The sequence below is a fragment of the Mesorhizobium sp. WSM4846 genome, from assembly GCF_055811415.1.
This window is the reverse complement of the sequence record NZ_JBVVPZ010000004.1, coordinates 1-57,671: the sequence shown is the minus strand read 5'-3', so window position 1 is coordinate 57,671 and position 57,671 is coordinate 1. Positions and strand designations below refer to the sequence as shown.

The 57,671-nt window shown below is 62.9% G+C and carries 47 protein-coding genes and 2 tRNA genes (1 of these 49 running past the window's edge); 26 read left to right on the top strand and 23 right to left on the bottom strand.

From position 1 onward, the window contains the following. The 3 genes from hemH to AC0L15_RS05585 all read left to right on the top strand — a co-directional run. Positions 1–642: the 3' portion of a ferrochelatase gene (gene hemH / locus AC0L15_RS05595; protein WP_287064657.1), read on the top strand. Its footprint begins 423 nt before the window's first position; the window shows 642 of its 1,065 coding nt (coding positions 424–1,065); the start codon falls outside the window, past its left edge; the stop codon is at positions 640–642. A gap of 148 nt (positions 643–790) precedes the next feature. Then, a complete protein-coding gene (locus AC0L15_RS05590) occupies positions 791–1,741 on the top strand; it encodes an SPFH domain-containing protein (RefSeq protein ID WP_027153246.1) in 951 nt (316 codons plus the stop codon). Positions 1,742–1,745: 4 nt separating this feature from the next. Then, the gene (locus tag AC0L15_RS05585; RefSeq protein ID WP_287246095.1) at positions 1,746–2,216 is read left to right on the top strand and encodes an NfeD family protein; all 471 of its coding nucleotides are present in this window, start codon (positions 1,746–1,748) and stop codon (positions 2,214–2,216) included. A 72-nt stretch (positions 2,217–2,288) separates the two neighbouring features. Here AC0L15_RS05585 and AC0L15_RS05580 read toward each other — a convergent pair whose 3' ends face one another. After that, positions 2,289–3,290, bottom strand: coding sequence for a KpsF/GutQ family sugar-phosphate isomerase (locus AC0L15_RS05580; protein ID WP_287064659.1), 1,002 nt, complete (start codon positions 3,288–3,290; stop codon positions 2,289–2,291). Between the two features lie 161 nt (positions 3,291–3,451). Between AC0L15_RS05580 and AC0L15_RS05575 the strand changes: the two genes are divergently transcribed. After that, a complete protein-coding gene (locus AC0L15_RS05575) occupies positions 3,452–5,182 on the top strand; it encodes an outer membrane beta-barrel protein (RefSeq protein WP_287246093.1) in 1,731 nt (576 codons plus the stop codon). 66 nt (positions 5,183–5,248) lie between these two features. Here the strand turns inward: AC0L15_RS05575 and galU are convergent, their stop codons facing one another. Next, positions 5,249–6,154, bottom strand: coding sequence for a UTP--glucose-1-phosphate uridylyltransferase GalU (gene galU / locus AC0L15_RS05570; RefSeq protein WP_023798070.1), 906 nt, complete (start codon positions 6,152–6,154; stop codon positions 5,249–5,251). A 211-nt stretch (positions 6,155–6,365) separates the two neighbouring features. On the opposite strand from galU, the gene AC0L15_RS05565 reads away from it, so the two are divergent. Together AC0L15_RS05565 and AC0L15_RS05560 are read left to right on the top strand one after the other, a co-directional pair. Further along, entirely contained in the window at positions 6,366–7,589 is a 1,224-nt protein-coding gene (locus AC0L15_RS05565) for a lytic murein transglycosylase (RefSeq protein WP_287064662.1), read from the top strand. Between the two features lie 126 nt (positions 7,590–7,715). Further along, complete coding sequence (locus AC0L15_RS05560; RefSeq protein WP_287246091.1) at positions 7,716–8,951, top strand: SGNH/GDSL hydrolase family protein; 1,236 nt, start codon at positions 7,716–7,718, stop codon at positions 8,949–8,951. 224 nt (positions 8,952–9,175) lie between these two features. Here AC0L15_RS05560 and AC0L15_RS05555 read toward each other — a convergent pair whose 3' ends face one another. Both AC0L15_RS05555 and gltB read right to left on the bottom strand, forming a co-directional pair. Continuing rightward, positions 9,176–10,630 carry a glutamate synthase subunit beta gene (locus tag AC0L15_RS05555; protein WP_287246090.1) on the bottom strand — a complete coding sequence of 485 codons (1,455 nt, stop codon included), beginning with the start codon at positions 10,628–10,630 and terminating at the stop codon, positions 9,176–9,178. Between the two features lie 143 nt (positions 10,631–10,773). Continuing rightward, entirely contained in the window at positions 10,774–15,522 is a 4,749-nt protein-coding gene (gltB, locus tag AC0L15_RS05550; protein WP_287246088.1) for a glutamate synthase large subunit, read from the bottom strand. 575 nt (positions 15,523–16,097) lie between these two features. On the opposite strand from gltB, the gene AC0L15_RS05545 reads away from it, so the two are divergent. Further along, positions 16,098–17,150, top strand: a complete 1,053-nt coding sequence (locus AC0L15_RS05545; protein WP_473495987.1) for a threonine aldolase family protein — start codon at positions 16,098–16,100, stop codon at positions 17,148–17,150. 70 nt (positions 17,151–17,220) lie between these two features. On the opposite strand, the gene AC0L15_RS05540 is transcribed toward AC0L15_RS05545, so the two are convergent. Further along, entirely contained in the window at positions 17,221–17,685 is a 465-nt protein-coding gene (locus AC0L15_RS05540; RefSeq protein WP_128169805.1) for an Hsp20 family protein, read from the bottom strand. A gap of 544 nt (positions 17,686–18,229) precedes the next feature. Here AC0L15_RS05540 and AC0L15_RS05535 point away from each other — a divergent pair. Beyond that, the gene (locus tag AC0L15_RS05535; protein WP_287246085.1) at positions 18,230–19,204 is read left to right on the top strand and encodes an alpha/beta fold hydrolase; all 975 of its coding nucleotides are present in this window, start codon (positions 18,230–18,232) and stop codon (positions 19,202–19,204) included. 111 nt (positions 19,205–19,315) lie between these two features. Here AC0L15_RS05535 and AC0L15_RS05530 read toward each other — a convergent pair whose 3' ends face one another. From AC0L15_RS05530 to AC0L15_RS05520, 3 genes are all read right to left on the bottom strand, one after another. Then, positions 19,316–19,858: a DUF1579 family protein gene (locus tag AC0L15_RS05530; protein WP_287246083.1), complete on the bottom strand. Its 543-nt coding sequence runs from the start codon at positions 19,856–19,858 to the stop codon at positions 19,316–19,318. A gap of 120 nt (positions 19,859–19,978) precedes the next feature. After that, positions 19,979–20,752 (bottom strand): histidinol-phosphatase, encoded by a 774-nt coding sequence (gene hisN, locus AC0L15_RS05525; protein WP_077380458.1) that lies wholly within the window; start codon positions 20,750–20,752, stop codon positions 19,979–19,981. Between the two features lie 371 nt (positions 20,753–21,123). Continuing rightward, complete coding sequence (locus tag AC0L15_RS05520) at positions 21,124–22,080, bottom strand: N-formylglutamate amidohydrolase (RefSeq protein WP_287246081.1); 957 nt, start codon at positions 22,078–22,080, stop codon at positions 21,124–21,126. A 147-nt stretch (positions 22,081–22,227) separates the two neighbouring features. Here AC0L15_RS05520 and cpdR point away from each other — a divergent pair, with 147 nt between their 5' ends. Together cpdR and AC0L15_RS05510 are read left to right on the top strand one after the other, a co-directional pair. After that, positions 22,228–22,590 carry a cell cycle two-component system response regulator CpdR gene (gene cpdR, locus AC0L15_RS05515; protein WP_006199474.1) on the top strand — a complete coding sequence of 121 codons (363 nt, stop codon included), beginning with the start codon at positions 22,228–22,230 and terminating at the stop codon, positions 22,588–22,590. A gap of 118 nt (positions 22,591–22,708) precedes the next feature. Beyond that, positions 22,709–22,783 (top strand) — tRNA-Val (locus AC0L15_RS05510). A gap of 304 nt (positions 22,784–23,087) precedes the next feature. Here the strand turns inward: AC0L15_RS05510 and fcl are convergent. Together fcl and AC0L15_RS05500 are read right to left on the bottom strand one after the other, a co-directional pair. After that, the gene (gene fcl, locus AC0L15_RS05505; RefSeq protein ID WP_287246079.1) at positions 23,088–24,050 is read right to left on the bottom strand and encodes a GDP-L-fucose synthase; all 963 of its coding nucleotides are present in this window, start codon (positions 24,048–24,050) and stop codon (positions 23,088–23,090) included. A 143-nt stretch (positions 24,051–24,193) separates the two neighbouring features. Then, positions 24,194–25,348 (bottom strand): dihydrodipicolinate synthase family protein, encoded by a 1,155-nt coding sequence (locus AC0L15_RS05500; RefSeq protein WP_287246077.1) that lies wholly within the window; start codon positions 25,346–25,348, stop codon positions 24,194–24,196. 242 nt (positions 25,349–25,590) lie between these two features. Here AC0L15_RS05500 and AC0L15_RS05495 point away from each other — a divergent pair, with 242 nt between their 5' ends. The 13 genes from AC0L15_RS05495 (at position 25,591) to AC0L15_RS05435 (ending at position 40,485) form a co-directional block, all read left to right on the top strand. Then, on the top strand, positions 25,591–26,634 hold the full coding sequence (locus tag AC0L15_RS05495; protein WP_287286005.1) for a LacI family DNA-binding transcriptional regulator: 1,044 nt from the start codon (positions 25,591–25,593) through the stop codon (positions 26,632–26,634). Then, a complete protein-coding gene (locus tag AC0L15_RS05490) occupies positions 26,631–27,647 on the top strand; it encodes a Gfo/Idh/MocA family protein (RefSeq protein WP_473495986.1) in 1,017 nt (338 codons plus the stop codon). Before AC0L15_RS05495 ends, AC0L15_RS05490 begins: the two co-directional genes overlap by 4 nt. Next, positions 27,644–29,245: an acyl CoA:acetate/3-ketoacid CoA transferase gene (locus AC0L15_RS05485; RefSeq protein WP_287246066.1), complete on the top strand. Its 1,602-nt coding sequence runs from the start codon at positions 27,644–27,646 to the stop codon at positions 29,243–29,245. The genes AC0L15_RS05490 and AC0L15_RS05485 overlap by 4 nt, the downstream gene beginning before the upstream one ends. Further along, positions 29,238–30,014 (top strand): enoyl-CoA hydratase/isomerase family protein, encoded by a 777-nt coding sequence (locus AC0L15_RS05480; protein WP_473495985.1) that lies wholly within the window; start codon positions 29,238–29,240, stop codon positions 30,012–30,014. The genes AC0L15_RS05485 and AC0L15_RS05480 overlap by 8 nt, the downstream gene beginning before the upstream one ends. Before the next feature lie 20 nt (positions 30,015–30,034). After that, positions 30,035–31,546: an aldehyde dehydrogenase family protein gene (locus tag AC0L15_RS05475; protein ID WP_287246063.1), complete on the top strand. Its 1,512-nt coding sequence runs from the start codon at positions 30,035–30,037 to the stop codon at positions 31,544–31,546. 59 nt (positions 31,547–31,605) lie between these two features. Continuing rightward, positions 31,606–32,859: an ABC transporter substrate-binding protein gene (locus tag AC0L15_RS05470; protein WP_287246061.1), complete on the top strand. Its 1,254-nt coding sequence runs from the start codon at positions 31,606–31,608 to the stop codon at positions 32,857–32,859. A 164-nt stretch (positions 32,860–33,023) separates the two neighbouring features. After that, positions 33,024–33,980: a carbohydrate ABC transporter permease gene (locus tag AC0L15_RS05465; RefSeq protein ID WP_473495984.1), complete on the top strand. Its 957-nt coding sequence runs from the start codon at positions 33,024–33,026 to the stop codon at positions 33,978–33,980. Next, positions 33,977–34,921, top strand: a complete 945-nt coding sequence (locus AC0L15_RS05460; protein ID WP_091600410.1) for a carbohydrate ABC transporter permease — start codon at positions 33,977–33,979, stop codon at positions 34,919–34,921. The genes AC0L15_RS05465 and AC0L15_RS05460 overlap by 4 nt, the downstream gene beginning before the upstream one ends. A 4-nt stretch (positions 34,922–34,925) precedes the next feature. Next, positions 34,926–36,041, top strand: coding sequence for an ABC transporter ATP-binding protein (locus tag AC0L15_RS05455; RefSeq protein ID WP_128173791.1), 1,116 nt, complete (start codon positions 34,926–34,928; stop codon positions 36,039–36,041). Between the two features lie 5 nt (positions 36,042–36,046). Continuing rightward, the gene (locus tag AC0L15_RS05450) at positions 36,047–37,549 is read left to right on the top strand and encodes a GMC oxidoreductase (protein ID WP_287246056.1); all 1,503 of its coding nucleotides are present in this window, start codon (positions 36,047–36,049) and stop codon (positions 37,547–37,549) included. A 208-nt stretch (positions 37,550–37,757) separates the two neighbouring features. Next, complete coding sequence (locus tag AC0L15_RS05445) at positions 37,758–38,519, top strand: 3-ketoacyl-ACP reductase (RefSeq protein ID WP_287246054.1); 762 nt, start codon at positions 37,758–37,760, stop codon at positions 38,517–38,519. A gap of 12 nt (positions 38,520–38,531) precedes the next feature. Beyond that, entirely contained in the window at positions 38,532–40,160 is a 1,629-nt protein-coding gene (locus tag AC0L15_RS05440) for a GMC family oxidoreductase (protein ID WP_287246053.1), read from the top strand. 10 nt (positions 40,161–40,170) lie between these two features. Next, positions 40,171–40,485 (top strand): Dabb family protein, encoded by a 315-nt coding sequence (locus AC0L15_RS05435; RefSeq protein ID WP_287246051.1) that lies wholly within the window; start codon positions 40,171–40,173, stop codon positions 40,483–40,485. A 104-nt stretch (positions 40,486–40,589) separates the two neighbouring features. Here the strand turns inward: AC0L15_RS05435 and AC0L15_RS05430 are convergent, their stop codons facing one another. From AC0L15_RS05430 to AC0L15_RS05420, 3 genes are all read right to left on the bottom strand, one after another. Continuing rightward, entirely contained in the window at positions 40,590–41,435 is an 846-nt protein-coding gene (locus tag AC0L15_RS05430; protein WP_287246049.1) for an EamA family transporter, read from the bottom strand. A 7-nt stretch (positions 41,436–41,442) separates the two neighbouring features. Further along, complete coding sequence (locus AC0L15_RS05425) at positions 41,443–42,357, bottom strand: endonuclease/exonuclease/phosphatase family protein (protein ID WP_287246047.1); 915 nt, start codon at positions 42,355–42,357, stop codon at positions 41,443–41,445. A gap of 95 nt (positions 42,358–42,452) precedes the next feature. Continuing rightward, a complete protein-coding gene (locus AC0L15_RS05420) occupies positions 42,453–44,003 on the bottom strand; it encodes a cation:proton antiporter (RefSeq protein ID WP_287246045.1) in 1,551 nt (516 codons plus the stop codon). Between the two features lie 120 nt (positions 44,004–44,123). On the opposite strand from AC0L15_RS05420, the gene AC0L15_RS05415 reads away from it, so the two are divergent. Together AC0L15_RS05415 and AC0L15_RS05410 are read left to right on the top strand one after the other, a co-directional pair. Further along, positions 44,124–44,750 (top strand): glutathione S-transferase family protein, encoded by a 627-nt coding sequence (locus AC0L15_RS05415; protein ID WP_287246044.1) that lies wholly within the window; start codon positions 44,124–44,126, stop codon positions 44,748–44,750. A gap of 81 nt (positions 44,751–44,831) precedes the next feature. Then, complete coding sequence (locus tag AC0L15_RS05410) at positions 44,832–45,371, top strand: hypothetical protein (RefSeq protein ID WP_473495983.1); 540 nt, start codon at positions 44,832–44,834, stop codon at positions 45,369–45,371. A 44-nt stretch (positions 45,372–45,415) separates the two neighbouring features. Here AC0L15_RS05410 and AC0L15_RS05405 read toward each other — a convergent pair whose 3' ends face one another. The 9 genes from AC0L15_RS05405 to AC0L15_RS05365 all read right to left on the bottom strand — a co-directional run bounded on the left by AC0L15_RS05405 (position 45,416) and on the right by AC0L15_RS05365 (position 56,291). Continuing rightward, positions 45,416–46,480 carry an ABC transporter ATP-binding protein gene (locus AC0L15_RS05405; protein ID WP_287246041.1) on the bottom strand — a complete coding sequence of 355 codons (1,065 nt, stop codon included), beginning with the start codon at positions 46,478–46,480 and terminating at the stop codon, positions 45,416–45,418. 31 nt (positions 46,481–46,511) lie between these two features. Next, positions 46,512–47,303 carry an ABC transporter permease gene (locus AC0L15_RS05400; RefSeq protein WP_027153283.1) on the bottom strand — a complete coding sequence of 264 codons (792 nt, stop codon included), beginning with the start codon at positions 47,301–47,303 and terminating at the stop codon, positions 46,512–46,514. Continuing rightward, a complete protein-coding gene (locus AC0L15_RS05395) occupies positions 47,300–48,289 on the bottom strand; it encodes an ABC transporter permease (protein ID WP_027153284.1) in 990 nt (329 codons plus the stop codon). The genes AC0L15_RS05400 and AC0L15_RS05395 overlap by 4 nt, the downstream gene beginning before the upstream one ends. A gap of 160 nt (positions 48,290–48,449) precedes the next feature. Next, on the bottom strand, positions 48,450–49,556 hold the full coding sequence (locus tag AC0L15_RS05390; RefSeq protein ID WP_128248462.1) for an ABC transporter substrate-binding protein: 1,107 nt from the start codon (positions 49,554–49,556) through the stop codon (positions 48,450–48,452). Positions 49,557–49,799: 243 nt separating this feature from the next. Then, positions 49,800–50,972, bottom strand: coding sequence for an iron-containing alcohol dehydrogenase (locus tag AC0L15_RS05385; protein ID WP_287246040.1), 1,173 nt, complete (start codon positions 50,970–50,972; stop codon positions 49,800–49,802). An 18-nt stretch (positions 50,973–50,990) separates the two neighbouring features. Next, positions 50,991–52,379 (bottom strand): aldehyde dehydrogenase family protein, encoded by a 1,389-nt coding sequence (locus tag AC0L15_RS05380; protein ID WP_287246038.1) that lies wholly within the window; start codon positions 52,377–52,379, stop codon positions 50,991–50,993. An 87-nt stretch (positions 52,380–52,466) separates the two neighbouring features. Then, positions 52,467–53,837, bottom strand: a complete 1,371-nt coding sequence (locus tag AC0L15_RS05375) for a glutamine synthetase family protein (protein ID WP_473495982.1) — start codon at positions 53,835–53,837, stop codon at positions 52,467–52,469. A 96-nt stretch (positions 53,838–53,933) separates the two neighbouring features. Continuing rightward, a complete protein-coding gene (locus AC0L15_RS05370; RefSeq protein WP_287246036.1) occupies positions 53,934–55,448 on the bottom strand; it encodes an amino acid permease in 1,515 nt (504 codons plus the stop codon). A 21-nt stretch (positions 55,449–55,469) separates the two neighbouring features. Further along, the gene (locus AC0L15_RS05365) at positions 55,470–56,291 is read right to left on the bottom strand and encodes an N-formylglutamate amidohydrolase (RefSeq protein WP_287246035.1); all 822 of its coding nucleotides are present in this window, start codon (positions 56,289–56,291) and stop codon (positions 55,470–55,472) included. 152 nt (positions 56,292–56,443) lie between these two features. Here AC0L15_RS05365 and AC0L15_RS05360 point away from each other — a divergent pair, with 152 nt between their 5' ends. Next, entirely contained in the window at positions 56,444–57,271 is an 828-nt protein-coding gene (locus tag AC0L15_RS05360; protein ID WP_287246034.1) for a MurR/RpiR family transcriptional regulator, read from the top strand. A gap of 109 nt (positions 57,272–57,380) precedes the next feature. On the opposite strand, the gene AC0L15_RS05355 is transcribed toward AC0L15_RS05360, so the two are convergent. Next, positions 57,381–57,457: transfer RNA gene (locus AC0L15_RS05355), tRNA-Met, on the bottom strand. Positions 57,458–57,671: the final 214 nt, after the last annotated feature.

Below are 57,671 nucleotides of genomic sequence, written 5' to 3'. Positions count from 1 at the left end.
GGGCTGGTCGCGCAAGGCTGCGACCGCATTCTGACATTTCCGCTTTATCCGCAATATTCCGCGACCACGACCGCGACCGCCAACGACCAGTTGTTTCGCGCGCTGATGAAGATGCGCCGCGCCCCGGCGATCCGCAGCGTGCCGCCCTACTATGCCGAACCGGTCTATATCGAAGCGCTTGCCCGGTCGATCGAGCGCCATCTGGCGAGCCTCGATTTCGAGCCGGAAATGGTCATCGCCTCCTATCACGGCATTCCGAAACCCTATTCCGACAAGGGCGATCCCTATCAGGCCCATTGCCTGGAGACGACCCGGCTGCTGCGGGAAAAGCTCGGCTGGGGTGAGAAGAAGCTGATCACCACGTTCCAGTCGCGCTTCGGCGCGCAGGAGTGGCTGCAGCCTTACACCGACAAGACGGTCGAGAAATTGCCCGGAGAAGGCGTGAGATCGATCGCCATCGTCAATCCGGGCTTTTCTGTCGACTGCATCGAGACGCTGGACGAGATCGGCAGGGAGGCGGCCGAGACCTTCCATCATGCCGGCGGCGAAAAGTTCGCGCATATTCCCTGCCTCAACGACAGTGCCGAGGGCATGGCGGTGATCGAGGCGATGGTGCGGCGCGAACTGTCGGGTTGGGTGTGAAGCCGATACAATCGAGCGCCGCTAACCGGCTTTCTATGCACCGGTTATCCACTATCACCTGATTGTAACGTTCCTGAAACACACTTAAGTGTTTGGTGAAGTCGCTTGCGTTGAAACATTTCCGTGGCGGCATCTGAGGGAGAGCCAAATGGATTTCAGTGGTTTCGATATCGCGCTTCTTGTTCTTGTCGCTCTTGTCGTGCTCGTGCTTTTCAAAGGCATCCGGACTATCCCGCAAGGCTACAATTACACCGTCGAACGCTTTGGCCGTTATACCAGGACATTGAGCCCCGGCCTCAACCTCATCGTGCCGTTCGTCGACCGCATCGGCTCCAAATTGAACATGATGGAGCAGGTGCTCGACGTCCCGACGCAGGAGATCATCACCCGCGACAACGCCACCGTCGCCGTCGACGGCGTCGCCTTCTACCAGGTGCTCAACGCGGCGCAGGCCGCCTACCAGGTCGCCGGGCTGGAGAACGCCATCCTCAACCTGACGATGACCAACATCCGTACCGTGATGGGCTCGATGGACCTCGACGAGCTGCTGTCGAACCGCGACGCCATCAACGAACGCCTTCTGCGCGTCGTCGACGAGGCGGCCCATCCCTGGGGCATCAAGATCACCCGCGTCGAGATCAAGGACATCAATCCACCGGCCAATCTCGTCGAATCGATGGGGCGCCAGATGATGGCCGAGCGCAACAAGCGCGCGCAGATCCTCGACGCCGAAGGCCTCAAGCAGTCACAGATCCTGGAAGCCGAGGGCCGCAAGGAAGCCGCCTTCCGCGACGCCGAGGCGCGTGAACGCTCGGCCGAGGCCGAGGCCCGCGCCACGCAGGTGGTGTCGGAAGCGATCGCCAAGGGCGACGTGCAGGCGCTCAACTACTTCGTTGCACTGAAATACACCGAAGCACTGACCAGGATAGGCTCCGCCACAAACAGCAAGGTCGTGCTGATGCCTATGGAAGCTTCATCATTGATCGGCACGCTCGGCGGCATCGGCGCGATCGCCAAGGAAGTCTTCGGCAGCGAGGGCACTGCCGGCACCACGCGGCAAGCTGCACGCCCGCCCGTGGTTCGTCCCAGCGAGACCTGAGGCCATGTTTGAACGCGTCATTTCCGAACTCGGCCCCTGGGTTTGGATGGTTCTCGGCTTCGTCCTCCTGGTGATGGAGGTCATCGCACCGGGCATATTCATGCTGTGGATCGGCATCGCTGCTCTGCTGATCGGCGTGGTGTCCCTGCTCATCTGGGACGCGGACTTCTGGACCTGGCAGATCCAGGTTCTCGCCTTCCTGGCGATGTCGCTGGTTTCAACCTATGTCGGCAAGAGACTGGTGGGTGGGCGCGATGATGGCACCGATCAGCCACTGCTCAACCGCCGCGGCGCACAGATGATCGGCAGGATGGCCACCCTGGACGAGCCGATCAGGGACGGCCGCGGCCGCATAAAGCTGGGCGACACGCTATGGCGCATCTCCGGCCCCGACCTGCCGGCCGGCACGCAGGTGCGCGTGACGGGCGCGGCCGACACCAATCTGGAACTGACGGTCGAGGCGGTCCTGGACTGATCCGACCATCTCGGCAGGCGACTTTTCAAACAGGCCTGATGTCTCTCAGTTTCGAAATTCGCTCAGGCGAGCTCAGGCTGCGCCGATGCGCAGCAGATCGTGCAGATGGACAAGTCCGACCGGCCGTCTGCCTTCGACAACCATCAGGCTGGAGATGGTCGAACTGTTGATCGTCTGCAGCGCGGTCGCCACCAGTGTATCCGATCCGGCCGTCTTCGGCTCCTTGGTCATGACCTGATCGACGCTCATCGCCAGAAGATTGCTGCCGATGTGGCGCCTGATGTCGCCGTCGGTGATGATGCCGATCAGCGCACCATCCGCATCGGTTATCGCCACGCAGCCAAACCCCTTGCGCGACAATTCGAGGATCGCTTCGTGCATTCCAGTGCCGGAAGGCACCAGCGGCAGCCTGTCGCCGACATGCATGATCTCGCGGATCTGCGTCAGATTGGCGCCAAGTTGCCCACCGGGATGGAAGGTGCGGAAATGATCCGGCGTGAAGCCGCGCGCTTCGAGCAGCGCGATGGCCAGTGCATCGCCGATCACCAGTTGCAGCAGCGTCGATGTCGTCGGCGCCAGGCCGTGCGGGCAGGCTTCCGGCGCACGCGGCAGCAAAAGCACCACATCGGCCGCCCGCGCCAGCGCCGATCGCTCTCCGGCGGTGACTGCGATCAGCGGAATCGAGAAGCGCCTGGAATAGGCGATGATGCCCTTGAGCTCGCGGCTCTCGCCCGACCACGAGATGGCGATGATGGCGTCGTCCCTGGCGATCATGCCGAGGTCGCCATGATTGGCTTCGGCAGAATGGACGAAGAAAGCCGGCGTGCCGGTCGAGGCGAGCGTCGCCGCGATCTTTGAGCCGATATGGCCGCTCTTGCCGACGCCGGTGACAATGACGCGGCCGGCGATCTGCGACACCATATCGACGGCGCGCGCGAACGGTTCGGTCAATCCGTTTTCGAGCGCGGCCGCCAGCGCCGCGACACCGGCCTGCTCGGTCGCTACCGTTCTAAGCGCCGAGGCGATCGAAGCTTGCCCATCGAGCCGCTTCTTGTCTGGGGATCCCGCATGCATGGCTGATGCGATTAGCGCTTTGCTGCGCGCCTGTCCAACGGAATTGCCATCCGGTAGCTATCCAGTGGGCTTTGATCGACCGCCGCTCAACCCTCCGTTAACCATCCCCGTTTACGGTTCGGTAAGTATGGCGCGCGTGCGCCGCGCAAGCAGTGGTAGCGATGTCCGGGGCCCCGCCTGAAAAGAAAAGAAGACGATACGGCAAGGCGGTCTGCGCCTTGCTGCTGGCGACCAGCGTCTTCGCCTTGCTGCGGCCTGCGCAGCCCTATGCCCAGGTAACCGAGCTGCGCGGCGAGATTTCGGAATCGGCGATTCTGGACGACCAGCAGCGCAAAACCAGGCAATTGAGCATCGCCCAGGATCAGACGGCGCAGGCCGGTGCAACCACCCAGAGCACTGCGCCGACGCCCACCTATCAGCCGGCCAGCCCGGGCGCCGTGCGGGACGACGACGCGGCACCCGCGACCGGCAGCATTTTTGATCCGCCGGAAGCAACCGACGATCCGTTTGCGGACGCCCCCGTTCCCGTCCCGCCGCGCCGGCCATCGAGCACAACCCAAGGCGCAGCCGATCAGGACGAAGCCGCCGAGACACAGGCCGCCACCGCGACGACGGCCCCGACGGATGACGAGGACACCGCCGAGACGGACCCAATCAATTCCCGTGCCGTGACCATCGATTCCGCCGACAGGCAGCAACTCGATCCGGGCGCCGAGCGCGCCGAAGCCATCGAAGGCCGGGACAGGAGGGCCGAGGACGACCCGTTCGCCGCCACCGGCATCAAACTCGGCTCCTTCGTGATCAGGCCGACGCTCGAGCAAGGCCTGACGGCGTCGTCGAATGCCGATTCAAGCACCGAAGGCAAACCGGCCCTGCTGTCCGAAACGGCGCTGCGCTTCAATGCCGTCTCCGACTGGCGGGAGAATTCGGCTGTCATCGACGGCTACGGCATCTTTCTCAAGACGATATCGGGCGACGAGGTTCAGGAGGCGCGGGGCCGTGTCGATGGCACGCTCAATGTCGACCTCGACAACGATCTGCGCGCTATCGCCAGGCTCGGTTACGAGGCGGCGCCGGAATCGGCTTCGTCGCCGGTCGTCATCGAAGGCACCGTCGAGCAGCCGGTGCGCCAGACCATTGACGGCAGCCTCGCGGTCGAGAAGGACGCCGGCAAGATGCGCTTCGCCCTAACCGGCGCGGTCGAACACGACATCTATGGCGACGCCAAGCTTTCGACTGGCGGAACGCTGTCGCAGAAAGACCGCGACTCGACGCTCTATAGCGCCATCTTGCGCACCGGCTATGAGATTTCTCCCGCCATCACCCCTTTCACCGAGGTCGAAATCGGCCGCCGGGTCTATGATTTGCGCGTCGACAGCAATGGTTTCGAGCGATCTTCGACGCGGCTCGGCGTTCGGGCCGGCGCCGAGCTCGACCTCGGCGAGAAGCTTGCCGGCGAATTCTCGGCCGGCTGGCTGCGGGAGGCGATCGACGACGACCGCCTGCCGGCTATTTCGGGCGCCACGGTGAACGCCGACCTCAGATGGTCACCGGAACGCGGCACCACGATCGGCCTCACCGGGGAGACGATCGTCGAGGGCACGACAACCGCCGACGAAAGCGGCGACATCCTTTACTCCGGCCTCCTGACGGGCGAGCGGGAAATCCGTGCCAACCTGATCGGGAACGCAGCTCTCGGCGTGGGCTGGCGCGACTACGTCGGGTCGGACGGCCATGATCTGATACTGAGCGCCGAGGCCGGACTGACATGGTGGCTGAACCGGTATGCCGGACTGACCACCCGCGCCAGAACTGAAAAACAGACCAGCAACATCGAGGGCCGCGACTACACCGCCCACAGCATCTTTGTCGGGGTGACGCTGCAGCCGTAAACCAAGCCGCGCACCCTCGGTTCAGGCCCGAGGGCATGCTTTTGCGCGCATGCATTAGCCCGGGGGTTAGAACGCCGCGCCCCGCTGCTCTGACGGTTTCATCTCGTCGAGAAGCTTGCTGATAACGCCCGCCATGCGCCCGTTCATGTCGCTGCGCCACAGCGCGAAGGCGACGTTGGCCTCGACAAAGCCTTCCGGCGATCCGCAATCGAAGGTGCGCCCTCGGTAGTGGCAGCCATAGAAGGGCTGCTGCTTCTCCAGCTTCAGCATCGCGTCGGTGAGTTGTATCTCGTTGCCGGCGCCCTTCTCCTGGCCTTCGAGTATCCCAAATATCTCCGGCTGCAGGATGTAGCGCCCGTTGATGTATAGGTTGGAGGGTGCCGTGCCGGTCTTCGGCTTCTCCACCATGCCGGTAATGCGGAAACCGTGATGCGTATCCTCGCCGCGGCCGACGATACCGTATTTATGGGCCTCGGCGGGGTCGCATTCCTGAACCGCGACGATGTTGTTGCCGGTCTCGGCATAAAGCTCGACCATCTCCTTCATGCAGCTTTTTTCGGACTGCATGATCATATCGGGCAAAAGCAGCGCGAAGGGCTCGTCGCCGACCAGCTCGCGGGCACACCAGACGGCATGGCCAAGGCCAAGCGGCACCTGCTGGCGGGTGAAGCTGGTCTGCCCTGGCGAAGGTTGCAGCCGCTGCAGCCGGGCGAGCTCGTCGTCCTTGCCGCGTTGGGCGAGCGTGTCATAGAGTTCGAACTGAACGTCGAAATGGTCCTCGATGACCGCCTTGTTGCGTCCGGTCACGAAGATGAAATGCTCGATGCCGGCTTCGCGCGCCTCGTCGACCACATACTGGATGACCGGCCTGTCGACGACGGTCAGCATTTCCTTGGGTATGGCCTTGGTGGCCGGGAGAAAACGCGTCCCGAGGCCAGCGACCGGGAAAACTGCCTTGCGAACTCTCTTCATGCTGTCAAATATCCGCTTCTAAGGTTGTTCGGCAATCCCGCTTCAAGACATTTTCGTGCCGGAATCTGGGATTATGGAACGGCTGGTCAGAAAAATCTGTAGTCCGTAAAGCACCAACCCGCCTTTTCGTTCCCAACGGCACCTATGGTAAACTAAATGCTAACCGGGTTCGGCGATGAATGATCTTCCTGTGATGAAGAAGGAGGAAAAGATGTCCGTTCGCGACGCCGCAAAGCGCTTCACCAGCATCGTTGCGGCCGCCAGTCTGTCGCTTGCCTTGCTGATGCCCACCGGATCGGCTTTTGCCGACGCCGGTTTCCGGCAATGGGTGGCGAGCTTCCGCGCCACCGCGGTGCGGAGCGGCGTTTCCGGCGCCGTTTACGACCGCGCATTCGAGGGCATCAGCGATGCCGACCCGGTCGTGCTGGAAAAAGCGCGTTATCAACCCGAATTCACCGCGCCCGCCTGGGACTATTTCGACAACCGCGTCCATGACCAGTCGGTCGCTGTTGGCAAGCAGATGGCCAGGAAGTGGAAGCCGTGGCTGGACAGGATCGAGGCAAGATACGGCGTCGACCGTCACATCCTGCTGGCGATCTGGTCGATGGAATCGAACTACGGCGAAATCCTCAAGCGCGACGATGTCATGCGCAATGTCGTGCGTTCGCTGGCCACGCTTGGCTACGCCGATTCGAGACGATCGAAATTCGCCCGCACACAGTTGATCGCGGCGCTGAAGATCCTGCAAAGGGGCGACATCGATAAAAGCCACCTCAGCGGCTCATGGGCCGGCGCCATGGGCCATACCCAGTTCATTCCCACCAGCTATCAGGCCTATGCGGTCGACATGGACGGCGACGGCAAGCGCGACATCTGGAATTCGATTCCCGATGCATTGGCAACGGCCGCCAATCTGCTCAGGAAGAACGGCTGGCAGGCCGGCAAGACCTGGGGCTATGAAGTCAGCCTTCCCGACGGAAAGAAGTTCCCGGCTGGATCGAAGTCGTTGTCGCAATGGCAAGCGCTGGGTGTCACGCGTGCCAACGGCAAGCCGTTCAAGAGTGCGGAGAAGGCCACGCTGAAGGTGCCAGGCGGCCGCGGCGGCCCGGCTTTCCTGATGGTCAAGAATTTTTCGGTCATCAAGCGCTACAACAATGCCGACAAATATGCGGTTGCCGTTGGCCTTCTTGCCGACGAAATCGCCGGTTATGGTGGGCTTGTGCAGGACTGGAAGCGGCCTTTCACGAAGCTCTCCTTCGAGGAGAGGCAGGAGCTTCAGCAACGGCTTTCCCAGTACGGCTACTATGACGGCAAGTTCGACGGCAAGATCGGCGAGGGATCGAAAGCCGCCATCATGGCCTTCCAGGCGAAGGCTGGCTTGACCCAGGACGGACATCCGAGCATGGAAGTGCTCAAATGGCTCAGGCAGAACTAGCTTCGCATAGGGCAGACCTGGAGCATCGGCCCAAACCGGTTTTGAGGAAATCCGATGCTCAACTTAAGGTAGAGCGGCGGCACGGTTGTATCAGAGTCCGGCGCTCTTTAGGGATGGAGACGGTAATTGGTTTCGGCTGCGCGTATCCGTGTGATCCTTCGTCGCGTGCCGATCCTGATTCTGGCTATTGCCGTCCTGGCCGTCGGCACTGCCGCCGTCTTTCACACGCCGGCCGTGGCGCAGGAAGAACAAAGGCGTGGCTGGTCGCTGCGCGACTTGTTGTTTCTGCGCCGAAGCGAGCGGGTGGAACCGCCGCGACTGATTGAGCCGCGACGGATTCAGAGGATCGGGCCACGGAAGCCAAAAGTCAGAAAGTCGCGTGCCGCGCCGCGCCGGCCGGCAGAGCCGGCAGCCCCCATTGTCCAGAAGGCGCCGGATGCCCGCACCGTTCTGGTGGTCGGCGATTTCATGGCGACCGGCCTCGCCGAAGGTCTCGACACCGCCTTTGCCGAAAACAATAAGGTCAGGATCGTCGTTCGCAGCAATGGTTCGTCCGGTTTCGTGCGTGACGATTTCTACAACTGGCCCGAACAGATCAAGTCGCTGATCGAGACCGAAAAGCCCGCGGCCGTGATCGTCATGCTGGGTTCCAACGATCGGCAGCAGATGCGCGTGAACGGTGAACGCGAACAGCCACGGACCGAAGCGTGGACCAAGGAATACGAACGCCGTACCGAAGCGTTCGGCAAGGCCATTGCATCGGCCAAGGTGCCGTATCTGTGGGTCGGCATGCCGGCCTTCAAGGCGCCGAAGATGACCTCCGACATGCTGGCTTTCAACGACATCTACCGCTCGACGGCCGAAAGCCACGGCGGCGAATTCGTCGACATCTGGGACGGTTTCGTCGACGAGGAAGGCGCCTTTGTCACCAGCGGGCCTGATATCAACGGTCAGCCGGTGCGCCTGCGCACCGACGACGGCATCCGTGTGTCGAAAGCCGGCAAACGCAAGCTCGCCTTCTATGCCGAAAAACCCTTGCTGAAGATCCTTGGAATGACCTCGCCTCCGGGCACACTGGCAGCTTATGCGCCAGCCGGCGCTCCGGTCGGGGCGCCGACACCGACACCCATGCCCGTCGATCGCACGGTGCCGATGCTGCTCAGCGATCCGGCACTCGACGGCGGTTCGGAACTTCTCGGCGCCGCAGCGCCGGCAAAGGCGGACGGGCCCGGCGAAAAACTCGTCGTCGGGGGCAAGGCATCAACTGCTTCGCCCGGCCGCGCCGACGATTTTTCTTGGCCGCCAAGGAAGCAGCCTGCAGCGGCGGCCGTGCCCGAAACGACCACGGCGATCACTCCCTAAAGCGCGTCGCGTGTGACGCGCTTTAGGTTGTTGTTTTTATGCATGTCGTTATCGCAAAACCGCTGCACACTTTTGCGCGACATGCATTAAACCTGCTCGGGGCACCGGCCTACGCCGGCCGTGGCTTTAACTGCCACGACCGCTCACAAGGGCTTCGGCCGGCGAAGGCCGGAAGCGCAGAAAACGCCCTCAGATGGCCGCGGGAGCAGAGTTTCCAAACGGTCTCAGCGCGGCAGCACGCTCGATCCCATCAGCGCCTCGTCGATCGAACGCGCTGCCTGACGGCCCTCGCGGATCGCCCAGACGACCAGCGATTGACCGCGGCGCACATCGCCCGCTGCATAGAGCTTTTCGACGCTGGTCTTGTAGTCGCGATCATTGGCCTCGACGTTGTTCGAGCGGCGGCTGTCGATGGCGATCTTCATCTGGCCAGCCAGCTCCGACACCGGCCCGACCGCGACCGGCCCGGCAAAGCCGATAGCGATGAAGGCCAGATCCGCGCGGATGACGAATTCCGTGCCGGCGATCGGCTTGCGCTTTTCATCGACCTCGCAGCATTTGACGCCGGTCAACGCGCCGTCCTCGCCGATGAATTCGAGCGTCGCCACCTGGAACTCGCGCTCGGCGCCTTCCGCCTGCGAGGACGAGGTGCGCATCTTCGTCGCCCAGTAGGGCCAGACCGAAAGCTTGTCCTCCTTTTCCGGCGGCTGCGGCCGGATGTCGAGCTGGGTGACACGAACGGCGCCCTGGCGGAAGGCGGTGCCGACGCAGTCGGACGCGGTGTCGCCGCCGCCGACGACGACGACATGCTGGCCGCCGGCGACGATCGGCGGCGACGGCCACGCCACCGATTGGATCGGCTCGCCGCCGATGCGCTTGTTCTGCTGCACCAGGTAAGGCATCGCGTCATGCACGCCGTCGAGATCGTCGCCGGGAATGTTGGCCGGGCGCGGCGTTTCCGAACCGCCGCAATAGAGCACCGAATCATATTCGGCGAGCAGCTCCGCCACCGGCTTGTCGACGCCGACATTGATCCCGCAATGGAAGCTCACGCCCTCGCCTTGCATCTGCTCGATACGCCGGTCGATATAGTGCTTCTCGATCTTGAAGTCGGGAATGCCGTAGCGCATCAGCCCGCCCGGCCGGCTCTCGCGCTCATAGACGTGAACGTCGTGGCCGGCGCGGCCAAGCTGCTGGGCGGCCGCCATGCCGGCCGGCCCCGAGCCAATGACGGCGACGCGCCTGCCGGTTTTCCTTTCCGGCGGATAGGGCCGGATATGACCGGTTTCATAGGCCTTGTCGGCGATCGCCTGCTCGATCGTCTTGATGGCGACCGGAATGTCCTCGAGGTTCAGCGTGCAGGCTTCCTCGCAAGGCGCCGGACAGATGCGGCCGGTGAATTCCGGGAAATTATTGGTCGAATGCAGGTTGCGGATCGCATTGTCCCAGTCGCCATTGTAGACGAGGTCGTTCCAGTCCGGGATCTGGTTGTGGACCGGGCAGCCGGTCGGCCCGTGACAGTACGGAATGCCGCAATCCATGCAGCGCGCGGCCTGTTTCTCGACCTCCTTGTCCGACATCGGCAGCGTGAACTCGCGAAAATGCCGGATGCGGTCGGAAGCCGGCTGGTACTTGTGCACCTGCCGGTCGATCTCGAGAAACCCTGTTACCTTGCCCATAGTCCAGTCCCTGCTGTCCAGATGGCGCGCTCGACGTCGCACCCGTTAACCTCATAAGGCAGCCATGGCAACCTTCAGTCCGAGGCCAGGATTGTTGATGAAGGCATCGACCGGGAAGCTTTGCTTCCCGGCAATCCCAATACCTATTCCGCCGCAACGCCCATGCGCATGCGTTCCATTTCGATCAGCGCGCGGCGGTATTCGACCGGCATGATCTTCCGGAATTTCGGCCGGAAAGTCGCCCAGTTGTCGAGGATCTCGCGGCCGCGCACCGAACCCGTGTAATGAACGTGGTTCGAGATCAGCTGATAGAGCCGCTCCTCATCATGGCTGGTCATGTCGCCGGACACGTCGACGCGGCCTTTGTGATCGAGGTCGCCGCCATGATGGAGCAGTTTCTCCATCAGGTCGTCTTCTTCGGGAACGGGTTCCAGTTCGACCATCGCCATGTTGCAGCGCTCGGCGAAATCACCCACCTCGTCGAGCACATAGGCGACGCCGCCCGACATGCCAGCGGCAAAGTTGCGGCCGGTCTGCCCGATGACGACGACAATGCCGCCGGTCATGTACTCGCAGCCATGGTCGCCAACACCTTCGACGACGGCAGCGACGCCCGAATTGCGAACCGCAAAACGCTCGCCGGCGACGCCGCAGAAATAGGCCTCGCCCTCGGTCGCGCCGTAGAGCACCGTGTTGCCGACGATGATCGACTCGGCTGCGACGATCTTCGTGTTCTCAGGCGGGCGGATGACGATGCGTCCGCCCGACAGGCCCTTGCCGACGTAGTCGTTGGCGGCACCGACCAGCTCGAACGAAACCCCACGCGCCAGGAAGGCGCCGAAGGACTGGCCGGCGGTGCCGGTGAGCTTCACCGAGATCGTGTCCTCGCGCAGGCCCTTGTGCCTGAAGCGCTTTGCCACTTCGCCCGACAGCATGGCGCCGGTCGAACGGTCGACATTGCGGATCGGCAGCTCGATGCTGACCGGCTGCCTGGCTTCGAGCGCCGGCTTGGCCAACTCGATCAGCTTGCGGTCGAGCACGTCGTCGATCGGATGCTTCTGCCGCTCGGTCCAGTGCACCGCCTCATGCGGCGCATCCGGCTTGAAGAACATCTTGCTGAAATCGAGCCCGCGCGCCTTCCAGTGCTGGATCAGCGCCCGCTTCTCCAGGAGTTCGGTGTCGCCGATGATCTGGTCGAGATGGGTGTAGCCCATCTCGGCGAGCAGCGCCCGCACCTCTTCCGCCACATAGAAGAAGAAGTTGATGACGTGTTCCGGCGTGCCTTTGAAGCGCTTGCGCAACACCGGATCCTGCGTCGCGACGCCGACCGGGCAGGTGTTGAGATGGCACTTGCGCATCATGATGCAGCCGGCCGCGATCAGCGGCGCGGTCGAGAAGCCGAATTCGTCGGCGCCAAGCAGCGCGCCGATGACGACGTCGCGGCCGGTGCGCAGGCCGCCATCGACCTGCAGCGCGACGCGCGACCTGAGGCCGTTGAGCACCAGCGTCTGGTGCGTCTCGGCAAGGCCCATTTCCCACGGGCTGCCGGCGTGCTTAAGCGAGGTCAGCGGCGATGCGCCGGTGCCGCCGTCATAGCCGGAAATGGTGATGTGATCGGCGCGCGCCTTGGCGACGCCGGCCGCAACCGTGCCGACACCGACTTCGGAGACCAGCTTGACCGAGACATCGGCCGCCGGGTTGACGTTCTTGAGATCGTAGATCAGCTGCGCCAGATCCTCGATCGAGTAGATGTCGTGATGCGGCGGCGGCGAGATCAGGCCGACGCCGGGCGTCGAATGCCTGACCTTGGCAATGGTGGCATCGACCTTGTGGCCGGGCAGCTGACCGCCCTCGCCGGGCTTCGCCCCTTGCGCGACCTTGATCTGCATCACATCGGAGTTCACCAGATACTCCGCCGTCACGCCGAAACGCCCGGAAGCGACCTGCTTGATCGCCGAACGCTCGGGGTTCTTGCCGCCGTCCGGCAGCGGCAGGTAACGGTCGGCCTCTTCGCCGCCCTCGCCGGTGTTCGACTTGCCGCCGATGGTGTTCATGGCGCGCGCCAGCGTGGTGTGCGCTTCCCTGGAGATCGAGCCAAAGGACATCGCTCCGGTCGAGAACCGTTTGACGATATCGGCCGCCGACATGACCTCGTCGAGCGCGACCTTGTTGCGCCCGGTTTCTTCGGCCAGCCTGATCTTGAACAGGCCGCGAATGCTCTGCGCCCGCGCCGTCTCGCTGTCGATCTGAGCGGAATAGTCCTTGAACGTCTGCGACGATCCCTGGCGCACGGCGTGCTGCAGGGTGGCCACCGCATCGGGCGACCAGATATGCGCTTCGCCGCGCATGCGGAACATGTATTCGCCGCCGACCTCGAGGCTGTTGCGCAGCACCGGGTCGTTGCCGAAGCCGTCGGCGTGGCGGCTGACCGTCTCGGCCGCGATCTCTTCCAGCCCGACGCCTTCGATCAGCGTCGCGGTGCCGGTGAAATATTTCTGCACGAAATCGGTCTTCAGCCCGATTGCGTCGAAGATCTGCGCGCCGCAATAGGACTGGTAGGTCGAGATGCCCATCTTCGACATGACCTTGAGAATGCCCTTGCCGATCGACTTGATGTAGCGGGAGACCACCTCATTGGCGTCGACTTCGGCCGGCAGCTCGCCGCGCTTGTGCATGTCGAGCAGCGTGTCGAAGGCGAGATAGGGATTGATCGCCTCGGCGCCATAGCCCGCAAGGCAGCAGAAATGATGCACCTCGCGCGGTTCGCCGGACTCGACGACCAGCCCCACCGATGTACGCAACCCCTTGCGGATCAAATGATGGTGGACCGCCGCCGTCGCCAGCAATGCCGGGATGGCGATGCGGTCCGGCCCGAGCTGACGGTCGGACAGGATGATGATGTTGTAGCCGCCGGCGACCGCCGCCTCGGCGCGCTCGCACAGCCGGTCGATGGCGCCCTGCATGCCGGCCGCGCCTTCGTTCGAAGCATAGGTGATGTCGATCGTCTTGGTGTCGAAACGATCCTCGGTATGACCGATAGAGCGGATCTTCTCAAGATCGCCATTGGTCAGGATCGGCTGGCGCACTTCGAGCCGCTTGCGGCGCGAATTGCCGACGAGGTCGAAGATGTTCGGCCTCGGCCCGATGAACGACACCAGGCTCATCACCAGTTCCTCGCGGATCGGGTCGATAGGCGGGTTGGTGACCTGGGCGAAGTTCTGCTTGAAATAGGTGTAGAGCAGCTTCGATCTGTCCGACATCGCCGAAATCGGCGTGTCGGTGCCCATCGAGCCGACCGCTTCCTGGCCGGTGGTCGCCATCGGCGACATCAGCAGCTTGGTGTCTTCCTGGGTAAAGCCGAACGCCTGCTGACGATCGAGCAGGCTGACGTCCCTGCGCAGCGCCCGCGGCTCGACCGGCTTCAGGTCTTCGAGGATGAGCTGGGTGTTGGCGAGCCAGCTCTTGTAGGGATGCCTGGTCGCGATCTCCGACTTGATCTCCTCGTCGGAAACGATGCGGCCCTTCTCCAGGTCGATCAGCAGCATGCGGCCGGGCTGCAGCCGCCACTTCTTGACGATCCTTTCCTCCGGCACCGGCAGCACGCCGGCTTCCGAGGCCATGATGACGCGATCGTCGTCGGTGACGATGTAGCGCGCCGGGCGCAGCCCATTGCGGTCGAGCGTGGCGCCGATCTGGCGGCCGTCGGTGAAGGCCACCGCCGCCGGCCCGTCCCACGGCTCCATCAGGGCGGCGTGGTATTCGTAAAAGGCCTTGCGATCTTGATCCATCAGCTTGTTGCCGGCCCAGGCCTCGGGGATCAGCATCATCATCGCGTGGGCGAGCGAGTAGCCGCCCTGCGTCAGGAATTCGAGCGCATTGTCGAAACAGGCGGTGTCCGACTGCCCCTCATAGGAGATCGGCCACAGCTTGGAGATGTCGTTGCCGAACAGTTCGGAATCGACCGAAGCCTGCCGCGCCGCCATCCAGTTGACGTTGCCGCGCAGCGTGTTGATCTCGCCATTGTGGGCGACCATGCGATAGGGATGCGCCAGCTTCCACGACGGGAAGGTGTTGGTCGAGAAACGCTGGTGGACGAGGATCAGCGCCGTCTCGAAACGCGGATCGGTCAGATCCTTGTAATAGGCGCCGACCTGATAGGCCAGGAACATGCCCTTGTAGACGATGGTACGCGATGACATCGACACGACGTAAAAACCATTGTCGACGCCCTTGGTCTCTTCATGGATACGACCGGAAATGACCTTGCGCAGGATGTAGAGCCGCCGTTCGTAATCGTCGTCGCTCTCGATCTCGGCGCCACGGCCGAGGAACACCTGCCTCTGGACCGGTTCGGAAGCAGCGATATCAGGCGCCTTTGACAGCGATGAATTGTCGACCGGCACGTCGCGAAAGCCGAGCAGCGGCTGGCCTTCGAGCTGCGCGACCTCGGCGATGATGCCTTCGATATGCGCCTGAAGCTCAGGATCGCGCGGCATGAACACATGGCCGACGGCGTAATGGCCGGGCTTGGGCAGTTCGACGCCCTGGCTGGCCATCTCCTCGCGGAAGAAGCGGTCGGGAAGCTGCACCAGCACGCCGGCGCCGTCGCCCATCAGTGGGTCGGCGCCGACGGCGCCGCGATGCGTCAGATTTTCGAGCACCGCCAGGCCGTCCGTGACGATCTGATGCGACTTGACGCCCTTCATATTGACGATGAAGCCGACGCCGCAGGCATCGTGCTCGTTGCGCGGATCGTAAAGGCCGTGGGCGGCGAACCCGGTAGGGGTCCGCCCGATCTTGGTCAGGCCAGTGGCGATGGACGGATTTTTGACGGCTGGCGCTTTCGTCTGCGCGGCCGGGCCGTTCGTCGCAGATGGCGTCACTTCCGTCATCGTCCTGTCCTCCATCCCCAGCCCTTAGGGCGCTGGTTTCCGTTGGGAAGCGCATGAGCTTCCCTCTCATCCTTGCGGCACGTCTTGCGAAATCCTTGCCGAACCAGGCGGCCTGGTTCGCATCCGGCAATCGTACAGGCCAGAGCCGGGCTGTCTACCTGTCGCTCGCGGCAACGGCCGGAGAGGCCCAATGATACGCCAATCCAGCCTGTTTTGTGCGACAAAATAAGACAGCACTACTGTCCTAAATTTTTATGACAGAAATTGCGGATGCGCACAAGACCGATTCACAACAATTGTGAGCATTCAGAGACAGAAAATTACGCGCCACCCCGTCAAAACGCAACCTTCAGTCGTCCGCCTTAATGCATGTCGCGCAAAAGTGTGCAGCGGTTTTGCGATAATGACATGCATGAAAACAACAACCTAAAACGCGTCGCATGAGGCCGGCCGAACGCGACGCGCTTTAGTCCCCGGCCTCTCGCTGGCTTTACCGCTTTTCCGGCGCTTGGCACTTGCGAGCGGCATGCGAAAGCGGCCAAGGTCGCCTTGATTTTCCCAGCACAGGCAAACGCATGAATTTCGCTTCCGACAATTGGGCAGGCGCCCATCCCAGCATCGCCGCGGGCCTGTCGGCCCATGCGGGCGGCTTTTCCACCGCCTATGGCGACGGCGCCCTCGACGAGGCCGCATACCAGCGCTTCAACGAAATCTTCGAGCGCGAGGTCGCGGTGTTTTTCGTGGCCACCGGCACCGCCGCCAATTCCCTGTCGCTGACCGCCTACAACAAATCGGGCGGCATTTCCTTCTGCCATCGAGAGTCACATGTCATCGAGGATGAATGCGGCGCCCCGGAATACTTTACCGGCGGCTCTCGGCTCCATGCCGTCGACGGTGCGCTGGGCAAGATCGATCCGAATATGCTGGACAGGACGGTCGGCCGGTTCGCGCCAGAAATCGTCCATTCCGGGCGCCCGATGGCGGTGTCGATCACCCAGTCGACCGAGGTCGGCACCATCTACACACTGAACGAAATTGCCAGGATTTCGGCGATCGCCAAGCATCACAAACTGCCGCTGCACATGGATGGCGCCCGCTTCGCCAATGCGCTGGTCGCGCTCGAGACAACACCGGCGGAGATGACCTGGAAGGGCGGCGTCGACATCCTCTCTTTCGGCGGCACCAAGAACGGCTGCTGGTGCGCCGAGGCTATCGTGCTGTTCGACCTCGACCGCGCCAGGGAACTGGCCTTCCTGCGCAAGCGCGCGGCGCAATTGTTCTCGAAATCGCGCTTCATCGCAGCGCAGTTCGAAGCCTATTTCAAGGACGACCTGTGGCTCGACACGGCGCGGCATGCCAACGCCATGGCAGCACGCCTCGCAGGACTGATCGAGGATTCCGCGTCGGCGCGTCTGGCCTGGCTGCCGCAAGCCAACGAAGTGTTCGCAGTGATGAAAAAGGCCAAGGCTGAACGGGTGCATTTGGCCGGTGCCGCCTTCTACGACTGGCACAAGCCGCACGACTTTGATGGCCATATCGGCGAGGACGAAGCGCTCTATCGTTTCGTCACCAGCTTTGCGACCACGGCCGAAGAGGTCGACCGCTTTGGCGAGCTAATTGCTCGATAGCGGCACCTATCCATCAAAAGGGCGGCGCCAGGCACCGCCCTCGTCTGTTAGGTCGTCTTTGTGACGCAGCTTACGCGGCGGTCTTGGCCTCGATCTGCTTGGCCTTCGCCGAAGACGCGGTGATCGCGATCTTGCGGGGCTTCAACTCCTCGGGAATATTGCGCTTGAGGTCGACGAAGAGCAGGCCGTTCTTCAGCGAGGCGCCGACGACATCAACGTGGTCGGCAAGCTGGAAGCGGCGCTCAAAGGCCCTGCTCGCGATACCGCGATAGAGCAGTTCGGAGCCTTCGCCATTGCCCTCCTTGCGCTCACCCTTGACAGTCAGAACGTTGCGGTGAGCCTCGATCGAGAGCTCATCGTCCGAGAAGCCGGCGACCGCCATCGAGATGCGATAGGAATCCTCACCGGTGCGCTCGATGTTGTAGGGCGGATAGGTCTGTGCACCTTCCGGCTGAGCAAGCGAATCGAGCATGGTGAACAGCCGGTCGAAACCGACGGTCGAACGATAAAGCGGGGAAAAATCAACGTGACGCATAGTGTGTTCTCCTGTTGAGCAACAAACGTATGGCCGGTGCGAAACCCGTGACGGCGTTCCGGATGGGCCAGCGGCCCCGACATTGGCGGCCGCAGCAGACATTTGGGGAGCACGAGAAGGCATTTCAAGATTCTGCCGCCTCAATGAACGGCAGATGAACCGCGGCTTCGGCGGACGTTCAGCTAAGTCGCGCTAGACTGCTTCCAGGATCAAGGAACAGGCGGCGGTTACGGCGTCGCGCGTCCTCTCGGACATGCAAAAGGAAGCTGTAACATTTTGATTGCGCATGATTGACGGCGAAATCGGCTGCGGTTTTCGCGGTTATGCGCGAGATGCCACAACGGGGCCGACCGGGTGTAACGTCCCTTCCTCCCGGATCGACGGGGGGCCGGAAGCATGCCGCAAGCTGCTTTCGGCCTCACTCGCCGGCTGGCTCGTTCAGCCTTTCCAACGCGTCCGGAATTCCTTTGCTTTTGCTGCATGGGCGTCTATGCCTACCACAGCTTGCGCCATGCAGGCAGCGACACATAAAACGCAGCGCCGAATGACGGACCTCCTCGACAAAATTCCCCTCTTCCGCGAAATTCCGGGCAATCCGCTGCCGGAAATTGCGGCCGGTGGTTTCTTCACCACGCGCGACGGCAAGAAGATCCGTTATGGCCTCTTTGCCGCCGTTGCCCGCCCGATGAAGGGCACCGTGGTCCTCTTGACCGGCCGCAACGAGTGCATCGAAAAGTATTTCGAGACCATCCGCAACCTCGCCGACCGCGGCTTTGGCGTCGCCACCTTTGACTGGCGCGGCCAGGGCGGTTCCGACCGGCTGATCAGCGATCGCGAGCGCGGCTATGTCCGCAGTTTCTTCGACTACACCGGCGACCTGGAACAGTTGTTCGAGGAGATCGTGCTGCCCGACTGCCGGGGGCCGTATTACATATTGGCCCATTCGGCCGGGGCGGTGATCACGCTGCTTGCCGGGCCGTCGATGGTGAACCGCGTACGGCGCATGGTGCTGATCGCGCCCTTCCTGGCGGTGCCCGACCTACCGGTCTCGACAACCACCGTTCGCCGCCTCTGCTCGCTGTTCTGTCTGCTGGGCCTTGGCAAGCTTTATGCCGCCTGGGGTCCGCGGCCCAGAAAAACCATACCCTTTGCCGTCAACAAGGTGACATCGGATCCCGAGCGGTATCGGCGCAACACGCTGCTCTACGAAACCTACCCACAACTGGCGCTCGGCGGCCCGACGATCCGCTGGCTGAAAGCGGCGGCGCAGGCCTCCGAGGTCATCAGCGATCCCAACTTCATGGCCAGGATCCGGGTCCCCTTGCTTGTGGTCGCCGCCGGCGCCGACCAGGTCGTCTCGACCAAAGCGGTGGAAACCTACACCAGACGCCTGCGTCTCGGTTCGCTGCTGGTGATCGATGGCGCACGCCATGAAATATTGCAGGAAGCCGACTTTTATCGCGAGCAGTTCTTTGCCGCCTTCGATGCCTTCATTCCGGGAAGCGACGACAACTCCTGATTGAGTACTCCCTCGTGACGCGCAAAAGACCGCTCCAAATCATTGAAATCCATGACTTGGCTTGAAAGAATGACTTGGCTTGAAAAAATGCCTGCCAGGTCGATCGTCGGCCTACACTTGCCGGGCGAAATCCATGATCCAGTTGGTCTCCCAGGTCTTGCCGCCATCCGCTGAAAAAGCCTGCTCCCAGCGCGCCGATTTTTCAGTGATCCGCGACCACAGGAAGCGAATCTGGATAGCGCGTCCGTCAAAAACGTCTTCACACAGGAATGTGCCGACGCCTGCTTGGAAGGCGCCGCGCATCGGAATATCGATGGTCGCCGGATTGCGGCCGTCGATCCACCAGATCGACCATTGTCTCGTCGCCGGATCGAAGGTCCGCAGCGTGGCGGCGCGATAGGCGCCGCCGGGCAATTCAATCACATTGTCGTCGACATTGCCGAGCCCGCCAAGGATCGGGCGCACCTCGCATGTCCCGCCAAACACGTCCAAGTTCGTGTCGCCCTGCAGGCGCTCCTGCAACCTTCGGTGGCTGACGTTCCAGCGTCCGGAGAAGAAATCGAAATCGGCCCGCCCATCTGCTGGAGCATTTTCTGCCGGCGCATTTTCTGCTGGAGCATCTTCGGAACGGCTGGTTGTTGACTGCGTCGGCATGAGACTCCCTCCCGTGGCATTGTCTCCATAGCCGAGAGCTGCTGACACCCTGCCGTCAGGAGCATTGGGTTATCGTCGCCGTGGGCACTTCAGTGCGTAATGGCCAGCTGCCAAGCCGGTTCAGCCACGCAACGCCGCCATCGCGGCGGCATGAAGCTCCGGCGTTGCCGCAGCCAGGATGTCGCCGCCCCTTTCCGCCGGTCCGCCTTCGAAGGTGGTGACGACGCCGCCGGCCTTCTCGATGATCGGGATCAGCGCGACGATATCGTAGGGTTTCAAACCGGGGTCGGCGACGATGTCGACGCTTCCCGCCGCGACCATGGCGAAGGCATAGCAGTCGGTACCGTAGCGGGCGAGCTGGACCTGCCGCTCGAACAGGTCGTAGCGCAGGCGCGCGTCTCCCTTGAACAGTGCTGGCGTGGTGGTGAACAGCGTCGCTTCGGCGAGGCTTGTCGTCTTGCGTGTGGTCAGCCTTCGCGGTCCGCCCGGGCCTTCATAATGGGCGCCGGACGCGTTGGCGTAGAAAAGCTCACCGGTGAAGGGCTGCGACATCATGCCGGCGACGGCATCGCCGTCGACCGTCAGCCCGACCAAGGTTCCCCACACCGGCAGGCCGGAAATGAAGGCACGGGTGCCGTCGATCGGATCGATCACCCAGACATGCCTGCTGGAAATGTTCTCGCTGCCATGCTCCTCGCCGAGGATGCCGTGATCGGGATATTCCGCTGATATAAGCGCGCGGATAACCCGCTCGGCCTCACGGTCGGCCTCGGTGACCGGGTCGAAGCTGCCTTGCTCCTTGTTGGCGACCGCGCCTTGGCTGCGGAAGCGCGGCAAGGTTTCGGCCGCGGCAGCATGCGCAATGCGCCGCATGAAATCGATGCTGATGTCCAACTGAGTCTCCCCGCGCTGCAGCCTGCTGGAACTCGTTTGCCTGCGGTATTGCGTCAAGACAAGGGCGCGCGGACATTTCCGCATCGACAACTGTTGCTCAAATGCAACGTTGGCGCCCTCGATATGCAATTCCACATCATAGTGAATCAAAAACGCCGCACGGCGGCTTGACATTTGTGCATCGCACAATAGATTTGTTCTCGGACAGGTTCTCCTGTCCATGCCCTCCTTGGGCGTTTCCTCCCTAGACTTCGACCGTGTCGTGCAAACGATGCGGTCTTTTTTTCGGCGCGGCACTCAGCCGATTGCGCGTCCCGACCCGCATGCCGATGGCTTTATCCGGCGCAAGATCTCGTTTCGATTTTCGGCAATCATTCGGCGGCAAGCGGCAGGTCGATAAAATTGTGGTCGGGCATTGCCATCAGGTCGGCCGAGAATTGCGCCAGATCGTCGGCGAGCGCATCGAAGCCGGCGGATTTCTGGAACGTCCGCTCGTTCATGTAAAGCCCGCGATTGACCTCGATCTGCAGCGCATGGAGATGGCGCACGGGGCGGCCATAGTGCTCGGTGATGAAGCCTCCGGCGTAGGGCTTGTTATGGGCGACGGTATAGCCCATGCCGATGAGCAGGCCGATCGCCGTCTCGGTCAACGCTGCCGCAGCGGACATGCCGAAACGGTCGCCGACGATGAAGTCGGGCCTGACACCGCTGTCGCCGACCCTGATGCTCGCCGGCATCGAATGGCAATCGATCAGCACGGCAAAGCCGAACCGCGCATGGGTCCTGGTCAAGAGCCGTTTCAGCGTCTCGTGATAAGGCTTGTAGACGGCCTCGATACGCGCGACGGCTTCCGCCAGCGGCAAGCGGCCGGCATAGATGTCGAGCCCTTCTCCCACCAGCTTGGGCACGGTGCCAAGCCCGCCGGCGACGCGCGCCGAACGGATGTTGCAGAACGACGGCACCGGTTCGGCGAACATGCGCGGATCGAGTTCCCACGGCTCCCGGTTGACGTCGAGATAGGCGCGCGGGAAGTTTGCCGCCAGCATCGGCGCGCCGAGCGCAACGGCGCCGCCGAACAATTCGTCGACATAGCAATCTTCGGAGCGGCGGATGGCGTTTCGGTCCAGCCTTGCCATGGCCAGGAACCGGTCCGGATAGTGACGGCCGCTATGCGGCGAGTTGAAGAGGAAGGGAACACGCTGTTCGGCGCCCGACCGGATTTCGAAGGGGGGAACGATCGAAAAATCCTCGGCTGCCGTTTTCAATTTGAACGAACCCGGAAACACCAATGCATCATGGTTGGAAAGGTGCCACCTCCCCGGCCGCATGTCCAGCGTTTCGGCGTCCGGAGCGCTTTGTTAAAGCCGGATCGGGCCTTTATCGTTCACTTGATGTTTACCCTCACCTCCTCATATACAGGATGGTTAACGGGCTGCCCCACGGCAGTCTCGGGCGGGTGATTCGGACGGGACAAGATGGCACGCATTCTACTGGCGGAAGACGACGATGACATGCGCCGGTTCCTCGTCAAGGCGCTGGAGCGTGCCGGCTACCAGGTCAGCGATTTCGACAACGGCGCCAGCGCCTATGAGCGGCTGCGCGAAGAGCCTTTCTCGCTGCTCTTGACCGATATCGTCATGCCGGAGATGGACGGCATAGAACTCGCCCGCCGCGCCACCGAGATCGATCCCGACCTCAAGGTCATGTTCATCACCGGCTTCGCCGCCGTTGCGCTCAATCCGGATTCCAAGGCGCCGAAAGACGCCAAGGTGCTGTCGAAGCCGTTCCATCTGCGCGACCTCGTCAACGAGGTCGAAAAGATGCTGCAGGCAGCCTGACACGCTTTCCGCCGCCGGCTTCCGGCGCGCCTTCGACGGCGTGGCAAGACGAACCGTTCTTTCCCTTTTCCTGCTATTGACGCGCCGTGGCAAAAATGGTGTATGCGCGGCTTCGGATGGGCGTGTAGCTCAGCGGGAGAGCACTGCATTGACATTGCAGGGGTCACAGGTTCAATCCCTGTCACGCCCACCATCCAGACAATCCGCCGTCACTCGTACCCCGTGGATTTCCTCGTCTTACGGGCGCGCTCTGGTTGGACCGCGTGAATGCCGTTTCTCGAAACGCCAAATCGGACCGCTTGATTCTTTGGCGCCAGCCAATGCTTCTCAATGAAGTCGGCTGGGCATTCTTTTTCGGCCACATCGACGAGACGGGGCATCGCTCCTCCAGGTGAATCCGAAACGCTAAACCAAGCGTGTCGGCGAGCGATTTTGCATTGGCCATGGCCAGAAGCCGTCCGCCCATGTCTGCTGGCGGCAATCAGCGTCGATTGAGATCAAGCCGCGCCGAGGCGGAGATCACCTGTCTCAATATGCTGGAGAAACCAGGCATAGGTCTGCTCCAAGCCACTCTGAAGCGAGTACCGAGGGCGCCAGCCCGTGGCGAACAGGCGCGATACGTCCATCAGCTTGCGCGGCGTGCCGTCCGGCTTCGTCGCATCGAATGTGAGCACCGCCTCGGCGCCGACGACGGCGAGCATGGTGCGGGCCAGCTCGGCAATGGTGATGTCCTCGCCTGAGCCGACATTGACGTGACTGTCACCGGCATAGTTTTTCAGCAGCCAGACCAGAGCGTCGGCGGCGTCGTCGACATGCAGGAACTCGCGCATCGGCGTGCCCGATCCCCAGACCTCCAGGGTTTTGTCGCCGGCGCGCTTGGCCTTGTGCGCCTTGCGCATCAGGGCCGGTACGACATGGCTGGTGGAGAGGTCGAAATTGTCGCCGGGGCCATATAGGTTGGTCGGCATCGCCGAGATGTACTCGACACCGTATTGGCGCCGATAGGCCTGGCACAGTTTCAGCCCGGCGATCTTGGCGATCGCGTACCATTCGTTGGTCGGTTCGAGCGGACCGGTCAGCAAGGCGTCCTCGGCGATCGGCTGTGCCGCAAATTTCGGATAGATGCAGGACGAACCGAGGAACAGCAATTTCTGCACCTCGTTGCGAAAGGCGCTCTCGATGACATTGGTCTGCATGATGAGATTGTCCTGCAGAAAATCGACCGGCAATTTGTTGTTTGCCATGATACCGCCGACCTTGGCCGCCGCCATCACCACCGCATCCGGCCTGTGGCCGGCCATCCAGCGCCGCACGCCGGCCTGATCCATCAGGTCGAGTTCATCGCGGGATGCGGTCAGGACCTCGCAGTCCTCCTCCGCCAGCCTGCGCAATAAGGCCGATCCGACCATGCCGCGATGCCCGGCCACGAAAACGCGCTTGCCCCTTAGGTCGAAATCCATTGGCGTATCCCTATCCAGAACGGCCGCTATGACCATCTGGCGTCGGCGCACCGGATGGGTTTGCGTCGGACGCATAGCGCATACAGATTTGCCCGGACAAGGCAAATCGGAGATTTGGGCGAGTTCTTCCTGTGGTATGGCGCTCAGACGCCTGCCACGGCGCACAGGTTTTTCATTCTTGCGCTGGCCAGCTCCGGGTCGGCCAGCAATCCGGCCTGGTCGGCAAGACGGAACACATCGGCATAGTGGCAAATGCCGCGGGCCGATTGCATGCCGCCGACCATCGAAAAATGGTCCTGGTGGCCGTTCAGCCAGGCCAGGAATACGATACCGGCCTTGTAGTACTCGGTCGGCGCCTCGAAGATTTTTCGCGACATAGGCACTGTCGGCGCCATCAGCGCGTCATAGCCGGCGCGATCGTCGTCGGCCAGCCTCGCCAGCGCGGCATTGGCGACCGGCGCGATAGCGTCGAAAATCCCGAGCAGCGCATGCGAGTGTCTTTCGCCATCGCCGGCGATCAGCTCGGGATAGTTGAAATCGTCGCCGGTGAACATGACCACGCCTTCCGGCAGCCGGTTGCGCAGGGCAACTTCTTTGCCGGCATCGAGCAGCGATATCTTGATCCCCTCGACCTTGCCGGCGTGGCGTTCGATGATGGCGACGACTGTATCGAGCACAGTCTCGAAATCATGGCTGCCCCAATAATTCTTCAGCGCCGGATCGAACATGTCGCCCAGCCAGTGCAGGATGACCTTGCCGGATGCCTGGGACAGGATGCGGTCATAGACGCTGGCATAGTCGTCGGGACCATTGGCGACAGCCGCCAGCGCGCGGCTGGCCATCATGATCGCCTTGCCGCCGAGGCCTTCGATGAAACCGAACTGCTCCTCATAGGCCGCGATGACATCGTCGAGCGTCCTGGCGGCGCCTGGCGCCAGATGGTCTGTTCCGGCGCCTGAGGCGAGGTCGGCACCCTCGACGGTTCGCGCCTCGGCGATCGAGCGGCGGACCAATTCCCTGGCGTTTGCCCAGTCGAAACCCATGCCGCGCTGCGAGGTGTCCATCGCCTCGGCGATGCGGAAGCCGAGCCGCCACAGATGATGGCGGAACGCCATCGTGCGCTCCCAGTCGACCGCAGGATGAGACCACGGATCGGTCATCGCGAGGGGATCGGCAACGACATGGGCGGCGGCATAGGCGATGCGCGAAAACCGCGCGCCGATCACCGGCTGTGCCGGCTGGCCGACAAGGCGGTAGCGAGTGCTGCGACCGCCCTCCCCGGGCAAGGCAATGTCCATCGATCTCTCCCTTCGTCGCGCTATTAAATGGAACGTTCCAACAAAATCAAGGGCCTTTGTGGATTCTCGATCTATACCCCAGAATGCTACATCGCAGCGAAGAAAGCCGTTTAAGAGCGGCATTTAAGGCCGCCGATTGCCAAATTTTTCGAATTCTGGAAAAATCCTGATTGACTCAAATCCAGCTCAGAATTAGAACGTTCCAATAAATTCGGCCGGAAAACACCGGAGGACGTATCTGAATGGCCAGCAGGCCCAAGGCGACGATACTCGACATTGCCCGTCAGGCGGGCGTGTCCAAGTCGACGGTGTCGCTGGTGCTGCAGGGCAGCGGCCTGATCCGGCCTGAGACCGCGCTGAAGGTTCGCAAGGCGATCGAGGATGTCGGCTATGTCTACAACCGCGGCGCCGCCAATCTGCGCAAGGCCCATTCCAACGTCATCGGCATGGTCATCAACGACCTTACCAACCCGTTCTTCGCCGAAATGGCGGTTGGCATGGAGCGTGTGTTCCAGTCGGCGGGCATCGTGCCGTTCATCGCCAACACGGCGGAAAACCCGGTGCGCCAGGAAGAGGTGCTGAAATCGCTGATGGAGCAAGGTGTCGCCGGGCTGATCGTGTCGCCGGCGCGCGGCACGACCCCTGGTGCTTTCCGTCGCATCGAGATGGCGGGCCTTCCGATCGTCTTCACCATGCGCCGCCTTCCTGAAAGCCGCATCCCGGTGATAGCGCCCGACAATCATCGCGGTGCCTGGCTCGCCACCGCCCATCTGATCGGCAAAGGGCATCGCCGGCTGGCGTTCTTCGGCGGCTCATCGGATCTGGTAGTCTATCACGAGCGGCTGGGCGGTTTTCGCAAGGCCTGCGAGGGGCTCGGCATCGCCAAGCGCGATACACTGGTCGTCGAAGGCGAAACCAGCCGCAAGGGCGGCATTGCCTGCCTGGAGACGGCCCTCGCCATGGCCGAGCCGCCGACCGCGGCGCTGTGTTTTAACGATGCGGTTGCCTTCGGCGTCATGCTGGCGCTGCGCAAGCGGGGTCTCGAGCCCGGCGCGGATTTCGCAGTTGTCGGCTTCGACGACGTGATCGAAGCCCAGCACTACATGCCGGCGCTGACCAGTGTCGCGGTGGATTCGGCAGGCCTCGGCGAGCGCGCCGCCCATGTCATGCTGAAGATGATCCAGTCGCGCACCACCCGCGCCGAGGATCATATCGGCGCCGTCAACCTCGTCGTCAGGGACAGTTGCGGTCCTGATCGCCGTGCCGGAATGGGAGACGCGGCATGACCGTCAGATGGGGACTGATCGGCGCAAGCACGATCGCCAGGCAATTCGTGATCAACGCCATTCGTGCGCAACCGAACAGCGAGATCACGGCGGTGATGAGTTCCAGCCCGGAACGCGCCGCTGCCTATGCCAAGGAAAACGGCATTTCGCTCGCCGTCTCGACGCTCGATGCATTGCTCGGCTCCGACATCGACGCCGTCTACATCTCGACCACCAACGAATTGCATCTCGAACAGGCACTAGCCGCCATCACCGCGGGAAAACATGTGTTGTGCGAAAAGCCGCTGGCTCTGACCAGCGCCGATGCACGGAAGATGGTCGCCGCCGCCAAGGCGGCCGGTCTCGTGCTCGGCACCAACCATCATCTGCGCAATGCCGGCTCGCACCGGGCAATGCGCGAAGCCATTGCCGACGGCCGCATCGGCAAGCCGATTGCTGCGCGCGTCTTCCACTCGGTCTATCTGCCCGAAAATCTGCAGGCCTGGCGCATAACCAGGCCGGAAGCCGGTGGCGGCGTGGTGCTCGATATCACCGTGCACGATGCCGACACGCTGCGCTTCGTGCTCGGCGACGATCCGCTCGAAGTTTCGGCGTTCACCCAGGCCGCAGGCATGGCCAGCGGCGGGCTGGAAGACGGCGCCATGTGCATCTGGCGCTTCAGTTCGGGCATCATCGCCCAGTCGCATGAAGGCTTCACCACCAAATTCGCCGGCACCGGCTTCGAGGTGCATGGCAGCGAAGGCTCCCTGATCGCGAAAGATGTGATGACGCAGAAGCCGATCGGCTCTGTGCTGCTGCGCACGGCAAAGGGCGAGGAGGAATTGAGCTTCGACCGCGAAGATCTCTATGTCCGTTCCCTGCGCCAGTTCCACGCGGCGATCGGTGGCGAAGGCCAGCCGTCGGCCACCGGCGAGGACGGCGTCTGGTCGCTGACATCAGCCGAAGCCGCGTTGCAATCCGCGAAGTCCGGAAAATCGGTCGCGATCGATCCGAATCTCTCGGGCGCAGCGTGAGCAAACTCGTCTCCGCAGCGCAAGCCGCCAGCCTGATCATGGACGGCATGGTCGTTTCGGTGTCGTCGTCGAGCGGTCTCGGCTGCCCGGATGCGGTGCTCGCCGCGATCGGCGAGCGCTTCGACGCGCAAGGCCATCCGAAGAACATCACAACGCTGCACCCGATTGCCGCCGGCGACATGTACGGAATCAGGGGTATCGACCATCTGGCCAAGCCCGGCCTGTTGAAGCGCACGCTGTGCGGCTCCTATCCGTCCGGCCCTTCATCCTCTGAACCGCCGCAGATCTGGAGGATGATCGGTGACAATTCGGTCGCCGCCTACAACGTGCCCTCAGGCATCCTGTTCGACATGCATCGCGAGGCCGCTGCCAAGCGCCCCGGCGTGCTGACCAAGGTCGGCCTCGACACCTTCGCCGACCCGCGTCATCAGGGCTGCGCCATGAATGCGGCGGCCAGCGAGCCGATCGTTTCGGTGCAGCAGTTCGACGGCGAGGAATGGCTCTATTTCCGCTCGATCGTGCCTGATGTCTCCATCATCCGCGCCACCACCGCCGACGAGCGCGGCAACCTCACCTACGAGCACGAGGGCGCTTATCTCGGCGGGCTGGAGCAGGCGCTCGCCGCCCGCAACAATGGCGGCATCGTCATCGCGCAGGTCAAGCGCGTCGTCGAGAATGGCACGCTGAAGCCGCATGACGTGCGCGTACCCGGTGTGCTGGTCGACCATATCGTGGCGGCGCCCGACCAGTTGCAGACGACGCTGACACCCTACGATCCGGCGATCTCCGGCGAGATCTTCAGGCCGCTGTCGACTTTCCGCAACGCCGAGATGAGCGTCCAGAAGGTCATCGCGCGGCGCGTCGCCATGGAGCTTGCCGACGGCATGGCCGTCAACATCGGCTTCGGCATCTCGGCCAACGTGCCACGCATCCTTATCGAGGAAGGCCAGCACGGCAAGGTCACCTGGGTGATCGAACAGGGCGCGGTCGGCGGCGTGCCGCTGCTCGACTTCAAGTTCGGCTGCTCGTCGAACGCCGACGCGTTCATGCCTTCGCCACACCAGTTCATCTATTTCCAGGGCGGCGGTTTCGACGCGTCGCTGCTGTCCTTCCTGCAGATCGACCGCCACGGCTCGGTCAATGTGTCGAAGCTTTCGGCGCGGCCGCATGTCACCGCCGGCGCCGGCGGCTTTGTCGACATCACCGCGCGGGCCAAGAAGATCGTGTTTTCCGGCTTTTTCAATGCCGGCGCCAAGCTGTCGCTCGCCGATGGCGGCATCCGCATCGACGGCGAAGGCAAGGTTAAGAAGGTGGTCGGCGAGGTCGAGCACATCTCCTTCTCCGGCAAGCGCGCTGTCGCGCAAGGACAGGACATCACCTATGTCACCGAGCGCTGCGTCATGAAGCTGACGCCGGATGGGCTGATGGTGACCGAGTTGGCACCGGGCATCGACCTTGAGCGCGACGTGCTGGCGCAGGCCGAGATCCCGCTCGCCGTCGCCAACGACCTGAAGGTCACGCCGGACGCGCTCTACCGTGACCAGCCGATCGGACTGTCGCTCAATGGCGGCGCCTCACTTGGAGGCGCGCATGGCTGAGCGTCTCGTCAGCTTTGAAACCAACGGGGACCTCGGCATCGTCACGCTGCGCCGGCCGGAGAAATTCAACGCGCTCGACATCGCGATGCTGCGCGCGCTGGAAGCCGCGCTCGACGCGGCGGAAGCCGCGGACGGCGTCCGTGTCGTGCTGCTGTGCGGCGAAGGCAAGGGCTTTTGCGCCGGCGGCGATGTCGAAGCCTGGTCGCAAATGAGCGCCGCCGATTTCCAGGTGCACTGGGTTCGCTACGGCCACCGCGTCTTCGACCGGCTGGCGCGATTGCGGCAACCGACGATCGCCGTTCTGTCCGGCCATGCGCTGGGCGGCGGGCTGGAACTGGCGGTCGCCTGCGACTTCCGCGTCGCCGAGGCGCAGGTCAAATTGGGTTTGCCGGAAACCTCGATCGGCGTGGTGCCCGGCTGGTCCGGCACGCAGCGTGCGGTGCGCCGCTTTGGCGCGCAGACGGTGCGGCGCATGGCGCTTGGCGGAGAACTGTTCGTGGCTGCCGAAGCACTCGTTCTGGGCATCGTCGACCGGGTGGTCGAAACGGGCAATGCATTCACCGAGGCCAAGGCCTGGGCCGGCAAGATCGCCGAGCGCGGCCCGCTGGCAACCGAAGCCGCCAAGCTGATGATCGCGGTCGCCGAGGGCGAGGACAGTGCTGCCGCAACCGAGGCTCTGGCCAGCGGCTTCATCGCGCTGACCGGAGACCTCAAGGCTGGTGTCGACGCTTTCAAGGCCAAGCGGAAACCAGCGTTTTCAAGGTCATGAGAATGCAAACGGAAGCTCACATGAACTTGCCCCTCACCATCGCCATGCCCGCCGAGGCATCCGCAGCACCGAAGACCTACCGGCTGCTGATCGACGGCAAGTTCGTCGATGCCGGCGACGGCCGCACGCTGGAACGCAACAGCCCCGGCCACGGCTTCACCGTTTCGCGCTATGCGCAAGCTGGCGAAGAGGAAGTCGAGGCGGCGGTACAGGCCGCGCACAAGGCTTTTGAGACCGGCCCCTGGCCGCGCATGAAGGCCGGCGAGCGCGCCACGGTCCTGCTCAAGGCGGCGGACCTGATCGAGGCGCGGCTCGAGGAGATTGCCCGGCTCGACGCGTTGGAATCCGGCAAGCCGATCACCCAGGCGCGCGGCGAGATCGGCGGCGCCGTCGACATCTGGCGCTATGCCGCGGCGCTTGCCCGCACACTCCATGGCGAGAGCTACGCCAATCTCGGCGACGCCATGCTGGGCGTCGTGCTGCGTGAACCGATCGGCGTCGTCTCGATCATCACGCCGTGGAATTTTCCGTTCCTCATCGTCAGTCAGAAACTGCCGTTCGCGCTCGCCGCCGGCTGCACGGCGGTGGTCAAGCCGAGCGAGATGACCTCGGCCTCGACCTTCGTGCTCGGCGACATCCTGATGCAGGCCGGCTTGCCGGATGGCGTCGTCAACATCCTCGCTGGCCTGGGCGCCGATATCGGCGCGCCGATGGTCAGCCATCCGCTGGTCGAGATGGTGTCGTTCACCGGTTCCACCCGGGTCGGCAAGATGACCATGGCGTCGGCTGCGAACGCGCTGAAGAAGGTCTCGATGGAGCTCGGCGGCAAAAACGGTCAGATCGTCTTTCCAGATGCCGACCTCGAAGCCGCCGCCGACGCGGCGGTGTTCGGCGGCTTCTTCAACGCCGGCGAATGCTGCAACGCCGGCAGCCGGCTAATCGTCCATGAGGCGATCGCCGACGACTTCCTCGGCGCAGTGAAGGCGCTCACCGCCAGGGTCACCGTCGGCGATCCGCTCGACAACAGCACCAAGGTCGGCGCGATGATCTCTTCCGAGCACCTTTCCAAGGTCACCGGCTACGTGGCGGCGGCGGCAAACGACGGCAGCAGCGTCTATAGCGGCGGCAAGCAGATCGCCTCCAGTGCCGGTCAGTATCTCGATCCGACCATCCTCCGCGGCGTCACCGAAGACATGGCCATCGCGCGTGAGGAAGTGTTCGGCCCGGTGCTGTCGGTGCTGACGTTTGGATCGATTGAAGAGGCGTTGCGCATCGCCAACAACACGCCCTATGGTCTATCGGCGGGTGTGTGGAGCGCCAGCATTGACACCTGCATGTCGGTGGCGCGGAGTGTGCGTTCGGGAACCGTTTGGGTGAACACGTTCATGGAAGGTTATCCCGAGCTGCCATTCGGAGGCTACAAGCAATCCGGTCTCGGACGCGAACTCGGCAAGCGCGCCGTCGAGGATTATACCGAGGAAAAGACAATCCAGTTTCATCGCGGCCAGCGCACCGGATGGTGGGTCGGCTGAGCTGTGAAGAACCCGGCGGACAGCCGCCGGTCGTGTAGCTGCAACAAGGGAGGAAGTACATGTTGCGCAAACTGCTTATCGGAACGGCTCTCGGCTCGGGTCTTGCGTTCGCGGCCCATGCCCAGGACGTCAAGGAAGTCGAGATGCTGCATTGGTGGACGTCTGGCGGCGAAGCGGCTGCCTTGAACGTGCTCAAGGAGGATCTGGCCAAGCAAGGCTTTGCCTGGAAGGACGTGCCCGTGGCCGGCGGCGGCGGCGACGCCGCCATGACCGCGCTGAAGGCGATGGTCGCGGCCGGCAACTACCCGACCGCCTCGCAGATGCTCGGCTATACCGTGCTCGACTATGCCGCAGCCGGCGTGATGGGCGACCTGACCGAGGCGGCGGTAAAGGAAGGCTGGGACAAATCCGTTCCGGCCGCCCTGCAGAAATTCTCGGTCTATGACGGCAAGTGGGTCGCGGCTCCGGTCAACGTCCACTCGGTCAACTGGCTGTGGATCAACAAAGCGGTGATGGACAAGATCGGCGGCACCGAGCCCAAGACCTTCGACGAATTCATCGCGCTGCTCGACAAGGCCAAGGCTGCGGGCGTCATCCCGCTCGCGCTCGGCGGCCAGAACTGGCAGGAAGCCACCATGTTCGATTCGGTCGTGCTGTCGACCGGCGGACCTGAGTTCTACAAGAAGGCCTTCAACGACCTCGACGAGGAGCAGCTGAAGTCCGACACGATGAAGAAGTCGTTCGACAACCTTGCCAAGCTCGTCACCTATGTCGACCCGAACTTCTCCGGCCGCGACTGGAACCTCGCCACCGCCATGGTCATCAAGGGCGATGCTCTGGTGCAGGTGATGGGCGACTGGGCCAAGGGCGAATTCAACGCCGCCAAGAAGACGCCGGGCACCGACTTCCTGTGCTATCGCTTCCCGGGCACCGACGGCAGCGTGGTCTACAACTCCGACATGTTCGGCATGTTCGACGTTCCGGAGGACCGAAAGGCCGCCCAGGTCGCCTTGGCCACCGCAACTTTGTCGAAGAGCTTCCAGTCGGCCTTCAACGTCGTCAAGGGCTCGGTCCCGGCCCGCACCGACGTGCCCGACACCGACTTCGACGCTTGCGGCAAGAAGGGCATGGCCGACCTGAAGGCCGCCAACGAAGGCGGCACGCTGTTCGGTTCGCTGGCGCAAGGCTATGGCGCGCCGCCCGCCGTCGCCAATGCCTACAAGGACGTCGTCTCGAAATTCGTCCACGGCCAGATCAAGACCTCGGACGAGGCCGTGACCCAATTGGTCAACGCAATCGAAGACGCCAAATAAGAACCGGCATGAAAGGACCTTCCCCGCTCCGGTGGGGAAGGTTCCACCAAGCCAGGATGGTCGGCTTCTGGTCGGAATGGCGCCGGCGATCAACCAACACGCCCCGTCTCGACGGGGCTATCCTTCCCCGCCTGGCGGTGAAGGGACCCGCGAGGGAGGAGCCCATGACAACGGTCGCAACCCAGATCAAGCTGACGCCGGAGCATAATGCGCGCCCGGGCGCGTCGGTGCGTTCGCGCCTGCAGGACGCGCTGCCGAAGATCGTGCTGGCGCCAAGCTTTGCGATCACCATCGTCTTCGTCTACGGCTTCATCCTGTGGACGGTCTATCTGTCCTTCACCAACTCCAAGACCTTCCCGTCCTATGCGCTGACCGGGCCGCGTGCCTATCAGAGGCTATGGCGCTGGACCTTCGAGAGCGACCCGCCGTCGAGCTGGTACACGTCGATCACCAATATGGGCATTTTCGGCTTTCTCTACATCTTCATCTGCCTGGCGCTCGGCCTGTTCCTGGCCATCCTGCTCGACCAGAAGATCCGTGGCGAAGGCATGTTGCGGCCGGTCTATCTCTACCCGATGGCGCTGTCCTTCATCGTCACCGGCGTCGCCTGGAAATGGTTCCTCGATCCCGGCCTCGGCCTGGAGCAGACGCTGCATCAATGGGGCTGGACGAGCTTCCATTTCGACTGGATCAAGAACAAGGATTTCGTCATCTACACCGTGGTGATCGCCGGCGTCTGGCAGGCCTCGGGTTTCATCATGGCGATGTTCCTGGCCGGCCTGCGCGGCATCGACGGAGAGATCATGAAGGCGGCGCAGATCGACGGCGCCACCACGGTCCAGCTCTATCGCCGCATCGTCATCCCGCTGCTGCGGCCGGTCTTCCTCTCGGCCTTCATCGTGCTCGCTCACCTCGCCATCAAGTCCTACGATCTGGTCGTAGCACTGACCAGCGGCGGGCCGGGCGGCTCGGCCTGGCTGCCGTCGAACTTCATGTATGAGTACACTTTCAAGCGCAACGAAATGGCCGTCGGCTCGGCCAGCGCCGTGATCATGCTGATGACCATCACCGCGATCATCGTGCCCTATCTCTATTCCGAGCTCAGGGAGCGGCCGCGATGAGCGTCATTGCCACGCCCACTCGCCAGAGCACTGGCGGCATCAGCGCCAGGACCGTCAACCGCATCGTCATCTACGGCCTGCTGGCGCTGTTCGCGCTGTTCTACCTGATGCCGCTGTTCGTCATGCTGGTGACCTCGTTCAAGACCATGGACGAGATCCAGAACGGCAACATGCTGGCGCTGCCGCAGGCGCCGACCTTCGAGCCGTGGCTGAAGGCGTGGGGCGAGACCTGCGTCGGCCTGACCTGCGCCGGCATCAAGGGCTATTTCTGGAATTCCATCAAGATGGTGGTTCCGGCGGTGCTGATCTCGACGCTGCTCGGCGCGCTCAACGGCTATGTCCTGACCAAATGGCGCTTCCGCGGCCACACGCTGGTTTTCGGGCTGATGCTGTTTGCCTGCTTCATCCCTTTCCAGTCGGTGCTGTTGCCGATGGCGACGATCCTCGGCAGCCTCGGCCGCTTCGGCGTGACGCTGCGAAACGCAACGGGATTTTCATTCGGCTTGGGCAATCCGACGGTCAATCTGGTCTTTGTCCACGTCGTCTACGGGCTCGGCTTCACCACTTTGTTCTTCCGCAATTATTACGAGGCGTTCCCGACCGAACTGGTCAAGGCGGCACAGGTCGACGGAGCCAGCTTCTTCCAGATTTTCCGGCGCATCATGCTGCCGAATTCGATGCCGATCTTCGTCGTCACCGTCATCTACCAGTTCACCAACATCTGGAACGACTTCCTGTTCGCCTCGGCCTATGCCGGCACCGGCGACGCGATGCCGATGACCGTGGCGCTGAACAACGTCGTCAACACCTCGACCGGTGTCGTCGAATACAACGTCAACATGGCGGCGGCGATGATCGCCGCACTGCCGACCCTTCTCGTCTATGTGGTCGCTGGCCGCTATTTCGTGCGCGGCCTGATGGCCGGCGCCGTCAAAGGATAATCGAATGGCTTTTCTCGAAATTGATGGGCTGAGGAAGCGGTTCGGATCGGTCGAGATCCTGAAGGGCATCGACGTTGATCTCGAAAAGGGCGGCTTCCTCGTGCTGGTCGGCCCGTCCGGCTGCGGCAAGTCGACCTTGCTCAACACCATCGCCGGCCTGGAAACTATCACCGAAGGCGAAATCCGTGTCGACGGACGCACGATCAACGATCTCCACCCCTCGAAGCGCGACATCGCCATGGTGTTCCAGAGCTATGCGCTCTATCCGAACATGACCGTCGCGGGAAACATTGCCTTCGGCATGGAGATGCGCGGCGTGCCGGCCCACGAGCGCCAGAAGGCGATCGACAAAGTGGCGAAGGTGCTGCAGATCGGCCACCTCCTGCAGCGCAAGCCGAGCCAGCTTTCCGGCGGCCAGCGTCAGCGCGTCGCCATGGGCCGGGCGCTGGTGCGCGACCCCAAGCTGTTTCTCTTCGACGAGCCGCTCTCCAATCTCGACGCCAAGCTGCGCGTCGACATGCGCATCGAGATCAAGCGGCTGCACGCAACCACCGGCACCACGATCGTCTACGTCACCCACGACCAGATCGAAGCGATGACGCTGGCCACCAAGATCGCGGTAATGCGCGACGGCGAGGTGCAGCAATTCGGCACGCCTGCCGAAATCTACAACAACCCGACCAATCTGTTCGTCGCCGACTTCATGGGCTCGCCGGCGATGAACCTGATCCCGGCGACGATCGGCGGCAATGGCAATGCGCTTTCCGTGGTGCTGCAGCGCGAGGCGCGCGAGCCGATCTCGCTGCCGCTGGCCGATGCGCCGACTGGTCTGTCGGCATTCCACGACAAGCCGATCATTTTTGGCGTCCGCCCCGAGGCCCTGACCGATCCTGAAGGAGCCGAACGCAACGCATCGAACATCGCCACCGCCGACTGTCACATCGAGGTTGTGGAACCGGCCGGCTCCGACACCTTCGCCGTCACCAATCTCGGCGGCAAGGCGGTGGTGGCGCGTCTGCGCGCCGACGCCAACATCCAGCCGGGCACGGTCACGCCGCTCGCCTTCAACCTGACCAAGGCGGTGTTCTTCGATCCGGCGACCGAGAACCGCATCCTCTGACAGCCATGACAAACCCGGACATCGTCATTATCGGCTCCGGCATCGGCGGCGCCACGATCGCTTCCGGCCTTGCCGGCAGTGGCGCCTCGATCCTGATGCTGGAGCGCGGCGAACCGCTGCCGGCGACGCCGCACACGCGCGACACGCGCGCCATCTTCGTCGACGGCCACTACCGGCCGAAGGAGATGTGGCGCGAGGCCGGGGGTGCTGCGTTCAATCCCGGCAATTATTACTATGTCGGCGGCAATTCGAAATTCTATGGCGCGGTGCTGATCCGCTACCGCAGGGAAGACTTTTCCGTCATGGAACACTATGGCGGCGTCTCGCCGGCCTGGCCGTTCTCCTATGAGGAATTCGAGCCCTGGTATTCCAGGGCCGAGCAGCTTTTTCGCGTGCGCGGCGCACTCGGCGAAGACCCGACCGAACCGTTCCACTCGATCCCCTACCCCTTCGGGCCGGTGCCGGACGAGCCGCCGATCGCCCGCGCCCGCGCCGAACTCATGGGCCTCGGCCTGCATCCGGCATCGCTGCCGCTCGGCGTCGACATCGATGCCTGGCTAAAGGACGGCAAGACAGGCTGGGACGCGTTTCCCAACACCGGGACCGGCAAGATCGACGCCCAATCGGGGCCGCTGACAGCGGCACTTGCCGACCGGAACATCAGGCTCGAGACCGGTGCTCATGTCGAATACCTCGAAGCCTCACCGGATGCCACGACGATCGCAGCCGTTCACTATCGCCAGGACGGCATACTGAAGAAAGTGACGCCGAAACTGGTCATCCTCTCGGCCGGAGCGGTCAATTCCGCCGCCATCCTGCTGCGTTCGCCGTCCCCGAACGGAAACGGCCTTGCCAACCGCTCCGACCAGGTCGGCCGCAACTTCATGAACCACAATTCGAGCGCCATGCTGGCGATCGATCCGCGCCGCAGGAACACCTCCGTCTACCAGAAGACGCTGATGCTCAACGACTACTATCTATCCGACGGCAAGGGCGGCAAGCCGCTCGGCAACGTCCAGCTTCTCGGCAAGATCGACGGTCATATCCTGAGGGCCAACGTCAAGCTTGCACCCAAATTCGCGCTGGACTTCATGGCCGGCCACGCCGTCGACTGGTACCTGATGTGCGAGGACCTGCCAGATCCCGAAAGCCGCATCATGGTCGACGGCAAGGACATCGTCATGCAGTGGCGGCGCTCCAACATGCAGTCGCTCGACGGGCTGACCAAGGTGATGCGCGAGAACTTCCGCGCCTGCGGCTATCCGATCGTCCTGTCGCGGCCTTTCGACAAGCGCACGCCGTCGCACCAGTGCGGCACGGTCAAGATGGGCGACGATCCGGCAACCTCGCCGCTCGACCCGTTCTGCCGCTCGTTCGACCACAAGAACCTGTTTGTCGTCGACGCTGGCTTCCTGCCGAACTCGGCCGCGGTCAATCCGGCGCTGTCGATCGCCGCACAAGCGCTGCGCGTCGCCGACCACATCCGCAAGAGCGAGCTTGTCCTATGATCGGTCTGCGTCGCCCCTCATCCGCCTACCGGCACCTTCTCCCCGTGAACGGGGAGAAGCCCGCTGGCCGCAACCTCGGCGCCTTTTTTGCAACGCTGGCGATTGGCGAAGCAGGCGATGAAGGCGTCCTTCTCCCCGTCACAATACGGGGAGAAGTGCCCGGCAGGGCGATGAGGGGCGGCGCTGACGTCCAAAGGAACATCTTCACATGAGCCGTCCGGCAGCCATCATCACCGGCGGCGCGCGCGGCATCGGCCTTGCCTGCGCGGAGGCGCTGGCCGATGCCGGCTTCGATATCCTTGTCGTGGACCTTGCCGAAAAAGCCGGCGACGGGGTTGCCGCTGACATCACCGCCCGCGGCGTGAAATTCGCCTACCATTGCGGCGACATTGCCGACCTCGACGACCATGCCGCATTGGTCGATGCCGCGACAAGCGCCTTCGGCCGCATCGACTGCCTGGTCAACAATGCCGGCATCGGCTCCGTGGTACGCGGTGACCTGCTGGAATTGAAACCGGAAAACTTCGACCGGATCCTCGCCATCAATCTGCGCGGCACCGTCTTCCTCAGCCAGGCCGTTGCCAGGGCGATGCTTGCGGCGCCGGGTGATTTTCCAAAAACGATCATCACCATCACCTCGGTCAGCGCCGAAATGGCCTCGCCGGAACGTGCCGACTACTGCATCTCCAAGGCCGGACTTTCGATGTGGGTGAAAACCCTGGCGCTTCGCCTCGCCGCCGAAAACATCGGCGTGTTCGAGGTGCGGCCAGGCATCATCCGCACCGACATGACTGCAGGGGTAACCGCCAAATACGACGCGCTAATCGACGGCGGTCTGGTGCCGGCCAAGCGCTGGGGCGAAGCCGCCAATGTCGGCGCCGCCGTAGTGGCACTCGCCGGCGGCAAGCTCGGCTTTTCGACCGGCTCGATCATCAATGTCGACGGTGCGCTGTCGGTGCCGAGGCTGTGAACAGGTGACGCCATGACCGACTACATCATCGTCGGCGCCGGCCCGGCCGGCTGCGTGCTGGCCAACCGGCTGAGCGAAGAGCCATCGAATTCAGTGCTGCTGCTCGAAGCGGGCGGCAAGGACTGGCACCCGCTGATCCACATGCCGGCCGGTTTCGCCAAGATGACCAAGGGCATCGCCGCCTGGGGCTGGTCGACCGTGCCGCAAAAGCACATGAAGGACCGCGTCTTCCGATACACGCAGGCCAAGGTGATCGGCGGCGGCTCCTCCATCAACGCCCAGATCTACACACGCGGCAATGCCCGCGACTACGACGCCTGGGAGAAGGAAGAGGGCCTTGCCGGCTGGGGCTATCGCGACGTGCTGCCCTATTTCAAGCGGGCCGAGAACAACCAGCGCTACGCCAACGATTTTCACGGCGACCAGGGTCCGCTCGGCGTGTCGAACCCGATTGCGCCGCTGCCGATCTGCGAGGCTTATTTCCGCGCTGGGCAGGAGATGGGCATTCCCTTCAATCCGGACTTCAACGGGGTAGCCCAGGAAGGCGTCGGTTATTACCAATTGACGCAGAAGGACGCGAGACGCTCCTCTGCCTCGGTCGCCTATCTCAGGCCGATCCGCGCGCGAAAAAACCTGACCGTCAGGACGGATGTGCTGGTGACGCGCATCGTCATCGACAAGGGCCGCGCCACTGGCGTCGAGATCGTCGACAGGCCGGGCGGCGAGAAGAAAATCCTGCGCGCCGAGCGCGAAGTAATCGTCTCGTCCGGCGCCATCGGCTCGCCGAAGCTGCTGATGCAGTCGGGCATCGGCCCGGCCGACCATCTGAAGTCGGTCGGCGTGACGCCGGTGCACGACCTGCCCGGTGTCGGCTCCAACCTGCAGGATCATCTCGACCTGTTCGTCATTGCCGAATGCACCGGCGACCACACCTACGACAACTACGCCAAGCTGCACCGGACGGTGTGGGCCGGCCTGCAGTACCTGCTGTTGAAAAAAGGTCCGGTTGCCTCCAGCCTGTTCGAGACCGGCGGCTTCTGGTACGCCGACCCGACCGCCGCCTCGCCCGATATCCAGCTGCATCTCGGCCTCGGCTCCGGCATCGAGGCCGGTGTCGAAAAACTGAAAAATCCGGGCGTGACGCTGAACTCGGCCTTCCTGCGCCCTCGATCGCGCGGCACGGTGCGGCTGAACAGCGCCGACCCCGCCGACCACCCGCTGATCGACCCGAACTACTGGTCCGATCCCTACGATCGCGACATGTCGATCAAGGGGCTCAGGCTGGCGCGCGAGATCATGCGGCAGAAAGCGCTGGCCCCCTACGTGCTGCGCGAGGTGCTGCCGGGACCGGCACTCACCAGCGACGACGAGCTGTTCGACTATGCCTGCCGCAGTTCCAAGACCGACCACCACCCTGTCGGCACCTGCCGCATGGGCCATGATGCGATGAGCGTGGTGACGCCCGATCTCAGGCTGCGTGGCATCGAGGGCCTGCGCGTCTGCGACGCCTCGGTGATGCCGCGCATCCCCTCCTCCAACACCAATGCGCCGACGATCATGGTCGGCGAAAAGGGCGCCGATCTGACCCTTGGCCGCGAATCACTGCCGCCGGCCGTGTTTTCCACCAACCAAGCGGCATGAGATCCCAAGAATGATCAGGCACTGTGTTTTCGTTCGATTCCGCAATGACGTCACCGACGACGAGCGCGCGGCCATCCATGCCGACCTCGAGGCGCTGCGGTCGGTGATCGACGGCATGGCCAAGGTCGAATTCAGCGCCAACACCAGCCCAGAGCCGTTCGCGCGCGGCTTCACGCACGGCTTTACCATCGACTTCAGCGATGCCGCCGCACGCGACTCCTATCTGGTGCATGAGGCCCACAGCCGAGCCGGCGCTCGGCTGGTCGCGGCGCTTGAAGGCGGAACCGACGGGCTGATGGTGTTCGACCTCGAGATAGGCGCTTAATGCATGTCGCGCAAAAGTGTGCAGCGGTTTTGCGTTAACGACATGCATAAAACAACAATCTAAAGCGCGTCGCGTGAAGTCGGTCGAACGCGACGCGCTTTAGCCTATCCAAGCCTCAGCGCGACGACGCCGGCAACGATGCTGAGCACGGCGGCACCCCGCCAGGCAGTCATCTTCTCTCCGAGCGCAAACACCGAGATCATCATGGCGAACAGGATCGAGGTTTCGCGCAGCGCCGCGACCGAGGCGATCGGCGCCTTGGTCATCGCCCACATCACGATCCAGTAGGCGGCGCCGCTGAGCACGCCGGTGTACACGCCCGCCTTCCAGTCGCGCGCCAGCACCGGCAGCGCCTTTGGTCCGCGGAAGATCAGGCACAGCACCAGCGCCCACAGCGCATCGCAGACGAACAGCCATGCGGCATAGCTCGACGCCGTCGCGGCCAGCCGCGCGCCGCTGCCGTCGGACAGCGTATAGCCGGCGATGAAGATCGAGGTGCCCAGCGCAAAGCCGACGGCGCGCAGGTTCAGCCTTTCCAGATGCGCGCCGCCGCGAAACGACAGCACCAGCGTCCCGGCCGACAAGAGAACAATGCCGACAATGGCGAGCGGCGCCGGAACTTCGGCGACGACCACAATGCCGCCAAGTGCAGCCAGCAGCGGTGCCGTGCCGCGCGCCAGCGGATAGGTCTGGGCGAAATCGCCGGCCTTGTAGGCGCCGATCAGGAACGTCCTGTAACCCATATGGAAGATCACCGAGGCGATGATATACGGCCACACTTCCGCTTTCGGCACCTCGACGAAAGGCAGCGCCAGAAGCGCTACGCCGCCCATGCCGAGCGTCATCAGCGTGATCGACAAAAAGCGGTCAAGATGAACCTTGACCAGCGCGTTCCAGATCGCGTGCATGGCGGCGGCGGCAAGCACCGCGAAGAAGACGAACAAGGTCATCGGCGGCTCATGCGCCTGCGGGCCCCGTCGCGAACGGCGTTTCCAGGTCGATGTCGACCCGCAGCGGAAAATGGTCGGAGGCGATTTCGCCGATATCGGCACTGGCCGAGCGCACCCGTCCCGCCAACATGCCGCCGACGAAGCAGTGGTCGAGCCGTCGCTTTGCCAGCCTGCCGTCGATGGTCTTCACATGGGTATGGAAATCCGCCCTCGGTTCGCTGGCGACGGCGGCGGCATCGACAAAACCGTTGAGATAGGCAGCATTGCGATGGTACGGCGTGCTGCCGACGATGCGCCGGTACTCGGCGCTGCCCGGCTCCATGTTGAAATCGCCCATCCAGATCGCCGCCAGCGGATTTTCCGGCTCCGGCTCGCCATTGCTCCAGTTGCGCACGGGCTCATCGTCGGCGCCGCTCCACGGGCCGCCGTCGGACGGCGCGCGGCGATGCTCGGCGAGCAGATAGTCGATCTGCTCCAGCCGCTCTTCGGCGGCGATATGCGCCAGATGCAGCGACAGCACCCGCACCGGACCGGCAGGGGTGTGGATCATGCATTCGAGCGCTGCGTTGCGGGTGTTGAGCGGACGCACGGTGCGGCGCAGCGGCAGCGTGTGCAGGCGCGACCAGACGATCGGCAGCCTGGACAGGAGCATGGTGCCGAATTGCCGCCGACGGTTGACGATGCGGCCGTCACGCCGTTCGCTGGCGTCCATGTCGAAGGCCGGCCCATAAACCCAATAATGTTCGGGCAGCAGTCGCGAAAGAAGTTCCGGCTGGTCGTCCTCGTTGCTGCGCAGCCAGTGCCGTTCCACCTCCTGCAAGGCGATGATGTCGGCGCCGGCGACGATCTTGGCGCAGCGCGAGAGATCGTAGCGACCGTCGCCGCCGAACCCGTACTGGATGTTGTAGCTGACCAGCTTCATTACTTATCCGGCTCAATTCCCTGAAAGCAGTAGCCGTTGGGCTGATCGGCTGCAATGTGCAGCCGGATGCAGAGCGCTTGGGCCAGATAGCGCAGCTAGGTCGTCAACGGCTGGAAACGTCCCGGCGGAGAGGCGGCCAGTTCCGACCAGTCGATTTCCTCCTCCAGGCGATGATATGCTTCGTCGCCGATCGTTCCGTCGATGCGCAATTGCTCCAGCGCGTCACGCTGGCTCTTGATGGCATAGAGGCGCAACCTGTCGTACTCGGTCGTAGCCTGGGCGTCCTCCGGGTTTTCAGCGATCGTGCGCTGCGCGGCAAATTGCTCGCGGACCACGGCCGCGGCATTCGATGTCTTGCCGCTCAACACGTCCAGCGCGGCCTGCATGATGGCGACGCGCGCCTGGGCGACTTCGCGGTCGACAATTTCGTCCGGATCGAGACGAAGCAGGCGCAGCAGCGGCTTCAGGCTGATGCCTTGCAGCACCAGGGTGCCGAGGACGACCGAGAAAGCGGCGAGCACGATTGGGTCGCGGCCGGGAAAGTCAGCTGGCAAGGCAAATGCTGCTGCAAGCGTGACCAACCCGCGCATGCCGCACCAGCCGATCAGCACGCCGCCGCGAAATGACGGCGCCTCGGCCTGCCGTTCCGCGTCACCGAAGCTGGCGAGCCACCTCATGATCGCGCCGCATCCCAGCACCCAGACGAGACGCGAGACGATGACGACAGCCAGCACGGCTGCGGCAAAGACAAACGCTTCGACCTGCCCCTGCTCGGCAAGCCGGCCGACGATCGATCGCGCCTGAAGTCCCATCAGGACGAAGGCAAGCACGTTGAGCACGAACACCGCCGTCTCCCAGACCGAGTAGGAGCTGACGCGATTTCTGGCCGGCATGCGGCGCGGCGCGGTGCGCGCGATGGTCATGGCATAGACGACGATCGTAATGATGGCGGAGAGGCCGATCCTGTCGGCCAGGATCCAGACGCCGAATGTTCCGGCAAATTGCACCACCGTGCCACTTGCCGGATCTCTGATGCGGCTGAGGGTGACGAGAGACAGCCGGCCGAGCACGTAACCAGCGGCAAGGCTGCCGACCGTCGACAGCAAGATCACCGGAACCGCGCTGCTCACCAGGATGGAGCCGGCAGCTGCGGAAACCGCCATGCGGTAGATCAGCAGTGCCGTGGCGTCGTTGAGCAGGCTTTCGCCTTGCAGGATCGCGGTGACGCGGTGCGGCACCTTGAACTGTCCAAGCACGGCCGACGCCGCCACGGCATCGGGCGGCGCCACGATCGCGCCCAGCGCAATGGCCGCAGCGATCGGCAGGCCTGCCATCGTCCATCCAACGAGCGCCACGGCAGCGGTGGTGAAAACGACGGCGCCAAGCGCCAGCAAGAAAAGCGGCAGTCTATAGCGATTGAGATCGCGCAGCGACGTGTCGTAGGCCGCGTCAAGAAGCACCGGCGCGATGAACAAGGCAAGCGCCAGTTCGGGATCGATCTCGATGGTCGGCGCAAACGGCAGGAAGGCGATGCCCGCGCCTGCCAGCGCCAGCAACGACGGATAAGGAATCTGGAGACGCCGCGACAACGCCGTCAGCGCGACGGCGATCAGCAGGAGAACAAGGGTCAGTTCGAAAAGCGCCATGCCTCATCGTAGCGGCGAAGTCCGGCTGTTGGCAGTGGCAAAGCAGCAAGATGCTGTTAATTGGCGCCGCTCAGATGCCGCAGTATGTCCGGATCCGGTTTCGGCATATAAGCTCCGGTTATGATCCTCATTGGCCAATATGACTCGCCCTTCGTTCGTCGCGTCGGCATCGCGCTCACCCTGTACGGCCTGCTGTATGAGCATCGTCCCTGGTCGACTTTCAGCGATGCGGACAAGATCCGGCCTTACAATCCGCTGACGCGAGTCCCGACCCTAGTGCTGGACAATGGGGAGGTGCTGATCGAGAGCCACCTCATGCTGGACCATCTGGACGGCCTCGTTGCAGCCGGGCGAAGGATGTTTCCAACCAGCGAGCCGGCGCGCCACCAAGCGCTGAAGATCGCTGGTCTGGCCACCGGGCTAGGCGACAAGGCAGTCAGCCTGTTTTACGAGAGGCTGCTGCACGAGACAGTCTCCGACCTCTGGGTCGAACGCTGCCGCAAGCAGATACGGGGAGCCATGGCTGCGCTGGAAGCCGATCGCAGCACAAGGCCTGAAACCTACTGGTTCCGCGATCGGATCGGCCATGCCGACATCGCAGTTGCCGCCGTGCTGCGCTTCATCGGCGAGGCGCATCCGGGGCTTGTGTCGCTAACCGGCTTTCCAGCGTTGGAAGCCCATGCCGCGCGGATGGAAGCGCTGCCTGTCTTTAAGGCGATTTCGCAACCGTTCATCGCGCCAGCTTGACCTGTCGAAGACATCGGCCGTTAACTACCAAGCGCAGAATTCAAATCTCTATACCAGTTTCAGCCGCGCAAGGAGCTGCCCGTGCCAAGACTATTCATAGCATTGTGCGCATTGATACCGTTCCCGCCCATGGCCACGGCTTCCGCGCTGTACGACGAATTGGCGGCGGCAAAGATCAAACTTTTGGGGACTCCCAGAGCTGGGCCAGGGATGGGACTCTGGGCGCAGCAGACGAATGAGAGATTGATATCTCTCATCGAAGGGAAATGGATCGACCTTGGATATTCCGATCTGACCAGCGAAGACAATATGAATAAATACTGCGATAAATTTGGGGAGTCCTTCAAGAAATTGACGGACTATTCCTTCGATATTATTAGCCCGATCACCCGTTCGAAGCACGCGATCCACAGAGAGTATATTTTCAGAACGGGGATATCCTACAACTATCGATGGAACATTGAGCAGCAAATGGAGGTGCTCGGGAGGGGAAACGGCAAAGAAATTCTGAAGAACGCCAACGGGACGAGTGCATTGCTGTTGATGACGCCCCATACCATGCTGGAGATCGATTTCGACTTCGCACAGCCTATCCTTTGGGGACGTTGCCCCACTGAATAGAACAGCGGCTTGGTCTGCCTTGGTTATCGAACCCGGTGCCGTTTTTAATGCAGCACCAGCATGTCGCCCGACGAGAAAGAAATCTCGGCCTTTTCGCCGACAGCGGGCGGCGGCGAGGCCGGGCTGTTGAACGTGTCGAGCGACACCGTGCTGCCGCCGATGCCGACGCGAACCCGGATGACCGAGCCGAGGAAATGCACTTCGGTGATCTCGCCCGAAAGACTGGAGTCGCGGCCGGGATGGCGGCCGAGCGAAATCGCCTCGGGCCGCAGCGCCAAGGACAGCATGTCGCCGGACTTGGAGCCGTTGAGCTTTCCCTGCAGCGAGACCTCTTGCGAATTGACGCGCACCTTGCCTGACTCCGCATCGGTGACGGTGCCTTCGAGCACATTCAGCGTGCCGACGAAATTGGCGACGAACTTGGTCGCCGGCCGGTTGTAGATCTCGAACGGCGTGCCGACCTGTTCGGCCTTGCCACCATACATTACGGCGATGCGGTCGGAGATCGATAGCGCCTCTTCCTGGTCGTGGGTGACGAAGATGGTGGTGATGCCGAGCCTCTTCTGGATCGAGCGGATTTCCTCGCGCAGCGACACGCGGACCTTGGCGTCAAGCGCCGACAGCGGCTCGTCGAGCAGCAGGAGCTTCGGCTTCGGCGCAATCGCCCGCGCCAGCGCGATGCGCTGCTGCTGGCCGCCTGAGAGCTGATAAGGATAGCGGTCGCCCATCTGCGGGAGCTTGATGAGGTCGAGCATCTCGGCAACGCGCCTGTCGGCATCGGCCTTGGGCATGCCCGCGACCTTCAGCCCGAAGCCGATGTTTTGCGCCACCGTCAGGTTGGGAAACAGCGCATAGGCCTGGAACACCATCCCGACATTGCGCTGGTTGGGCTTGAGCCGGGTGATATCCTTGCCGGCCACGACGATCTTGCCGGCGCTCGGCTCCTCGAAGCCGGCGACCATGCGCAGCACCGTCGTCTTGCCGCAGCCCGACGGCCCGAGGAAGGAGACGAATTCGCCCGGCTCGACGTCGAGGTTGAAATCCTGGACCACGGTGGTGGGGCCGAAGGATTTTCGCACATGCTGGATGGAGAGGAACGGCTCGGCCATGGCTTTTTTTCTTTCGGTCAGTACTTTTCGGTCAGTTTGGCCGGTTCGCCGATCGCGGCGCGAAACGCGACAGGATCTGGATCAGCGACATGCACGCCCAGGTAATGGCGAAGGCGATGATGGCAAGTGCCGCCGGCTCATAGGCGCGATTGGCGCCGATGTTCTGCAGGTAGGGACCGAAGGCCGGCCGATTGAGCAGGCTGGCCATGGTGAATTCGCCGAGGACGATAGCGAAAGTAAGGAAGGCGCCCGACAATACCGCGATCAGCACATTGGGCAGAATGACACGGGCGATGATCGTGCCCCAGCCGGCGCCGAGGATCTGCGCCGCTTCCGTCAGCGTGCGCACGTCGATAGTGCGAAGCCCGGTGTCGACGGCGCGGTACATATAGGGCAGCGCCAGCGTCGCATAGCCGATGACCAGCAAGGCGTTGGTGCCCGTGTCGCTCGCCAGGAACGGCAGCGGCGAGTTCGATCCGTACATTCTGATGTAGCCGAAGACGATGACGATGGCCGGGATGACCAGCGGCAGCAGAGTGATAAACTCGACGACCGGTCTCAGTTGCGGCAGCCGTAGCCGGATCCAGTAGGCGGTGGGCACAACAATGAGCACGCCGAGGATGATGGTGAAGATGGCGGCAAGCACCGAATAGCCGAAGGTCGCCTGGAAGCGGGGATCGCCAAGCACGACCTCGTAGGCATCGAAGGAATAGACCCCGCGCCGCATGCGCATCGAGAATTCCACGGTCGCGATCAGCGGAATGAAGAAATAGGCCGCACCCAGCGCGAAGACGACCCAGGCCCAGAAACGTCCGCTCTTCATTTGAGCCACCTTTCGCTGCGCGTCCGGAACCAGATGTAGAAGACGTTGGCGAGGCCGGTGATGACGATCATGCCGAAGGCAATCGCATAGCCGAGATGCGGGTTGTGCAGCACGTCGCCGCGGATCTGTGCGTAAAGCACGATGGGAATGATGTTGAGCGACGAGCCGGTCAGCGCATAGGCGGTGGCGATAGCGCCGAAGGCGTTGGCAAACAGCAGGATGACGGTGCCGAGAAAACTCGGCCATATCACTGGGATGACGACCATGCGCCAGTATTGCGCCGTGGTGGCGCCAAGCGTCGCGGCCGCCTCGCCCCATTCCTTCTTCAGTCCGTCGATCGCCGGCGTGATGATGACCACCATCAGCGGGATCTGGAAATAGACATAGGTCAGCGTCAGGCCCCAGAACGACAGGATGTTGAAGCCGTGGGCGTAGATGTTGAGGCCGAACACGGTGTTCAGGATCACCGTCGCGAGGCCGAGCCGGCCGAGCGTAGCGAGGAACGCAAAGGCTAGCGGCACGCCGGCGAAATTCGAAGCCACGCCGGAAAAGGTCAGCGTCGCCGAACGTATCCAGTTCGGCAGGCCGCCGCGCACGATGGCAATGGCAATGGCCAGACCGGCAAATGCCCCGATGAGCGACGAAGCGAGGCTGATCTTGATCGAGATCCAGTAGGCGGCAAGGATAGTGGGCAGCCTGCAGTTTCCGTCGACCCACGAGATCCAGGAATCATATTGGCACTGAATGTAGTTCGACAGATTGGGTGGGTCGAAGATACCGACAATGTTGTCGAAGGTGAACGTGCCGGCAGCGTTCTGGAAGGCGCCGAGCACCAGATAGAGTGTGGGCAGGACCAGGAACATGATGGCGAAGATGAAGAACGGCGCCACGCCCAGCCATTGCGTCGGCAGCCGAAATGCGCGCGCCTCGCTGGGCGGCGCCGTCTTCCCGGCAATCGCGTGATCGGAAAGCGAGAGATCGGTCATGCGCCGGCTACCGTCTTATCGCATCGGCCCGAAAATCGAACTCGATTTTCGGAAAGCACGATGCGGAAATTTGAGTTCTAGAGCGTACTTCGTGCGTCCGACGCACGTCGCTCTAGCGGGAATACCGGGCGGCGGTGAAGCCGCCCGGCGGTTTTCAACCTTACTGAACGTTGGCGCCGACGACGGCGTCCCAGTTCTTGGTGATGACTTCCTTGGCCTTGCCCTGCTCATCGAGCGTCGGGAACACCGCGGCCTCATAGGATGCGGCCGGCGGCAGCTTGGCCATTACGTCCTCCGGGATTTTGCCGTTCTTGGCGAGATCGTTGAAGCGGATCGGGTGGCAATAGCCCTTCAGCCAGCCGATCTGGCCTTCGTCGGAATAGAGATATTCCAGCCAGAGCTTGGCAGCGTTCGGATGCGGCGCGTAGGCGCTGATCGCCTGCACGTAGACGCCGGCGACGACACCGGTCTTCGGCACGACGACGTCGACCGGCGGATTGCCTTTCAGCGTGTCGCGGCCGGCAAGCGCGTTGTAGTCCCAGTTGATCAGGATCGGTGTCTGACCCTGTGCAAGCGTCGCCGGCTTGCCGATGACCGGCACGAAATTGCCGGCGGCATTGAGCTTCTTGAAGAACTCGAGGCCGGCAGTACCTGCGGCTTCACCGGCCGCGGCGCCGCTTGAAAGACCAGCGGCGTAGACCGCCTGGATTGCCTGATTCGAGGCGCGTGGATCACCGGCGAGCGCGACGGCGTTGGCGTATTCCGGCTTAAGAAGATCGGCCCAATCAGTCGGCACTTCCTTGACCAGATCCTTGTTCACCATCATCGCCAGCACGCCGTAATAGTCGCCGGTCCAGTAGCCTTCGGGATCCTTGGCGCTGTCGGGGATCGTGTCCCAGGTCGACACCTTGTAGGGTTGGATCAGGCCGTCGGCCTTGGCGGTCGGGCCGAAGGACAGGCCGACGTCGATGACGTCGGGCGCCTGCGGGCCCTTATTGTCCTTGTTGGCCTTGATCGCCTCGATCTCGTCGCCGGAGCCGGCATCGGGGTTGAGCTCGTTGACGGTGATTTCCGGATATTTCGCCTTGAAGCCGGCGATCACCGCGCCATAGCCGCACCAGTCATGCGGCAGCGCGATGGTGGTGAGCTGGCCTTCCGCCTTGGCGGCGGCGACAAGTTCATCCATTGACTGCGCCGACGAGATGGCAGAGGTCGCCATCAGGGCGACGGCCGTAAGGGAAAGTACTTTTCCCGTGAATTTGAACATGTGTTCTCTCCGTTGAACTGACGCCGTTGGACGCCTGCGATGCGGTATCGTTTTCGTGTGACAGCCCGATGAATGGTTTGTGAAAGCGATGCCCTGCAGTACGAAAAAGTAAACTCTTTTTAACCGGCTGTAGCAATCGCTTCGCGACTATTTTTCCGGCTAATGAATTTCAGTCTTACCTTTCATCTTTCCCCCTTTCTTTGCCCTTAATTTCCTGGATCAGTTTCCGGCGCGAATACTGTCTCAGACGGTGCCGGCAATGGCATTGTCGAGCAGCGTCAGCGCCGCCTTCCTGGTCAGCTTGACCGGGTTGCCGCCGGCGGTCGGATCGACCACCGCCATATCGGCGATCAGGCCCTTGCGGTTCTTGTCCATGTCGAGCCCCTTGATCAGGCCCGGCAGCGCGTGCGGCACCTTCAATTCCTTGCGCAGCTTGATGACGGACTTAGCGAAACCGTCGAAGCCGCCCTTGATGCCGCAATAAGCCGCGAGCCGGGCGATGCGCGCCTCGATGGCGTCGCGGTTGAAGGCCAGCACGTAAGGCATGAACACGGCGTTGGTCATGCCGTGATGAGTGTCGTATAGCGCGCCGACCGGATGCGACAGCGAGTGGATGGCGCCCAGCCCTTTCTGGAAGGCGGCAGCGCCCATCGCTGCCGCGCTCATCATGTGGGCGCGGGCGACGAGATCCTTGCCGTTGGCGTAGGCTTTCGGCAGGTTTTCGAAGACGAGCCGCACGCCTTCGACGGCGATGCCATCGGCCATCGGATGATACCCCGGCGCGCAATAAGCCTCGAGGCAATGGGCGAGCGCATCCATGCCGGTGCCGGCGGTGATGAAGCTGGGCATACCGACCGACAGTTCCGGATCGGCGATGACGATGGCCGGCAAAAGTTTCGGATGGAAGATGACCTTCTTGGTGTGGGTCGCTTCATTGGTGATGACGCCGGCGCGGCCGACTTCCGAGCCGGTGCCGGCCGTGGTCGGCACGGCGATGATCGGTGCGATCGCGTCGGAGTTGGCGCGCGTCCACCAGTCGCCGACATCCTCGAAATCCCAGACCGGCCGCGTCTGGCCGGCCTGGAAAGCGATCAGCTTGCCGAGGTCGAGCGCCGAGCCGCCGCCGAAGGCGATGACGCCGTCATGCTTGCCCTTCTTGAACACCGCAATGCCGGCGGTCAGGTTGGAGTCAACCGGGTTCGGCTTGACCTCGGAAAACACGCCATAGGGCACCTTGGCGTCGTCGAGGATCTTCAACGTAGAAGCGACGACCGGCAGCTTGGCCAGCCCCGGATCGGTGACGAAGAGCGGCCGCTTGATGCCGGTGGCATCAAGCACATCAGGCAATTCCTTGATGCGCCCCGCGCCGAAGCGCACGGTTGTCGGGTAGTTCCATTTGGAAATCAATTTTGTCATTTCTGTCTTTCGAAAAAATCAGATGGCTTCACGCAGATGATATGACTTCGGCCTCGTCAGATTGTCGTAGCCGATGGCCGAGAGTGCCGCCCCCTTGCCGGTGTCCTTGACGCCGGTCCAGACCAGCGCCGGATCGAGATAGTCGCAGCGGTTCATGAACACGGTGCCGGTCTCGACGCGATCACCGATCGCCGCCGCATGGTCGGTGTCGCGCGTCCAGATCGACGCCGTCAGCCCGTAGGGGCTGTCGTTCATCAGCGCGATCGCCTCCTCGTCGTTGCGCACCTTCATGATGCCGACGATTGGCCCAAAGCTCTCCTCGCGCATGACACTCATCTGGTGATCGACCCCGGTCAGCACTTCAGGCGCCAGATAGGGCGAGCCTTGCTCGTCATTGGCCAGCTTCATGTTGATGTGAGCCCTGGCACCCTTGCGCAGCGCCTCGGCCTTCTGCTCGCGGATCAGGTCGGCAAAGCGCGCCTGTGCCATCGGCCCCATCGTCGTCGCCTGGTCGAGCGGGTTACCGACGACGTAGTTCCTGGTTTCGGCGATGAAGCCTTCGACGAACTCGTCATAGACCTTCTCGTGGATATAGACGCGCTCGATGCCACAGCAACACTGGCCGGAATTGTAGAAGGCGCCGTCGACCAGGTTGGCGACGGCGTGGTCCATCTTGGCATCGGCCAGGACATAGGCCGGATCCTTGCCGCCGAGTTCAAGGCCGAGCGTCATGAAGGTGCCCGCTGCGGCCTTTTCGATGGCGCGGCCGCCGGCGACCGAGCCGGTGAAATTGACATGGTCGATCTTGCCCGAGCCGAGCAGTCTTTCGGTCTGCGCATGGTTCAAGACGAGGTTCTGGAACAGACCCTTGGGCAGGCCTGCTTTGTCGAACGCCTGTTGAAAGCGGTCGCCGACCAGTAGCGTCTGCGCCGCATGCTTGAGGATGACGGCGCTGCCGGCCATCAGCGCCGGCACGATGGTGTTGACGGCGGTGAGATAGGGGTAGTTCCACGGCGCGATCACCATGACCACGCCGAGCGGCACCTTCTTCACATAGCGGCGAAACCCGTCCTTCGGATTGGAGGCCATCACCGGCTTGAGTGCCGCTTCGGCGATCTCGACCATATAGCTGGTGCGTTCCCTGACGCCGCCGAACTCGCCGCCATAGCGCACCGGGCGGCCCATCTGCCAGGCGATCTCCGGCACGATCTCGTCGGTCATGGCGACCAGCGCTTCCAGCATGCCGAGCATGTACTTGCCGCGCTCGACGATCGGCGTCTCAGCCCATTTCTCCTGCGCCGCCTTGGCACGCTCGACCGCCGCATTGATCGCCTGGTCCGTGGCCACAGGCCGCTCGGCATAGATCGAACCATCGACGGGAGATTTTATCTTGACCGTTTCGGTCATTCCTTGGGTCCTCGCAATTTACGACAATCTCGGTTTTGAGCCGCCCGCCCGTCCGGCAGCAAAGCTGAACGGCGACGCTGGCGTAGTTTAGTACCGCTCGAACCCCCTATGCAGTTCCCAATCGGTAATGCGGCGGTCGTATTCGAACTGCTCCCAGTGCGCCGTATGGACATAATGCTCGAGCACGCCGTCGCCGAGCGCCTGCTTCAGCATTTCCGATTTTGCCAGCGTCTCGGTGGCATCACGCAGGGTCTTCGGAATTTCCGGCAGCTGCGAGGCTTGATAGGCATCGCCGACGAAGGGTTTTTGCAGTTCAAGCTTTTCGTCGATGCCGGCCAGGCCGGCCGCGATCAGCGCGGCGAAGGCGAGATAGGGGTTCAGATCGGCGCCGCCGATGCGGCATTCCATGCGGATGCCCTTAGTGCCCTCGCCGCACAGGCGGAAACCGGCGGTGCGGTTGTCCTCGCTCCACATGATCTTGGTCGGCGCGAAGGTACCGACCTGGAAGCGCTTGTAGGAGTTGACGTAGGGCGCCAGGAACCAGGTGAATTCCCTGGCGTATTTGAGCTGGCCCGCCGCCCATTGCTGGCCGAGCGTCGACAGCGTCCATTCGGCTTGTCTGTCATAAAAAAGCGGCGTCTCGCCGTCAGCGCTCCACAGCGAGTTGTGGATATGGCTGGAATTGCCGGCCAGCCCGTAATTGTACTTGGCCATGAACGAGATCGCCTTGCCTTCGGACTCGGCGATTTCCTTGGCGCCGTTCTTCAGGATGACGTGGCGGTCGGCCATTTCCAGGGCCTCGGCATAGCGGACGTTGATTTCTTCCTGGCCCGGACCCCACTCGCCCTTGGAGTTCTCGATCGGAATGCCGGCTGCCTGCATCTCGTTGCGCAGCCGGCGCATGACGCCTTCTTCCTTGGTGGTGATGCCGATCTGGTAGTCGCCGATATAGGGCGAGGCTGTGTCGAGGCCCTGCCAGTGCTTCTTGCGGGCGGAATCGTAGGTTTCGCTGAACAAATAGAATTCGAGTTCGGAGGCGAAATAGCCGATATAGCCGCGTTCGGTCAGCCGCTTGACCTGCTTCTTCAGGATGGCGCGCGGCGAATGCGGCAGGTCGTCATGGGTGTGGTGGTCGAGCACGTCGCAGATCACCAGCGCCGTCTTTTCCAGCCATGGAATGCGCCGCAGCGTCGACAGATCCGGCTTCATGACGAAGTCGCCATAGCCCTTCGACCAGCTCGCCGCCTTGTAGCCGGGCACCGGTTCCATGTCGATGTCGGCGGCCAGGAGATAGTTGCAGCCATGCGTCTCGTCATGGGCGGAATCGACGAAATACTGTGCCAGGAACCGCTTTCCCGCCAGCCGCCCCTGCATGTCGACAATGCAGGCCAGCACCGTGTCGACCTCACCGCTGGAGACCGCCTTCTTCAACTGATCGAACGAAAAATTTCCGGCCATTCTTGCAAGCTCCGCCGCCTTTATGGCGCTTCGAGAGTTCAAATCTGGGCCCGGCCGCAGGAAGCGGCCGGGTGTTTCTTGGGTCCCCGAGACAGGTCAGGCTTTCTGCGCGTGCTCCAGCGCGAACTCTTCTTCCGGCGACAGGATCAGCTTGTGACGGCCGACCAGCCCGAAATAGACGATCGCGATGGCGAACCACAGCGCCACCCACACCACGCCCTTGGTGAAGTTCGCATCCTGAATCTGGTAGAGCAGGGTGACCACGCCGATGACGATCGTCAGCACGGCGCCCGGGATGCCGAGCGGGCTGCGATAGGGACGTTCCATGTCCGGCTGGTTCTGACGCAGCAGGATGAAGGACACCGCCTGCAGGATGTAAGAGAACATGGCGCCGAACACCGCCATGTTCAGCAACACTGAGCCGATGAGCGAACCGGCCGTAGCGCCGCCCAGCGCGAACCACATGATCAGCATGATGCCGAAGCCGACGATGGCGCCCGCAAACATCGCCACATACGGCGTCTTGTAGGATTTGTGGGTGACCGACAGCGCGGACGGGAAATAGCCCGCGCGGCTCAGCGAATAGACCTGCCGGCCCATGGCGAAGATGATGGTGTGGAAACTTGCGATCAATCCAATCAGCGCGATGACGCCAAGCAGCACTGCGCCGGAGTCGCCATAAATCGCCCGGAACCCGTCAAGCAAAGGCTCGCCGGAAGTGGCGAGCTTGAAGGAACCGACTCCGACGACCGACGGGTTGAGCAGCACGATCATGAATGCCGAGACCATCAGCGTCAGCATGCCGGCGATAATGCCGCGCGGCATGTCGCGCTTGGGGTCGACCGATTCTTCCGCCGCCAGCGGAAGCTGCTCGATCGCCAGGAACAGCCAAACCGCAAAAGGCAACGTCGCCAGCACGCCCGAGAAGCCGAACGGGAACATCGAGCCATTGCCTTCGGGAAGCTCCATCGCCGCTCCGTCCGGGCCGACGCCGATGTTCAGCGCCCAGCGCGAAAAGTCCATGCTCGGAATGGCGCTGATCCAGAACACCATCAGCACGGCGAGCGACAGCAGCGTGACGATCAGGGTGACGCGGAAGGACAGCGCGACGCCGAAAATATTCAACGCCAGGAACACGGCATAGGTCACCAGCCACCAGAGTGGTGGCCAGACACTGGAGTCGGGAAAGGCGACCGACCAGATGCCTCCCATATAGGAGCCAATGAAGAAGGCGATGACGGCGGGCGTCACGACATACTCGACGTTTTCGCAAAGCCCGGTGATGAAGCCGCCCCACGGCCCCATCGCCGTCCGGGCGAAGGAGTATGCAGCGCCGGTGTGCGGCAAAGCCGGGCTCATCTCGGCGATCGAAAAGACGAGGCCGATATACATGATGGCGATGATGATGCCGGCCACCAGCATGCCGCCCCAGCCGCCTGTCCCGAATCCGAAATTCCAGCCCGAAAAATGTCCGGATATGACGGCACCGACGCCGAGCGCCCACAAATGCCAGACATTGGCGTGACGCACCAGTTGCCGGTCCTCGAAATAAGATTTGTCGCGCTTCGCGTATGCGACGCTGCCGACTTGCTTCGTATTACCGCCTGCCATTTGAAAGTCCCCTTCTTCTTGTCAGTTGACCGGTTCCACCGGATGGCCGAGCCCGCGCCGGCCGGATCCCTGGGATCCGGATGACGGCTCGAGATCGGAAAAAATCCCCGTGAGCAGATCCGCCCATTTTCGCTGCCCGGCTTCGTCGGATATTTCGTCGTTGCGGATTTCGATCATTGCGCAGGGTAGCCCCCGGGGGCGCGCATGCCTTTCCAGCGTAAAATAAACGCGGTCGGCCGGCGAATAGGGTTCGTTGATGCCGACCGTGACTCCGGCGAGCCGCTGCAGCGCGGCGACAAGCGGCGCTGCAAGCCGGCGATCCTCGTCATGGATGATGCCGATGTGCCAGGGCCGGCTCTTGCCCTTGTAGACCGGATTGAAGGAATGGATTGAAACCAGCCGCGTCTCAAGCCCGCGCGCCAGCCTTTTGTCGATGATGTCAGCGACTGCATCATGGAAGGGTTGCCAGGACAGGGCGATGCGCGCGGCGCGCTGCTTTTCCGACAGGCCGGCATTGCCCGGAATGGTTGTGGTCTCGCTGACCGGCGGCACCAGATCGGGTGCGTCGAGCGGGCGGTTGCAGTCGATGACAAGCCGCGAAATGCGGGTCTCGACCAGCGTCGCGTCAAGCGCCGCGGCCATGCGGCGGGCCACCGGCAGCGCGCCGGTATCCCAGGCGATGTGGCGGGAAAGCTCTTCGGCAGCAAGACCGAGCGTTCCGAATTCCGGCGGCAGGAAATTGGAGGCGTGGTCGCAGGTCAGCACGAAAGGGCTCGATCCGCCGGGGTTCGTCACCCCTACGGTTTCAGGCGATGCAAGGCTGGCGGGCCGTGCTGTCTCCATTATCCTGTCGTCCCCGGGGAGCGCTGTATCGTATGTTACGTATTTTGCCTCATTGCGTCCCTGTGGATGATTTCATACAGTTTGTCCGGCTTTGTCAAACGCGATTTCGGGTCAAATGCGATTTCGGCAAAACGGCCGGGCATGGGGAAAAGATGATCTCGAGCATTGCCGAACTGATCTCGGACCGCATCGGCACGATGCCGGCGGGCGAGCGCCGCGCAGCGCAGACGCTGATCGCCAGCTATCCGCTGATCGGCCTGAAGACGGTCGCCGAATTCTCAGCTGCCGCTGGCGTCTCCTCGCCGACGATCCTGCGTTTCGTCGCCCGCCTCGGCTTCCAGAACTACCCGGAATTCCAGTCGGCGCTGCAGGACGAACTGGCGGCGCAACTGCAGTCGCCGGCATCGCGCACGCTCAACCCGCCATCGCCGAACGGCGGCGCGGTGTCGCCGATGCTGGAGGCGACGCTCGACAACATGCGCGAAACGTTCAGGCACCTGTCCGACAAACAGCTTGCCGACATCGTCGCAAAGCTTGCCGACCGGCGCGGCAAAACCTTCCTGATCGGCGGCCGCTTCACCGATCCGCTGGCGCGCTACATGGCCGCCCACCTCGCCATCATCCAGCCCAACGTCTTTCACCTCGCCGGACAGGAAAGCGTCTGGCGCGATCGGCTGATCGACATGGGCAAGCGCGACGTGCTGGTGATCTTCGACATCAGGCGCTACCAGGACAGCCTGGTTCGCTTCGCCGAGACGGCGCACCAGCGCGGCGTGCAGATCGTGCTGTTCACCGACCAGTGGCTGTCGCCGATCGCCCGCTTCGCCCGCCATGTCATCGCCGGGCGCACTGGCGTGCCCTCGGCCTGGGACTCCTCGGCGGCCCTTTTCGTCGTGGCCGAAACGCTGATCGGCGCCGTCACCCGGCAGCTCGAGACCGACGGCGCCAAACGCATCCGCGAGTTGGAAAGCCTGCGGTAGGGAATAGGGACGCGGCCTGAACTCGACCGCATGATCACTTCCATGCCGGAGAAGGCGGCCAGCAGGCTGCAAACGCAAAACGGCCCGCGTGATGCGGGCCGTTTTTGTTTGGTTGCGGGGACAGGATTTGAACCTGTGACCTTCAGGTTATGAGCCTGACGAGCTACCGGGCTGCTCCACCCCGCGTCAACTAGACGGCGAATGCCGGCCGGGCAGCCCGGACTTTTTGGTTTGTCCGTCCTCGAGGCCTTCGGCCTTTGCGGGCGGACGGGGCGCTGCTCCAGCCGCGTCAACTTCAGAAGTAAGCCTTGGCTCACTGGAATCAAGCTTGCGCCAACTGAAAGGGCCGCTTGCGCGGCCCGGGTTCCCGATTGGCGGGCCTGATTTGTAAGGAGAAGAC

What these genes read in the sequence shown, in the direction of transcription:
- AC0L15_RS05590 (WP_027153246.1), top strand. Translation starts at nt 791, where the DNA reads ATGGATTTCAGTGGTTTCGATATCGCGCTTCTTGTTCTTGTCGCTCTT.
- AC0L15_RS05405 (WP_287246041.1), bottom strand. Translation starts at nt 46,480, where the DNA reads ATGGCCGAGCCGTTCCTCTCCATCCAGCATGTGCGAAAATCCTTCGGC.
- AC0L15_RS05470 (WP_287246061.1), top strand. Translation starts at nt 31,606, where the DNA reads ATGTTGCGCAAACTGCTTATCGGAACGGCTCTCGGCTCGGGTCTTGCG.
- AC0L15_RS05520 (WP_287246081.1), bottom strand. Translation starts at nt 22,080, where the DNA reads ATGCGGCCGGGGAGGTGGCACCTTTCCAACCATGATGCATTGGTGTTT.
- AC0L15_RS05535 (WP_287246085.1), top strand. Translation starts at nt 18,230, where the DNA reads ATGACGGACCTCCTCGACAAAATTCCCCTCTTCCGCGAAATTCCGGGC.
- AC0L15_RS05375 (WP_473495982.1), bottom strand. Translation starts at nt 53,837, where the DNA reads ATGGCCGGAAATTTTTCGTTCGATCAGTTGAAGAAGGCGGTCTCCAGC.
- AC0L15_RS05555 (WP_287246090.1), bottom strand. Translation starts at nt 10,630, where the DNA reads ATGGGCAAGGTAACAGGGTTTCTCGAGATCGACCGGCAGGTGCACAAG.
- gltB (WP_287246088.1), bottom strand. Translation starts at nt 15,522, where the DNA reads ATGACGGAAGTGACGCCATCTGCGACGAACGGCCCGGCCGCGCAGACG.
- AC0L15_RS05370 (WP_287246036.1), bottom strand. Translation starts at nt 55,448, where the DNA reads ATGGCAGGCGGTAATACGAAGCAAGTCGGCAGCGTCGCATACGCGAAG.
- galU (WP_023798070.1), bottom strand. Translation starts at nt 6,154, where the DNA reads ATGAAGAGAGTTCGCAAGGCAGTTTTCCCGGTCGCTGGCCTCGGGACG.
- AC0L15_RS05390 (WP_128248462.1), bottom strand. Translation starts at nt 49,556, where the DNA reads ATGTTCAAATTCACGGGAAAAGTACTTTCCCTTACGGCCGTCGCCCTG.
- AC0L15_RS05455 (WP_128173791.1), top strand. Translation starts at nt 34,926, where the DNA reads ATGGCTTTTCTCGAAATTGATGGGCTGAGGAAGCGGTTCGGATCGGTC.
- cpdR (WP_006199474.1), top strand. Translation starts at nt 22,228, where the DNA reads ATGGCACGCATTCTACTGGCGGAAGACGACGATGACATGCGCCGGTTC.
- AC0L15_RS05395 (WP_027153284.1), bottom strand. Translation starts at nt 48,289, where the DNA reads ATGACCGATCTCTCGCTTTCCGATCACGCGATTGCCGGGAAGACGGCG.
- AC0L15_RS05415 (WP_287246044.1), top strand. Translation starts at nt 44,124, where the DNA reads ATGATCCTCATTGGCCAATATGACTCGCCCTTCGTTCGTCGCGTCGGC.
- AC0L15_RS05540 (WP_128169805.1), bottom strand. Translation starts at nt 17,685, where the DNA reads ATGCGTCACGTTGATTTTTCCCCGCTTTATCGTTCGACCGTCGGTTTC.
- AC0L15_RS05465 (WP_473495984.1), top strand. Translation starts at nt 33,024, where the DNA reads ATGACAACGGTCGCAACCCAGATCAAGCTGACGCCGGAGCATAATGCG.
- AC0L15_RS05420 (WP_287246045.1), bottom strand. Translation starts at nt 44,003, where the DNA reads ATGGCGCTTTTCGAACTGACCCTTGTTCTCCTGCTGATCGCCGTCGCG.
- AC0L15_RS05480 (WP_473495985.1), top strand. Translation starts at nt 29,238, where the DNA reads ATGGCTGAGCGTCTCGTCAGCTTTGAAACCAACGGGGACCTCGGCATC.
- AC0L15_RS05435 (WP_287246051.1), top strand. Translation starts at nt 40,171, where the DNA reads ATGATCAGGCACTGTGTTTTCGTTCGATTCCGCAATGACGTCACCGAC.
- AC0L15_RS05380 (WP_287246038.1), bottom strand. Translation starts at nt 52,379, where the DNA reads ATGACCGAAACGGTCAAGATAAAATCTCCCGTCGATGGTTCGATCTAT.
- AC0L15_RS05360 (WP_287246034.1), top strand. Translation starts at nt 56,444, where the DNA reads ATGATCTCGAGCATTGCCGAACTGATCTCGGACCGCATCGGCACGATG.
- AC0L15_RS05385 (WP_287246040.1), bottom strand. Translation starts at nt 50,972, where the DNA reads ATGACAAAATTGATTTCCAAATGGAACTACCCGACAACCGTGCGCTTC.
- AC0L15_RS05400 (WP_027153283.1), bottom strand. Translation starts at nt 47,303, where the DNA reads ATGAAGAGCGGACGTTTCTGGGCCTGGGTCGTCTTCGCGCTGGGTGCG.
- fcl (WP_287246079.1), bottom strand. Translation starts at nt 24,050, where the DNA reads ATGGATTTCGACCTAAGGGGCAAGCGCGTTTTCGTGGCCGGGCATCGC.
- AC0L15_RS05545 (WP_473495987.1), top strand. Translation starts at nt 16,098, where the DNA reads ATGAATTTCGCTTCCGACAATTGGGCAGGCGCCCATCCCAGCATCGCC.
- AC0L15_RS05450 (WP_287246056.1), top strand. Translation starts at nt 36,047, where the DNA reads ATGACAAACCCGGACATCGTCATTATCGGCTCCGGCATCGGCGGCGCC.
- AC0L15_RS05580 (WP_287064659.1), bottom strand. Translation starts at nt 3,290, where the DNA reads ATGCATGCGGGATCCCCAGACAAGAAGCGGCTCGATGGGCAAGCTTCG.
- AC0L15_RS05495 (WP_287286005.1), top strand. Translation starts at nt 25,591, where the DNA reads ATGGCCAGCAGGCCCAAGGCGACGATACTCGACATTGCCCGTCAGGCG.
- AC0L15_RS05365 (WP_287246035.1), bottom strand. Translation starts at nt 56,291, where the DNA reads ATGGAGACAGCACGGCCCGCCAGCCTTGCATCGCCTGAAACCGTAGGG.
- AC0L15_RS05490 (WP_473495986.1), top strand. Translation starts at nt 26,631, where the DNA reads ATGACCGTCAGATGGGGACTGATCGGCGCAAGCACGATCGCCAGGCAA.
- AC0L15_RS05575 (WP_287246093.1), top strand. Translation starts at nt 3,452, where the DNA reads ATGTCCGGGGCCCCGCCTGAAAAGAAAAGAAGACGATACGGCAAGGCG.
- AC0L15_RS05530 (WP_287246083.1), bottom strand. Translation starts at nt 19,858, where the DNA reads ATGCCGACGCAGTCAACAACCAGCCGTTCCGAAGATGCTCCAGCAGAA.
- AC0L15_RS05585 (WP_287246095.1), top strand. Translation starts at nt 1,746, where the DNA reads ATGTTTGAACGCGTCATTTCCGAACTCGGCCCCTGGGTTTGGATGGTT.
- AC0L15_RS05565 (WP_287064662.1), top strand. Translation starts at nt 6,366, where the DNA reads ATGTCCGTTCGCGACGCCGCAAAGCGCTTCACCAGCATCGTTGCGGCC.
- AC0L15_RS05425 (WP_287246047.1), bottom strand. Translation starts at nt 42,357, where the DNA reads ATGAAGCTGGTCAGCTACAACATCCAGTACGGGTTCGGCGGCGACGGT.
- AC0L15_RS05445 (WP_287246054.1), top strand. Translation starts at nt 37,758, where the DNA reads ATGAGCCGTCCGGCAGCCATCATCACCGGCGGCGCGCGCGGCATCGGC.
- AC0L15_RS05460 (WP_091600410.1), top strand. Translation starts at nt 33,977, where the DNA reads ATGAGCGTCATTGCCACGCCCACTCGCCAGAGCACTGGCGGCATCAGC.
- AC0L15_RS05475 (WP_287246063.1), top strand. Translation starts at nt 30,035, where the DNA reads ATGAACTTGCCCCTCACCATCGCCATGCCCGCCGAGGCATCCGCAGCA.
- AC0L15_RS05430 (WP_287246049.1), bottom strand. Translation starts at nt 41,435, where the DNA reads ATGACCTTGTTCGTCTTCTTCGCGGTGCTTGCCGCCGCCGCCATGCAC.
- AC0L15_RS05500 (WP_287246077.1), bottom strand. Translation starts at nt 25,348, where the DNA reads ATGGACATTGCCTTGCCCGGGGAGGGCGGTCGCAGCACTCGCTACCGC.
- AC0L15_RS05440 (WP_287246053.1), top strand. Translation starts at nt 38,532, where the DNA reads ATGACCGACTACATCATCGTCGGCGCCGGCCCGGCCGGCTGCGTGCTG.